This is a genomic window from Rhodococcus sp. IEGM 1351 (assembly GCF_030056875.1).
Classification (GTDB): domain Bacteria; phylum Actinomycetota; class Actinomycetes; order Mycobacteriales; family Mycobacteriaceae; genus Rhodococcus_F; species Rhodococcus_F opacus.
This window is the reverse complement of the sequence record NZ_JASHKU010000002.1, coordinates 2,501-60,171: the sequence shown is the minus strand read 5'-3', so window position 1 is coordinate 60,171 and position 57,671 is coordinate 2,501. Positions and strand designations below refer to the sequence as shown.

54 protein-coding genes (2 of these 54 running past the window's edge) are annotated in these 57,671 nt (G+C 67.7%); 34 read left to right on the top strand and 20 right to left on the bottom strand.

Translation table 11 applies throughout. From position 1 onward, the window contains the following. Both QM806_RS03235 and QM806_RS03230 read left to right on the top strand, forming a co-directional pair. A protein-coding gene (locus tag QM806_RS03235) for a TetR/AcrR family transcriptional regulator (protein ID WP_005260378.1) crosses the window boundary here: on the top strand, window positions 1-486 show its 3' portion. 75 nt of this gene lie to the left of the window's left edge; 486 of the gene's 561 nt are visible here — the last part of the coding sequence; its start codon lies off the left edge, out of view; the stop codon is at window positions 484-486. Window positions 487-652: 166 nt separating this feature from the next. Then, window positions 653-1,975 (top strand): ABC transporter substrate-binding protein, encoded by a 1,323-nt coding sequence (locus QM806_RS03230; protein ID WP_007295814.1) that lies wholly within the window; start codon window positions 653-655, stop codon window positions 1,973-1,975. 69 nt (window positions 1,976-2,044) lie between these two features. Here the strand turns inward: QM806_RS03230 and QM806_RS03225 are convergent, their stop codons facing one another. From QM806_RS03225 to QM806_RS03210, 4 genes are read right to left on the bottom strand one after another with little or no spacing between them, the layout of a single operon-like run. Continuing rightward, on the bottom strand, window positions 2,045-2,839 hold the full coding sequence (locus QM806_RS03225) for an ABC transporter ATP-binding protein (protein ID WP_005247455.1): 795 nt from the start codon (window positions 2,837-2,839) through the stop codon (window positions 2,045-2,047). Further along, complete coding sequence (locus QM806_RS03220) at window positions 2,836-3,855, bottom strand: ABC transporter ATP-binding protein (RefSeq protein WP_005565487.1); 1,020 nt, start codon at window positions 3,853-3,855, stop codon at window positions 2,836-2,838. The genes QM806_RS03225 and QM806_RS03220 overlap by 4 nt, the downstream gene beginning before the upstream one ends. Further along, entirely contained in the window at window positions 3,848-4,837 is a 990-nt protein-coding gene (locus tag QM806_RS03215; protein ID WP_005247450.1) for a branched-chain amino acid ABC transporter permease, read from the bottom strand. Before QM806_RS03215 ends, QM806_RS03220 begins: the two co-directional genes overlap by 8 nt. Before the next feature lie 4 nt (window positions 4,838-4,841). Beyond that, window positions 4,842-6,212 carry a branched-chain amino acid ABC transporter permease gene (locus QM806_RS03210; protein ID WP_005565485.1) on the bottom strand — a complete coding sequence of 457 codons (1,371 nt, stop codon included), beginning with the start codon at window positions 6,210-6,212 and terminating at the stop codon, window positions 4,842-4,844. A 226-nt stretch (window positions 6,213-6,438) separates the two neighbouring features. On the opposite strand from QM806_RS03210, the gene polA reads away from it, so the two are divergent. Continuing rightward, window positions 6,439-9,183 carry a DNA polymerase I gene (gene polA / locus QM806_RS03205; protein WP_039950442.1) on the top strand — a complete coding sequence of 915 codons (2,745 nt, stop codon included), beginning with the start codon at window positions 6,439-6,441 and terminating at the stop codon, window positions 9,181-9,183. Window positions 9,184-9,202: 19 nt separating this feature from the next. Here polA and trxA read toward each other — a convergent pair whose 3' ends face one another. Together trxA and QM806_RS03195 are read right to left on the bottom strand one after the other, a co-directional pair. Beyond that, entirely contained in the window at window positions 9,203-9,571 is a 369-nt protein-coding gene (trxA, locus tag QM806_RS03200) for a thioredoxin (RefSeq protein WP_005260388.1), read from the bottom strand. Between the two features lie 73 nt (window positions 9,572-9,644). Beyond that, a complete protein-coding gene (locus tag QM806_RS03195) occupies window positions 9,645-10,643 on the bottom strand; it encodes a helix-turn-helix domain-containing protein (protein WP_037204891.1) in 999 nt (332 codons plus the stop codon). Window positions 10,644-10,837: 194 nt separating this feature from the next. Here QM806_RS03195 and QM806_RS03190 point away from each other — a divergent pair, with 194 nt between their 5' ends. Then, complete coding sequence (locus QM806_RS03190) at window positions 10,838-11,743, top strand: DMT family transporter (RefSeq protein ID WP_005571117.1); 906 nt, start codon at window positions 10,838-10,840, stop codon at window positions 11,741-11,743. Here QM806_RS03190 and QM806_RS03185 read toward each other — a convergent pair whose 3' ends face one another. Next, a complete protein-coding gene (locus QM806_RS03185; RefSeq protein ID WP_005571116.1) occupies window positions 11,744-12,265 on the bottom strand; it encodes a 2'-5' RNA ligase family protein in 522 nt (173 codons plus the stop codon). Between the two features lie 19 nt (window positions 12,266-12,284). Between QM806_RS03185 and QM806_RS03180 the strand changes: the two genes are divergently transcribed. The 4 genes from QM806_RS03180 to QM806_RS03165 all read left to right on the top strand — a co-directional run bounded on the left by QM806_RS03180 (window position 12,285) and on the right by QM806_RS03165 (window position 16,222). After that, complete coding sequence (locus QM806_RS03180) at window positions 12,285-13,382, top strand: isocitrate/isopropylmalate dehydrogenase family protein (protein ID WP_043792300.1); 1,098 nt, start codon at window positions 12,285-12,287, stop codon at window positions 13,380-13,382. Window positions 13,383-13,530: 148 nt separating this feature from the next. Next, entirely contained in the window at window positions 13,531-14,460 is a 930-nt protein-coding gene (locus tag QM806_RS03175) for an ABC transporter substrate-binding protein (protein ID WP_050787246.1), read from the top strand. A gap of 20 nt (window positions 14,461-14,480) precedes the next feature. Further along, entirely contained in the window at window positions 14,481-15,464 is a 984-nt protein-coding gene (locus QM806_RS03170) for an amino acid ABC transporter permease (RefSeq protein ID WP_005571114.1), read from the top strand. Continuing rightward, window positions 15,461-16,222: an amino acid ABC transporter ATP-binding protein gene (locus tag QM806_RS03165; protein ID WP_005247428.1), complete on the top strand. Its 762-nt coding sequence runs from the start codon at window positions 15,461-15,463 to the stop codon at window positions 16,220-16,222. The genes QM806_RS03170 and QM806_RS03165 overlap by 4 nt, the downstream gene beginning before the upstream one ends. Before the next feature lie 39 nt (window positions 16,223-16,261). Here QM806_RS03165 and QM806_RS03160 read toward each other — a convergent pair whose 3' ends face one another. Continuing rightward, window positions 16,262-17,155 carry a class I SAM-dependent methyltransferase gene (locus QM806_RS03160; RefSeq protein WP_005571113.1) on the bottom strand — a complete coding sequence of 298 codons (894 nt, stop codon included), beginning with the start codon at window positions 17,153-17,155 and terminating at the stop codon, window positions 16,262-16,264. A gap of 249 nt (window positions 17,156-17,404) precedes the next feature. Between QM806_RS03160 and rpsA the strand changes: the two genes are divergently transcribed. After that, a complete protein-coding gene (gene rpsA / locus QM806_RS03155; RefSeq protein ID WP_005260398.1) occupies window positions 17,405-18,889 on the top strand; it encodes a 30S ribosomal protein S1 in 1,485 nt (494 codons plus the stop codon). A 148-nt stretch (window positions 18,890-19,037) separates the two neighbouring features. On the opposite strand, the gene QM806_RS03150 is transcribed toward rpsA, so the two are convergent. Next, a complete protein-coding gene (locus tag QM806_RS03150; protein WP_005260399.1) occupies window positions 19,038-19,256 on the bottom strand; it encodes a hypothetical protein in 219 nt (72 codons plus the stop codon). 170 nt (window positions 19,257-19,426) lie between these two features. Between QM806_RS03150 and coaE the strand changes: the two genes are divergently transcribed. Next, window positions 19,427-20,641: a dephospho-CoA kinase gene (coaE, locus tag QM806_RS03145; protein ID WP_182625070.1), complete on the top strand. Its 1,215-nt coding sequence runs from the start codon at window positions 19,427-19,429 to the stop codon at window positions 20,639-20,641. 1 nt (window position 20,642) lies between these two features. Here coaE and QM806_RS03140 read toward each other — a convergent pair whose 3' ends face one another. Then, window positions 20,643-21,161 carry a ribonuclease FAU-1 family protein gene (locus tag QM806_RS03140; protein ID WP_005571099.1) on the bottom strand — a complete coding sequence of 173 codons (519 nt, stop codon included), beginning with the start codon at window positions 21,159-21,161 and terminating at the stop codon, window positions 20,643-20,645. A gap of 77 nt (window positions 21,162-21,238) precedes the next feature. Between QM806_RS03140 and uvrB the strand changes: the two genes are divergently transcribed. From uvrB to QM806_RS03125, 3 genes are all read left to right on the top strand, one after another. Further along, complete coding sequence (uvrB, locus tag QM806_RS03135) at window positions 21,239-23,401, top strand: excinuclease ABC subunit UvrB (RefSeq protein WP_005260403.1); 2,163 nt, start codon at window positions 21,239-21,241, stop codon at window positions 23,399-23,401. 30 nt (window positions 23,402-23,431) lie between these two features. Next, window positions 23,432-24,304, top strand: coding sequence for an SCO6745 family protein (locus QM806_RS03130; RefSeq protein WP_182625071.1), 873 nt, complete (start codon window positions 23,432-23,434; stop codon window positions 24,302-24,304). A 188-nt stretch (window positions 24,305-24,492) separates the two neighbouring features. Next, window positions 24,493-24,945: a universal stress protein gene (locus QM806_RS03125; protein ID WP_005260405.1), complete on the top strand. Its 453-nt coding sequence runs from the start codon at window positions 24,493-24,495 to the stop codon at window positions 24,943-24,945. 13 nt (window positions 24,946-24,958) lie between these two features. Here the strand turns inward: QM806_RS03125 and QM806_RS03120 are convergent, their stop codons facing one another. From QM806_RS03120 to QM806_RS03105, 4 genes are all read right to left on the bottom strand, one after another. Beyond that, window positions 24,959-25,345: a DUF732 domain-containing protein gene (locus tag QM806_RS03120; RefSeq protein ID WP_005571097.1), complete on the bottom strand. Its 387-nt coding sequence runs from the start codon at window positions 25,343-25,345 to the stop codon at window positions 24,959-24,961. After that, on the bottom strand, window positions 25,342-27,624 hold the full coding sequence (locus QM806_RS03115) for a HelD family protein (protein ID WP_283290286.1): 2,283 nt from the start codon (window positions 27,622-27,624) through the stop codon (window positions 25,342-25,344). The genes QM806_RS03120 and QM806_RS03115 overlap by 4 nt, the downstream gene beginning before the upstream one ends. Window positions 27,625-27,785: 161 nt before the next feature. Further along, window positions 27,786-28,748, bottom strand: coding sequence for a DoxX family protein (locus QM806_RS03110; RefSeq protein WP_005571095.1), 963 nt, complete (start codon window positions 28,746-28,748; stop codon window positions 27,786-27,788). 168 nt (window positions 28,749-28,916) lie between these two features. Further along, entirely contained in the window at window positions 28,917-29,606 is a 690-nt protein-coding gene (locus tag QM806_RS03105; RefSeq protein ID WP_005260409.1) for an MBL fold metallo-hydrolase, read from the bottom strand. 151 nt (window positions 29,607-29,757) lie between these two features. Between QM806_RS03105 and uvrA the strand changes: the two genes are divergently transcribed. After that, window positions 29,758-32,751, top strand: coding sequence for an excinuclease ABC subunit UvrA (gene uvrA / locus QM806_RS03100; protein ID WP_005260410.1), 2,994 nt, complete (start codon window positions 29,758-29,760; stop codon window positions 32,749-32,751). A gap of 6 nt (window positions 32,752-32,757) precedes the next feature. On the opposite strand, the gene QM806_RS03095 is transcribed toward uvrA, so the two are convergent. Continuing rightward, entirely contained in the window at window positions 32,758-33,504 is a 747-nt protein-coding gene (locus QM806_RS03095) for an alpha/beta fold hydrolase (protein WP_120660718.1), read from the bottom strand. 119 nt (window positions 33,505-33,623) lie between these two features. Here QM806_RS03095 and QM806_RS03090 point away from each other — a divergent pair, with 119 nt between their 5' ends. Further along, complete coding sequence (locus tag QM806_RS03090) at window positions 33,624-34,325, top strand: helix-turn-helix transcriptional regulator (protein ID WP_283290281.1); 702 nt, start codon at window positions 33,624-33,626, stop codon at window positions 34,323-34,325. 7 nt (window positions 34,326-34,332) lie between these two features. Here QM806_RS03090 and QM806_RS03085 read toward each other — a convergent pair whose 3' ends face one another. Both QM806_RS03085 and QM806_RS03080 read right to left on the bottom strand, forming a co-directional pair. Beyond that, a complete protein-coding gene (locus QM806_RS03085) occupies window positions 34,333-34,746 on the bottom strand; it encodes a DUF1801 domain-containing protein (protein ID WP_005571086.1) in 414 nt (137 codons plus the stop codon). 1 nt (window position 34,747) lies between these two features. Next, window positions 34,748-35,131 carry a DUF1844 domain-containing protein gene (locus QM806_RS03080; protein WP_005247396.1) on the bottom strand — a complete coding sequence of 128 codons (384 nt, stop codon included), beginning with the start codon at window positions 35,129-35,131 and terminating at the stop codon, window positions 34,748-34,750. Window positions 35,132-35,508: 377 nt separating this feature from the next. On the opposite strand from QM806_RS03080, the gene infC reads away from it, so the two are divergent. The 17 genes from infC (at window position 35,509) to QM806_RS02995 (ending at window position 53,900) form a co-directional block, all read left to right on the top strand. Further along, the gene (gene infC, locus QM806_RS03075) at window positions 35,509-36,165 is read left to right on the top strand and encodes a translation initiation factor IF-3 (protein WP_080606194.1); all 657 of its coding nucleotides are present in this window, start codon (window positions 35,509-35,511) and stop codon (window positions 36,163-36,165) included. Between the two features lie 57 nt (window positions 36,166-36,222). Further along, window positions 36,223-36,417 (top strand): 50S ribosomal protein L35, encoded by a 195-nt coding sequence (gene rpmI / locus QM806_RS03070; RefSeq protein ID WP_005571085.1) that lies wholly within the window; start codon window positions 36,223-36,225, stop codon window positions 36,415-36,417. A gap of 63 nt (window positions 36,418-36,480) precedes the next feature. Beyond that, on the top strand, window positions 36,481-36,870 hold the full coding sequence (rplT, locus tag QM806_RS03065) for a 50S ribosomal protein L20 (RefSeq protein WP_005247385.1): 390 nt from the start codon (window positions 36,481-36,483) through the stop codon (window positions 36,868-36,870). A gap of 41 nt (window positions 36,871-36,911) precedes the next feature. Further along, complete coding sequence (locus QM806_RS03060) at window positions 36,912-37,721, top strand: TrmH family RNA methyltransferase (RefSeq protein ID WP_005247382.1); 810 nt, start codon at window positions 36,912-36,914, stop codon at window positions 37,719-37,721. A 94-nt stretch (window positions 37,722-37,815) separates the two neighbouring features. After that, on the top strand, window positions 37,816-38,901 hold the full coding sequence (gene pheS / locus QM806_RS03055) for a phenylalanine--tRNA ligase subunit alpha (RefSeq protein WP_037204920.1): 1,086 nt from the start codon (window positions 37,816-37,818) through the stop codon (window positions 38,899-38,901). Window positions 38,902-38,969: 68 nt separating this feature from the next. Further along, on the top strand, window positions 38,970-41,456 hold the full coding sequence (pheT, locus tag QM806_RS03050; protein ID WP_005571084.1) for a phenylalanine--tRNA ligase subunit beta: 2,487 nt from the start codon (window positions 38,970-38,972) through the stop codon (window positions 41,454-41,456). A 44-nt stretch (window positions 41,457-41,500) separates the two neighbouring features. Next, window positions 41,501-41,899 carry a hypothetical protein gene (locus QM806_RS03045; RefSeq protein WP_005260418.1) on the top strand — a complete coding sequence of 133 codons (399 nt, stop codon included), beginning with the start codon at window positions 41,501-41,503 and terminating at the stop codon, window positions 41,897-41,899. A gap of 68 nt (window positions 41,900-41,967) precedes the next feature. Then, a complete protein-coding gene (gene argC / locus QM806_RS03040; RefSeq protein ID WP_005247372.1) occupies window positions 41,968-43,023 on the top strand; it encodes an N-acetyl-gamma-glutamyl-phosphate reductase in 1,056 nt (351 codons plus the stop codon). Beyond that, window positions 43,020-44,264 carry a bifunctional glutamate N-acetyltransferase/amino-acid acetyltransferase ArgJ gene (argJ, locus tag QM806_RS03035; RefSeq protein ID WP_054245879.1) on the top strand — a complete coding sequence of 415 codons (1,245 nt, stop codon included), beginning with the start codon at window positions 43,020-43,022 and terminating at the stop codon, window positions 44,262-44,264. Before argC ends, argJ begins: the two co-directional genes overlap by 4 nt. Next, on the top strand, window positions 44,261-45,187 hold the full coding sequence (gene argB / locus QM806_RS03030) for an acetylglutamate kinase (protein ID WP_283290275.1): 927 nt from the start codon (window positions 44,261-44,263) through the stop codon (window positions 45,185-45,187). Before argJ ends, argB begins: the two co-directional genes overlap by 4 nt. After that, on the top strand, window positions 45,184-46,383 hold the full coding sequence (locus QM806_RS03025) for an acetylornithine transaminase (protein WP_005571080.1): 1,200 nt from the start codon (window positions 45,184-45,186) through the stop codon (window positions 46,381-46,383). Before argB ends, QM806_RS03025 begins: the two co-directional genes overlap by 4 nt. After that, a complete protein-coding gene (gene argF, locus QM806_RS03020; RefSeq protein ID WP_005260421.1) occupies window positions 46,380-47,327 on the top strand; it encodes an ornithine carbamoyltransferase in 948 nt (315 codons plus the stop codon). Before QM806_RS03025 ends, argF begins: the two co-directional genes overlap by 4 nt. Further along, window positions 47,324-47,884: an arginine repressor gene (locus tag QM806_RS03015; RefSeq protein WP_005260422.1), complete on the top strand. Its 561-nt coding sequence runs from the start codon at window positions 47,324-47,326 to the stop codon at window positions 47,882-47,884. Before argF ends, QM806_RS03015 begins: the two co-directional genes overlap by 4 nt. A gap of 47 nt (window positions 47,885-47,931) precedes the next feature. Beyond that, entirely contained in the window at window positions 47,932-49,131 is a 1,200-nt protein-coding gene (locus QM806_RS03010) for an argininosuccinate synthase (RefSeq protein WP_005247359.1), read from the top strand. A gap of 2 nt (window positions 49,132-49,133) precedes the next feature. Continuing rightward, window positions 49,134-50,552 carry an argininosuccinate lyase gene (argH, locus tag QM806_RS03005; RefSeq protein WP_005260423.1) on the top strand — a complete coding sequence of 473 codons (1,419 nt, stop codon included), beginning with the start codon at window positions 49,134-49,136 and terminating at the stop codon, window positions 50,550-50,552. A gap of 106 nt (window positions 50,553-50,658) precedes the next feature. Further along, window positions 50,659-53,649 (top strand): acyl-CoA synthetase, encoded by a 2,991-nt coding sequence (locus QM806_RS03000; RefSeq protein WP_283290268.1) that lies wholly within the window; start codon window positions 50,659-50,661, stop codon window positions 53,647-53,649. A 38-nt stretch (window positions 53,650-53,687) separates the two neighbouring features. After that, window positions 53,688-53,900 (top strand): Trm112 family protein, encoded by a 213-nt coding sequence (locus QM806_RS02995; RefSeq protein ID WP_005247353.1) that lies wholly within the window; start codon window positions 53,688-53,690, stop codon window positions 53,898-53,900. A 25-nt stretch (window positions 53,901-53,925) separates the two neighbouring features. Here the strand turns inward: QM806_RS02995 and QM806_RS02990 are convergent, their stop codons facing one another. From QM806_RS02990 to QM806_RS02980, 3 genes are read right to left on the bottom strand one after another with little or no spacing between them, the layout of a single operon-like run. Continuing rightward, entirely contained in the window at window positions 53,926-54,552 is a 627-nt protein-coding gene (locus QM806_RS02990) for a TetR/AcrR family transcriptional regulator (protein ID WP_005260425.1), read from the bottom strand. Beyond that, window positions 54,549-55,304 carry an ABC transporter permease gene (locus QM806_RS02985; RefSeq protein WP_037204898.1) on the bottom strand — a complete coding sequence of 252 codons (756 nt, stop codon included), beginning with the start codon at window positions 55,302-55,304 and terminating at the stop codon, window positions 54,549-54,551. Before QM806_RS02985 ends, QM806_RS02990 begins: the two co-directional genes overlap by 4 nt. Beyond that, entirely contained in the window at window positions 55,304-56,035 is a 732-nt protein-coding gene (locus QM806_RS02980; RefSeq protein WP_005260427.1) for an ABC transporter ATP-binding protein, read from the bottom strand. The genes QM806_RS02985 and QM806_RS02980 overlap by 1 nt, the downstream gene beginning before the upstream one ends. Before the next feature lie 92 nt (window positions 56,036-56,127). On the opposite strand from QM806_RS02980, the gene QM806_RS02975 reads away from it, so the two are divergent. Both QM806_RS02975 and tyrS read left to right on the top strand, forming a co-directional pair. Further along, window positions 56,128-56,745 carry a DNA-3-methyladenine glycosylase gene (locus QM806_RS02975; protein WP_005260428.1) on the top strand — a complete coding sequence of 206 codons (618 nt, stop codon included), beginning with the start codon at window positions 56,128-56,130 and terminating at the stop codon, window positions 56,743-56,745. 8 nt (window positions 56,746-56,753) lie between these two features. After that, window positions 56,754-57,671 carry the 5' portion of a tyrosine--tRNA ligase gene (gene tyrS, locus QM806_RS02970; RefSeq protein ID WP_005260429.1) on the top strand. The gene runs 360 nt beyond the window's last position, so the window shows 918 of its 1,278 coding nt (coding positions 1-918); the start codon lies at window positions 56,754-56,756; its stop codon lies off the right edge, out of view.

Sequence of the window (57,671 nt, the reverse complement as noted above, 5' to 3'; positions counted from 1 at the left end):
GCCGGGGCGCGGGTCGACCGCATCGCCCTGGCCGCCAAGGCGAACAAGTCGATGATCTACGCGTACTTCGGCGACAAGGGGCAGCTGTTCGACGCGGTCTTCTCCGCCCACGTGGTGGCCTTCACCGAGCAGGTGCGGTTCGACGCCACCGACCTCCCTGGTTACGCGGGGCGCTCGTTCGACCTGTACGAGGACAACCCGGCGACGCTCCGGCTCGCCACCTGGTACCAGCTGGAGCGGCCCGACGGTGAGCCGCTCCAGGTGGTGGTCGCGTCCAACCGGTCGAAGCTCGCCGACATCGAGCGAGCGCAGAGAAGTGGTGTGCTGCCAACCCGATTCGAACCCGTGGAACTGCTCACCGTCGTCCGGTCCGTCGCGATGTCCTGGCACACGCAGACACCGGAACTCGGCGCCTCGGCCCCCGCGGACCGGGCCCGCCGGCGCCAGGTTGTCGTCGACTCCGTGCGCCTTCTCGTCGGCGGCTGAGGCTCGCCACGCTACGACCGCGTAAACACTCGTCGTATTCAGATCACAGTAAGGTCACGAGCCTTTCCGGACGGATCGCGAAAGCCGCCGGACCGCTAGCGTCTGATCCCACAGCGGACGCCAACTCGGGTGGCGCCCGCACTCAGGTGATCTAAGGAGAGTTTGGATGGCTAAACGGACCCTCGTGCGGGCGGCCGCGGTTCTCGGCGCGGCATCACTCGCACTGGCAGGTTGTAGTTCGGACAGTGGCGACGACTCCGCGAGCGGGAGTGACAGCTCTGCCTCGGCCACCACTGTTTCCACCGATTGCACGCCCGAAGAGGCGGCGGCAGCGGGTGCCCCGTCCACAGCGCCGCTGAAGATCGGCACTCTGCTTCCCGACACGGGAAGCCTCTCCTTCCTCGGACCGCCGATGGTGGCGGGCACCCAACTCGGTGTCAACGACGTCAATGCGGCCGGTGGAGTTCTCGGCCAGCCCGTTCAACTGATCCCCGGCGACTCGGGCGACACCACCACCGACACGGCGAACACCACCGTGGACCGGGAACTCGCCGCGGGCACCCAGGTGATCATCGGCGCGGCGTCGTCCTCGGTGTCGCTGAAGGTCATCGACAAGGTGTCCAGCGCCGGCGTCGTGATGTTCTCCCCGGCCAACACGTCCGACCAGTTCGTCTGCTACCCGGACAAGGGCCAGTACTTCCGCACCGCCCCCACCGACGTGTTGCAGGCTCAGGCTGTGTCGCAACTCATCTCGGACGACGGCGGCCAGCGCGTGTCCATCCTGGCCCTCAACGACCCGTACGGAACCGGGCTCGCCGACAACATCCAGAAGAACCTCGTCGACGCGGGCATCCCCGAGGACCAGATCCAGAAGATCATCTACGACCCCAACGCGCAGTCCTTCAACTCCGAGATCGACCAGGTGAAGGACTTCGCCCCCGACGCCGTCGCGGTGGTCGGATTCGAGGAGTCCGCGAAGATCATCACCCGCATGCATGAGGTCGGCATCGGCCCGTCCGACGGGATGAAGGTCTACGGCGTCGACGGCAACATGGGTAACGCTCTCGGCGAGTCGGTGGCCGCACCGTTGCTCGACGGCATGCAGGGCACCACGCCGCTCACGGACGTCGGCCCGGCCTTCCAGGATCGTCTCAAGGGCATCAACCCGGGACTGATCGACTTCAACTACGCCGGTGAATCCTACGACGCCGTAGTCGTTTCCGCGCTCGCCGCGGAAGCCGCGAAGTCGACGGCCGGTCGCGACATCGCCGCGAACATCAACGCCGTCACCGAAGGCGGAACCCCGTGTACGTCGTACCAGGAGTGCCTGCCGCTCGTGCAGGCCGGCACGGACGTCGACTACAACGGCATCACCGGCAAGCTCGACTTCACCGCCGCGGGCGAGCCGTCCATCGGTTCGTACGGCAAGCTGAAGTTCGGTGCCGACAACAAGCTGACGACGGACGGATACATCGTCGTCGGCGGGTGATCGCACTCCCCTGAAACGGACTGTGGGCCAGGGAAACCTGGCCCACAGTCGTATCCGGAACCACCGGACCTACTTCTTCTCCTGACTTCCCGCGAGGGTCCCCAGGTACAGCTCGATCACCTTCGGGTCGTGCATCAGGTTGGGTCCCGAGTCGGTGTAGGCGTTGCGGCCCTGGTCCAGGACGTAGCCGCGGTCGCAGATCTGCAGGCACCGGCGGGCGTTCTGCTCGACCATGATCACCGAGACTCCCGCCGCGTTGATCCGCTTGCAGCGAATGAACACCTCGTCCTGGAACATCGGGGACAGTCCGGCGGACGGCTCGTCGAGCAGCAGCACGGACGGTTCCATCATCAGCGCACGTCCCATCGCGACCATCTGCCGTTCACCGCCGGACAGGGCGCCCGCCTTCACCTTCTTCCGCTCGACGAGCAGCGGGAAGAGGTCGCCGACGAACGCGAATCGCTCCGCGAAGAGCTTGGGCCGCAGATACATCCCCATCTCGAGGTTCTCCTCGATGGTGAGCGACGGAAAGACGTTCTGCGTCTGCGGGACGTAGCCGACGCCCTTCTGCACGAGAACGTGGGCGGGTTTGGACGTGATGTCCTCGCCCCTCAGGGTCACCGATCCCTCACGCACCGGTATCAGCCCGAACAGCGACTTCAGGAGCGTGGACTTCCCGGCGCCGTTGGGACCGATGATGCCGACGATCTCACCCTCGCGCAGGAAGAAGTTGCATTCGCGGAGGATGTTGACGCCGGGGATGTAGCCGGCCACCACACCGTCCGCGCGGACGAGGGCACCCTCGGCGAGCCGGGCATGCTCCTCGGGTGTGGCCGCGAATTCCGCAGGGGTCAGTTCGGTCATGGGTTCTCACGCCTCAGCTCGGTGATGTCGGGTTCGGAGAGGTCGCCGCCGGTCTCGAGGGTTTCGGCCTCGGCGTTCTCGAGTGCCTCGGCCAGAACGGCCGTCGCGCCCACCGGGTTTCCCTCGTCGTCGAACTCGAGTGCCTGATCGTGGTGGCTGCCCAGGTAGGCGTCGACCACCGCGTTGTTGGACGAGAGGTGTCCCGGTGTGGACTCGGCGATCACGCTGCCCTGCGCCATCACCACCACCCAGTCGCTGATGTCGCGGATGACGTCCATGTCGTGTTCGACGAACACGACGGTCATGCCCTCGTCCCGAAGCGATTTGATGTGACCGAGCAGGCTCTGGGTGAGCGCCGGGTTCACGCCGGCCATCGGCTCGTCGAGCATCACCACGGTCGGCTCCGTCATCAGCGCCCGCGCCATCTCGAGCAGCTTGCGCTGACCGCCGGACAGCGAGCCGGCGAGGTCGTCGGACTTGGTGTCGAGCTTGAACCGCGCGAGCAGTTCGTTGGCCCGTTCGGTGACGGCCCGTTCCTGCGCCTTCCACGTCCACGGCAGAAGCGTGTTGAAGATCCGCTCGCCGCGTTGCCCGGTGGCGCCCAGCCGCACGTTGTCGAGCACCGTCAGCTTCGACAACGCCTTGGTGAGCTGGAACGTGCGGACGACGCCGCGGCGGGCCACCTGGTGCGGATACATCCGGCCCAGCGAATGGCCATCCATCGACCACGTGCCGCTGTCCGGCCGGTCGAAACCGGTGAGCAGGTTGAACAGGGTGGTCTTACCTGCGCCGTTCGGACCGATCAGTCCGGTGATGCAGCCGCGCTGAATCTCCAGATGCGCCACGTCGACGGCCTTGAGCCCGCCGAACGTACGGGACACGTTGTCGACCACGAGGATCGGGTCGGGTTTCGGTGCGCCGGGGGAGTGCGGGACGTCGGCGAAGATCGAGGCCCGTTCCTCGGCGGTGAGCACGGTGGCGGTCTGCAGATGATCCGGCAGTCTGTGGTCAGGCATTGAGCTGCACCTCCCGCTTGTTGCCCAGTATGCCCTGCGGCCGGAAGACCATCAGCACCGCGATCATGATGCCGAGCAGGACGAACCGCATGGCCCCGACCTGCTGTTCCGTCAGCGGCAGCAGCGGATCCGGCCCGGAGATGGCCTGCCGCAACAGGGCGTCCGGGATGGCCAGCAGGAACCAGAACAGCATCGCGCCGACCACCGGTCCGAAGACCGTCGCCGCGCCACCGAGGATGAGGGCGCCGAACGCGAAGAACGTCTGCGCGGTGGAGTAGAAGTCGGGGTTGATCGACTTGGTCTGCAGCGCGTTGAACACGCCGCCGAGCCCGCCGATCATGCCGCCGAGGACCAGCGCCTGCATCTTGTAGACGAAGACGTTCTTGCCGAGTGCGCGAGCGGCGTCCTCGTCCTCGCGGACGGCCTTGAGGACACGGCCCCACGGACTGTGCGTCAGGAGGAACACGAACCCGCACAGCACCAGGACGAGAGTCCATCCGACGACCATCGACCAGAGGTCGTCGCCGTAGAACTTCACGCCGAGGAAGTTGTACTGCTTACCCGAGTCGAACGGGCTGAGCGTGGTGAACGGGTCGGCGAAACCGAACAGGCCGTTGGTGGATCCGGTGATCGAATCCGAAGCGGTGGACCGGAAGATCAGCCGCAGGATCTCGGACGCGGCGATCGTGACGATGGCGAGGTAGTCGGCCCGCAACCGCAGCGTCGGGATACCGAGGACGACGGCCAGCAACCCGGCCGCGGCGAGACCGACGAGGATGCCGACCCACAGCGGCTGCTGGTAGGTGACGGTCATGATCCCGACGCCGTAGCCGCCGAGGAGGGCGAACCCGATCTGACCGAAGTTCAGCAGTCCGGCGTAGCCGAAGTGCAGGTTGAGGCCGATCGCCAGCAGCGCGTAGAAGATCGCCGACGGGCCGATCAGCTGGGCGAGCGAGACCTGGAGTGCTCCTGCGATGTCCATGCCCTCACCCGATCCTTTGCCGGCTGCCGAGAATGCCCTGGGGCCGGACGACCAGGATGACGATCAAGATGAGCAGTCCTCCGATGTACTTGAGGTCGGGGTTGATCACCAGCGTCGACAGCTGGACGAGCAGACCGACGATCACACAGCCGAGCAGCGCGCCGTAGGCGGTGCCGAGTCCGCCGAGCGTGATACCGGCGAACATCAGCAGCAGGAGCTTGAAGCCCATCTCCCACTGCACGCGGCCGCCGAGTTCGGAGATGCCGAACAGGACGCCGCCGAGCGCGGCGAGACCGCCGCCGAGACCCCACACGAAGCGGATCACCCGTTCGACGTCGATGCCGGACGACGCGGCCAGGTCACGGTTGTCGGACACGGCGCGCATGGCCTTGCCGATGCGCGTCTTCTGCAGCAGCAGGGCCACTCCGACGAGAACGACGAGACTGATGCCGATGCTCACGAGGTTGGCGTCGGTGATCGCGATCGGACCCCAGTGCCTCTCCACCTGTGCCTGGTAGTCGACGAACGGCTCCGCGCGATCGGAGAAGAAGATCAGGATCAGGTAGCGCAGGGAAATCGCGAGTCCGATCGACACCACCAGCTGCGCTATCAGGCCGGTCTTGCGTCGTCGCAGCGGTTTCCAGATCCCGGCATTGTTCAGCAGTCCGATCAGGATTCCCACGAAGACCGCGAGGATCGTGGCCGGGATCAGCTGCACACCGAACGTCACGTTGATCACCCACGCCGCGACCGCACCGAGGGTGACGAGTTCGCCGTGCGCGAAGTTCGTCAGGCCGGTGGTGCCGTAGATCAGGCTCAGCCCGACACCGGCGATGGCGATCACGAGACCGAACCGGAGCCCGTCGATGGTCTGGCGAATCAGCTTCTCGTAGAACGGGACCGCGGAACCGGTGCGGGCCTCGCCGAACGAGAAGATCACCGTGTTGGTGCGACCGGCCACCACCTCCCGCTGCACCGTGGCCTGCACGCTGACGTCGTCGGGAAGCGAGTCCGCCACGATCTCGAACGTGTACGTGCCGGGCGCGACCTGGAGTTCCCAGCGGCCGTTCGACTCCGACGTCGCCTTCGCCACCTCGTTGCCCGACGAATCGAGAGCGCGCACCTCGACGTCCGCGAGCCGTTCGCCCGCGTTGTTCAGATTGCCGCTGACCCGCACCGCGTTCTCCGGGGGCGCCGGTTGCCCGCTCGTCGCGGGCGGTGGGGGCGGTGGGGTGGGTTCCTGCGCCGCCGCGGGACCGCCGAATGCGATCGCCGCGACGAGGCCGAGCAGGACGAGGACGAACGCACGGCCGAGCTGCCGGGTGACCGACCCTCGTCTCGTGCGTTTCCTCGCGGATTTCGGTCGCGTCCTCACTGCTGGGAGTCGCTTCCTCACGGTTGGGGCCACGCAGGTCCTCCGGGGACGTGTAGATCGGTCAGGAACGTGCTGCGACGGACTCGACTACCGCCCGTGCCGCAATTTCCGGACTCTAACGGCTCCGGTCGCGCGAAATGGGGTTCTCGGATTTCCGGCACGTTTCGGTTGGGTATCGAACCATCCGGCTGATCGGTGTCGGATCGGCTCCCTAGACTGGGCAACCGTGAGCCCTGCAACCACCCCCCGGTCCACCACGTCCCCCGCGTCCGGCGCAGCCGCGTCGTCCGACGATCGCCCCACACTGATGCTGCTCGACGGCCACTCGCTGGCCTTCCGTGCGTTCTACGCCCTGCCCGCCGAGAACTTCAAGACGCACAGCGGTCAGGTCACCAACGCCGTCTACGGGTTCACATCGATGTTGATCAACCTGCTGCGCGACGAACAGCCGAGCCACGTGGCGGCGGCGTTCGACGTGTCCAGGCAGACGTTCCGGGCGGAGAAGTTCCCCGAGTACAAGGCGAATCGCAGCACGGCTCCGGACGAGTTCAAGGGGCAGGTCGAGATCACCAAGGACGTCCTCGGGGCTCTCGGCATCCCGGTGATGGCCGAGGCAGGCTTCGAGGCCGACGACATCATCGCCACGCTCACCACCCAGGCCGAGGCGCTCGGGTACCGCGTCCTCGTGGTGACCGGCGACCGGGACTCGCTCCAGCTGGTCACCGACGGGGTGACGGTGCTGTACCCGAAGAAGGGCGTCTCGGACCTCACCCGGTTCACGCCCGCGGCCGTCGAGGAGAAGTACGGGCTCACACCTGCGCAGTACCCCGACTTCGCGGCACTGCGCGGCGACCCGAGCGACAACCTGCCGGGCATCCCGGGTGTGGGGGAGAAGACCGCCACCAAGTGGATCAAGGAGTACGGCGATCTCGTCGGCCTGGTCGACAACGTCGACAAGGTCCGCGGCAAGGTGGGTGACGCGCTGCGGGAGAACCTGCCGAACGTCCTGCTCAACCGGGAACTCACCGAGATGGTGCGCGACGTCCCGCTGCCGTACACCCCGGACCAGCTGATGCTCGCGCAGTGGGATCGGGAGAAGATTCACGCGCTGTTCGACGACCTCGAGTTCAAGGTGCTGCGCGACCGGCTGTTCGCCACGTTGGCGCCGGTCGAAGCGGAGGCCGAGGAGGGTTTCGAGGTGCGCGGGAGCGCGCTCGATCCCGGGGCCGTCGCGGACTGGTTGTCGGCGCACGCGTCGACGGGCGAGCGATCCGGCGTGTCGGTGGTCGGCACCCGCACCCCGTACGGCGGTGACGTGACGGCGATCGCCATCGCCGCCGCAGACGGTGAGGGCGCCTACATCGCCACCGCGTCCGCCACCCCGGAGGACGAGAAGGCGCTCGGCACCTGGCTCGCGGACGCGGATCAGCCGAAGGCCCTGCACGAGGCCAAGTGGGCGATGCACGCCCTGCGCGGACGCGGCTGGGTGCTCGGTGGTCTCACCAGCGACACCGCGCTGGCGGCCTACCTGGTGCGCCCCGGGCAGCGGACGTTCAACCTCGACGACCTGTCGCTGCGGTACCTGCGCAGGGAGCTGCGGGTGGAGGAGACCGGCCAGGAGCAGCTGTCGCTGCTCGACGACGCCGACCAGGTCGACGCGGAAGCCGCCGAGACCGAAATTCTCAGCGCCCGCGCCGTCCTCGACCTCGCGGCCGCGCTCGACACCGAACTCGCGAACATCGAATCCACGGCGCTGCTGTCCGAGATGGAGTTGCCGCTGCTGGAGGTGCTGGCCGTCATCGAGGCGTCCGGCATCGCCGTCGACGGTGACCACCTGCACGACCTGCAGAGCCGGTTCGCGGCCGAGGTCTCCGCGGCGGCGGAGGCGGCCTACGGGGTCATCGGCAAGCAGATCAACCTCGGGTCGCCCAAACAGCTGCAGGTCGTGCTGTTCGACGAGCTGGAGATGCCCAAGACGAAGAAGACGAAGACCGGATACACCACGGACGCCGAGGCGTTGCAGAACCTGTTCGAGAAGACGTCGCACCCGTTCCTCGAGCACCTGCTCGCGCACCGCGACGCGACGCGGCTGAAGGTGACCGTCGACGGGCTGCTGAAGACGGTCGCCGAGGACGGGCGCATCCACACGACGTTCAACCAGACCGTCGCGGCCACCGGCCGGCTGTCGTCGACCGAGCCCAACCTCCAGAACATCCCGGTGCGCACCGACGCCGGCCGGCAGATCAGGGACGGTTTCGTCGTCGGCGAGGGCTACGACTCGCTGCTCACGGCCGACTACAGCCAGATCGAGATGCGGATCATGGCACACGTGTCCGGTGACGAGGGGTTGATCGAGGCGTTCAACACCGGGGAAGACCTGCACAGCTTCGTCGGCGCGCGTGCGTTCGGCGTGCCGATCGAGGAGGTCACGCCGGAGCTGCGCCGCCGTGTGAAGGCGATGTCCTATGGGCTGGCGTACGGGCTGAGCGCGTTCGGTCTGGCCGCCCAGCTCAAGATCTCGACCGAAGAGGCCAAATCGCAGATGGAGGCGTACTTCGCGCGGTTCGGCGGGGTGCGCGACTACCTGCACGAGGTCGTGGAACAGGCCCGCAAGGACGGCTACACGTCGACGCTGTACGGGCGTCGCCGCTACCTGCCCGACCTCACCAGCGACAACCGCCAGCGTCGGGAGGTCGCCGAGCGCGCCGCGCTCAACGCCCCCATCCAGGGCACGGCCGCCGACATCATCAAGGTCGCGATGATCAACGTGCAGCGCTCACTGCGCGAGGCGGGCCTGAAATCGCGGATGCTGCTGCAGGTCCACGACGAACTCGTGCTCGAGGTCGTCGATTCGGAACGGGAACAGGTCGAACAGCTGGTCCGCGACAAGATGTCCTCGGCCATCGAGCTGTCGGTGCCGCTCGACGTGTCCGTCGGCACCGGGCGCAGTTGGGACGCCGCCGCACACTAGGCGGCGGCGGTCCTCCGCCCTATTCGGCCGGCGCCTGCTCGGCGATCTGCTTGCGCACCTCGTCCATGTCGAGGGCCTTGACCTGCGTGAGAAGATCCTCGAGCGCCGCGGGCGGCAGCGCGCCGGGCTGGCTGAACACCAGCACACCCTCACGGAACGCCATGATGGTCGGGATCGACCGGATGTTCGCGGCGGCGGCGATGCCCTGTTCCGCTTCGGTGTCGACCTTGGCGTGTACGACGTCGGGGTGCTGCTCCGACGAGGCCTCGAAGGTGGGGGCGAAGGAGCGGCACGGTCCGCACCACGATGCCCAGAAGTCGACCAGAACGACATCGTTGCCGGTCACGGTCTCGTCGAAGTTCTGCTGAGTCAGAGTCTTGGTGGCCACGAGGGTCCTTTCTTTCGGTGACTGCTTTGCGTGTGCAACGCCGCGTCGCCGTCGATTCTTCCCTGCGGCGTCGTCAGCCGGTGCGCTCCGTGTCCCGGAACGTGCGGCGGTAGGCCTGCGGGGTGGTGTGGCGCAGCCGCAGGAAATGCTGCCGCAGGACGGCTCCGCCGCCGAAACCGACCCGTTCGGCGATCACGTCGACCGAGAGATCCGAGTTCTCCAACAGATGCTGCGCGGCCAGCACCCGCTGATCGCTGAGCCAGCGGGCCGGGGTGGTCCCGGTCTCGGCCTGGAACCTTCGCGCGAACGTGCGGGGAGACATGTTGGCCTTGGCCGCCACCGCGGTCACCGACAGGTCGAGGGCGAGGTGCTCGGTCATCCAGTCGAGCAACGGCCCGAGGGTGTCGATCGTCGTCGACGGCAGCGGCATCGCCACGTACTGCGCCTGACCGCCGTCCCGGTGCGGCGGGACCACCATGCGCCGCGCGATCCCGTTGGCCACCCGGCTGCCCTGTTCCTTGCGCACGATGTGCAGGCACAGGTCGATGCCCGCGGCGGTGCCCGCGCTGGTCAGGACGGGATCGTCGTCGACGTACAGGACGTTCGGGTCGACCGTGGCGGCCGGGTGGAGGTCGGCGAGCCGCTGGGCGTGCCGCCAGTGGGTGGTGCAGGTGCGTCCGTCCAGCAGCCCGGCCGCGCCGAGCACGAAGGCGCCGCTGCAGAGGCTGGCGACCTTGGCGCCCCGGTCCACCGCGGCCCGCAGTTTGTCGAGGAGGGGGTCCATGCACGGGTCGGGGTCCTTCGCGCAGACGAAGGTGCCGTCCGCCTCGGCGTAGGTTCCGCCCGCGGGAACGACGATGAGGTCGGCGTCGTCGAGCCGGTCGAGGTCGTACGGGACGTCGATGCCGTATCCGAAGCGGGTGCGGATGGGTTCCGGTGAGCCGGCGACGAGCGAGAAGTCGTACGTGGGGAGTCCGTCGTCGGATCGGTCGAAACCGAACACCTCGCAGGCGACACCGAGCTCGAACGCTTCGGTGAGCGGCATGAGCGGTACGACGACTTTTTTCAGCACCGTCCCAGTGTGGCAGAAATCCGGTCAACAATGTCGTTTCTGCCACTTTTTCTCGGAGGTCGATGCTACGAGGCTGAAGACATGACAATCCTGGTCGTGGTACTCCTCGTGTTCCTGGCGCTCGACGCGCTGGCGCTCGCCGGCCGCACGCCCGACACGCACAACGAAGTCATCCAGCACGGGGACTTCCGGTTTTGAAAGGGAATCTGGCGGTCCAGTATGCGGGCGCGGCGCTCGCCTGGGGCGCGAGTTTCCTCTTCATCAAGGTCGGCCTCGAGGGCCTGTCCTTCACGCAGGTCGTGCTGTGGCGACTCGTGTTCGGGGCGGTGACCCTCGGTGCCGTCCTCGGACTCACCCGGACACGGTTGCCGCGCGAAGCGGCGACGTGGGCGCACCTGTCGGTCCTGGCGGTCGCCCAGTGTGTGGTGCCGTGGTTGCTGTTCAGCTGGGCAGAGCAGAGCATCAGTTCGGGCCTGGCCAGCATCTACAACGCGACCACGCCCCTCATGACGATGTCGGTGGCCCTGGCGTTCCTGCCTGGGGAGAAGCTCACGGACGCAAAGCTGTTCGGCCTCCTGCTCGGATTCACGGGGGTGGTCGTGGTGCTGGCGCCGTGGCAGGCGGGGATCATCGGCAGTGTCCCCGCCCAGCTCGCGTGCCTCGGCGCCACCGCGTCGTACGGCGTGGCACTGGTCTACCTGAGGCGGTTCATCCTTCCGCGGGGCGTCGGCACGCCCACCATCGCGTTCATGCAGGTGTCGATCGCCGCAGCCGCCATGGTCCTCGCCGCCCCATGGGTCGCGAGCACGCCGATGCACCTGACTCCCGCGATCGTCGCGTCGATGATCGGGCTCGGGGCGTTCGGCACCGGGCTGGCGTTCGTGTGGAACACGAACGTGGTGCGCGGCTGGGGGCCCACCGCGGCCTCCACCGTCACCTACCTGACACCGGTGGTCGGCGTCGTGCTCGGTGCGGTCGCACTCGACGAGCACATCTCGTGGAACCAGCCCGTCGGGGCACTCGCGGTGATCGCGGGAATCGTCGTCACCCAACGGTCTTCGCGCACGGCAGCCGAGACGGTCGCCGCGGACGCGCCGTGATCATGGTGGTGCCGTGACGACCCACTCGCGTTTGGCGTCCCCGTCCCACCGGCGCACCACCGACGCCCGGCCGATGATGTCGCCGCCGTCGAGGAGCCGCGCGGCCTCTGCGATCTGATCGGCAGGCAATCGCCGTGCGAGAGTCACGTGCGGCGTCCACTCGCCCGGGCGGATGTGCGGCGTGATCTCCGTGGCGTGCGCCGCGAGATCGAACACGCTGCGGTGCAGGGACAGCAGCGCCTTCGACGGCACCACCAACCGGGACAGCGTGACGTGCCTGCCGCCGAACATCACGAGCCCGCCCAGCCGGATGTGGAACGAGGGCGTCGCGATCCGGCGGCCCAGCAGTTCGTCGATCTCGGGTGGGATGTGGCGTGCCACGAACAGGGTGATGTGGGGCCGATTCGATTCGGCGCGAACGCGAGTGCGGCTGGGCATCCCGGCATCCCACAGGCGTTGCCACTCCGCGCGCACGGCAACGTCGGTCGCTTCGTCGAACAGCAGTTCCACCGACTGGACCATGGTAGGCAATGATGGCCTCATGAGCGGTGCTACGGCAAACATTTCCGATACCCGGATCGGGGTGCTCCTCGGCGACGGCATCGGTCACGAGATCGTCCCGGCAACCCAGCGGGTGGTCTCGGCCGCGGTGACCGCGGCAGGAGGCGGCGACGTCGACTGGGTGGAACTGCCCCTCGGCCTGGGCGCCATCGAGTCGCACGGAACGCCGATCCCCGAGTCCACGCTCTCCGCGCTGGACGAACTCGACGCCTGGATCCTGGGCCCGCACGACAGCGCCGCCTACCCGGAACCGTTCCGCGGCCGGCTGACCCCCGGCGGGGTGGTGCGCAAGAGATTCGACCTCTTCGCGAACATCCGCCCCGCGCGCTCGCTCGAGGGCGTCGCGTCGACGGTCCCGGACATGGACCTGGTGATCGTCCGGGAGAACACCGAAGGCTTGTACGCGGATCGGAACATGTTCGCCGGCAGCGGCGAGTTCATGCCCACTCCGGACGTGGCGCTGGCGGTCGGCGTCGTGACGAGGAAAGCGTGTGAGCGCATCGCGCACACCGCATTCGCGCTGGCGCGCACCCGCGGCCGGCACGTCACGATCGTGCACAAGGCCAACGTGCTGTCGATGACGACCGGGCTGTTCCGCGACGTCTGCCGGGAGGTGGGGGAGCGCGACTACCCGGACGTGCGGATCGACGACGAGCATGTCGACGCCATGACCGCGCACCTCGTCCGCAGGGGACGCGACTTCGACGTCGTGGTGACGGAGAACATGTTCGGCGACATCCTGTCGGACCTGACCGGTGAGCTGTCCGGCTCGCTCGGCACGGCCCCGTCGATCAACAGTTCCGAGACCAAGGTGATGGCGCAGGCGGCGCACGGAGCCGCCCCCGACATCGCGGGCCACAACCGGGCCAACCCCACGGCGCTGATGCTGTCGGCCGCGATGATGCTGGAGTGGCTCGGGGACCGTCGCAAGGACCGGCATCTGGGCGGCGCGGCCCACCGGATCCGCGACGCGGTCCGTGTGACGATCGCATCGGGAGTCGCCACGGCTGACCTGGGTGGACTCGCGTCGACCGGTGAATTCACCGAGACGGTCCTCGCCCGCACACTCCGTCGCTGAAACCGCCGCCACGGGCCGGGACAGGCCGTTAATGTTCGGTAACGACGTCCGCAGATGCGGGTGCCGTAACCTACCGTTCGACTATTCGGAGTTCGCGAGTTCTCCGTCGCCGTAGCTCGCTCGGTGTACCACGATTTCCTTGGAGGACATGCCAGTGTCTGGTCGATCCGTCTTCGCGCGAGGCCGAGTGGCCCGCACCATCTGTGCACTGGCGGGCGGCAGTGCTCTGCTGCTCGCCGGATGCGCCAGCAACACCGAGGGCGGTGGTACGCCTTCCGGAGAAGAGACCGTCGCCGTGGAAGTCGACAAGGTGGATGCCATCGCGGCGACACTGCCCGAGAAGATCGCCTCGTCCGGCAAGATCATCGTCGGTGTCAATATTCCCTACTCGCCCAACGAGTTCAAGGATCCGAGCGGCAAGATCGTCGGCTTCGACGTCGACCTCGTGGACGCCGTGAGCAAGGTGCTCGGCGTGACACCGGAGTACACCGAGGCGGACTTCGACAAGATCATCCCGTCGATCCAGGCCGGCAGCTACGACATGGGTATGTCGTCGTTCACCGACACCAAGGAACGCGAGCAGTCGGTCGACTTCACCACCTACTTCAGCGCCGGAGTGCAGTGGGCGCAGCCCGCCGGCAAGTCCGTCGACCCCACCAACGCGTGCGGCCTGCGGGTCGGCGTGCAGACCACCACCATCGAGGATCTCGAGGAGGTGCCCGCCAAGAGCGCGGCGTGCGTCGCAGCCGGGAAGCCGCCCATCGAGATCGTGAAGTTCGACAGCCAGGACGACGCGGCCAACGCCGTCGCCCTCGGCAAGGTCGACGCGATGTCCGCCGACTCGCCCGTCACCGCGTACGCGATCAAGCAGAGCGACGGCAAGATCGAGGCCGCGGGCGAGGTCTTCGACGCCGCGCCGTACGGCTGGCCCGTCGCGAAGGGGTCGCCGCTCGCACAGACCCTCCAGCAGGCCCTGCAGCATCTCATCGACGACGGCACCTACCGGACGATCGCGGAGAACTGGGGTGTCGAGGCGGGCGTCATCACCACGTCCCAGATCAACGGCGCCACGAGCTGAGCGGTTGACGAGTGTCTGACGTGGAGAAGGCCCCGGACCGGTCCGGCACCGAGACGGGGCAGGAACCGGAACCGATCAAGGCGATCCCGCTGCGGCGGCCCGGCCGCTGGATCGCCGCGATCGTCGTCGGCCTGCTGCTGGCGTTGTTCGTCAACGGTGCGCGCACCAACGAGGCGTACCGCTGGGACGTCTACGCCCGCTATCTGTTCGATGCACGGATCTCGGCCGCGGCGTGGAACACCATCCAGCTGACGATCCTGTCGATGGCGATCGCCATCATCCTGGGTGTCGTCCTCGCCGTCATGCGGCTGTCGCCGAACCCGGTGCTGAAGGCGGCGTCGTGGGGGTATCTGTGGATCTTCCGCGGGACCCCGGTCTATGTGCAGTTGGTGTTCTGGGGACTGTTCCCGTCCATCTACAAGCAGCTGGATCTGGGCATCCCGTTCGTCCACCAGTTCGTGCACATCGACCTGCAGGGAATCAACGCGGCGTTCCTGTTCGCGGTGATCGGGCTGGGACTCAACGAGGCCGCGTACATGGCCGAGATCGTCCGGGCCGGCGTGAACTCGGTGGCCGAGGGGCAGACCGAGGCGTCGGTGGCGCTCGGCATGACCTGGTCGCAAACCATGCGCCGCACGGTCCTGCCCCAGGCCATGCGGGTGATCATCCCGCCCACGGGCAACGAGCTGATCAGCATGCTGAAGACGACATCGCTGGTCACCGCGGTGCCGTACAGCCTGGAGTTGTACGGACGTGCCAGAGACATCTCGGGCGCGAACTTCCAGCCCATCCCGCTGCTGATGGTGGCCGCCACCTGGTACCTCGCCATCACCAGCCTGCTCATGATCGGCCAGTTCTACCTGGAGCGGTACTACTCGAAGGGTGCGTCCCGCAAGCTCACCCCGCGGCAACTGCAGGCGCTCGCCGACGCGCAGGGCAAGCCGCTCGTGATCGAACCCGGGCCGGAGACCTTGCCCGACACACCCGGAGGGGAACGACGATGACGCCGATGGTCAAGGCGGACCGGGTGTGCAAGAACTTCGGGGCGCTGAAGGTACTCAAGGGTGTGTCGCTGGAGATCGACGCCGGCCAGGTCCTGTGCCTGGTCGGGCCCTCGGGCTCGGGGAAGTCGACGTTCCTGCGATGCATCAACCACCTCGAGCAGGTCAACGCCGGGCGGCTGTACGTCGACGGCGAGATCGTCGGGTACTCCGAGCGGGGCGGCAAGCTCTACGAACTCCATCCCAGGGCGGCCGCGAAGCAGCGCCGCGACATCGGGATGGTGTTCCAGCACTTCAACCTGTTCCCGCACCGGACGGCACTCGAGAACATCATCGAGGCGCCCATCCAGGTGAAGAGGCTGAGCAAGAAGAAGGCGCTCGAGCGAGGGCGTGATCTCCTCGAGCAGGTGGGACTGAGCGAGAAGGCGGACGCATACCCGGCGCAGCTGTCGGGTGGTCAGCAGCAGCGCGTCGCTATTGCCCGCGCGCTGGCGATGGACCCCAAGCTGATGCTGTTCGACGAGCCGACGTCCGCCCTCGACCCGGAGCTGGTCGGGGAGGTGCTGACCGTGATGAAGGATCTCGCGGCCGGCGGCATGACGATGGTCGTCGTCACGCACGAGATGGGTTTCGCGCGCGAGGTGGCCGACCAGCTCGTGTTCATGGACGCCGGCGTCGTCGTGGAATCGGGCAATCCCCGCGAGCTGCTCGCCAATCCGCAGCACGACCGCACCAAGTTGTTCTTGTCGAAGCTGCTGTAGTGGCCTCCGGCCCCGTGAGTACTTCTCAACCGCGGGCGGTTAAGAAGTACTCACGGGTTTGCGGCAGCTGAAGATGGCGGTGCCGGGGAAGATTTGTCCCCGCAGCGGGCTCCACTGCCCCCATTCCCGGTCGAGCCACTCGGGCCACTCCGGCTCGATGATGTCGCGCACCTCCAGTCCGGCCGCCACGATCTCGCGCACCCGGTCGCCGATGGTCCGGTGGTGCTCGACGTAGGTGGGGACGCCGTCGCCGTCGACCTCCACGTAGGGCGTGCGGTCGAAGTAGGGAAGCGACGCAGTGAGTCCACGGGGGCCCGGATCGTCCGGGAAGATCCAGCGGATCGGATGGTTGACGGCGAAGACCCACAGCCCACCCGGGCGAAGAACCCGGGCCACCTCGCTCATCACCTGCTGTGAGTCCGCCACGAACGGAACTGCTCCAAAAGCCGAACACACGATGTCGAAGCTCGCGTCGGCGAAGGGGAGGTGCTCGGCTCCCGCATGAACGAGCGGCACGGTCGTGCCGCCGGCCCGCATGGCCTCGACCCCGCGGGTCAGCATCGACATGGACAGGTCGAGCCCGACTGCCCGGGCGCCCCGGCCGGCGAGCCACCGCGCGCAGGGAGCGGAACCGCAGCCCACCTCGAGGACGTCCTTGCCCGCCACGTCACCGAGAAGGTGGTAGTCGCCCTCGTGGAGTCCCTCCGGACACCAGACGAACTCACCCTCGGACGAGTCCACGCCGAGGAACTCGCCGTGGGTGCGGTGGTAGTCGTCCGCATCGGCGTCCCACCAGGCACGGCTCGCGCGTTCGCTGGACTCGGAATCGACGCGGACGCGGCTCACCCCGGACGTTCCGAGGACGCTGTTGGCGGTGCCGTGACGGTCGTCTTCGGGCGAGAGGGGAGAATCGGACGGGCGAGGATCGGGCATGGGCAACAGAGTAGAGCGTGGGAACGTGCCCGGGTTTGCCCAGCTTGCCCACGGGCGCGTAGCCTATTGCACGCGAGTGTCTCTGTGTGCGGCATCGGATTCGGTTCAGTTCGAGTTTGTTCGGTTCCAGTCGGGTGTCGTTCACTGCGCTTGCGGTGATCTGATTCGGCGGAATGATTCGTCGGTTCAGGTTGCTTGTCCGACAGAACACCATCAACCGACCACAACCCGTCCGGAGCAACTCAACACATGCCCTCCACCACCGTGACCTCGCCGCAGGTAGCCGTCAACGACATCGGCTCCGCCGAGGACTTCCTCGCCGCCATCGACGCAACGATCAAGTACTTCAACGATGGCGACATCGTCGAAGGCACCATCGTCAAGGTCGATCGTGACGAGGTCCTGCTCGACATCGGTTACAAGACCGAAGGCGTCATCCCTTCCCGTGAGCTCTCCATCAAGCACGACGTCGACCCCAACGAGGTCGTCTCCGTGGGCGATGAGGTCGAAGCTCTCGTCCTCACCAAGGAGGACAAGGAAGGCCGACTGATCCTGTCGAAGAAGCGCGCTCAGTACGAGCGTGCCTGGGGCACCATCGAGGAGCTCAAGGAGAAGGACGAGGCCGTCAAGGGCACCGTCATCGAGGTCGTCAAGGGCGGCCTGATCCTCGACATCGGTCTGCGTGGCTTCCTCCCCGCTTCGCTCGTCGAGATGCGCCGTGTCCGCGATCTGCAGCCGTACGTCGGCAAGGAGATCGAGGCCAAGATCATCGAGCTCGACAAGAACCGCAACAACGTCGTCCTCTCGCGCCGTGCGTGGCTCGAGCAGACGCAGTCCGAGGTTCGCAGCGAGTTCCTGCACCAGCTGCAGAAGGGCCAGGTCCGCAAGGGCGTCGTGTCCTCCATCGTCAACTTCGGTGCCTTCGTGGACCTGGGCGGCGTCGACGGCCTGGTGCACGTTTCCGAGCTGTCCTGGAAGCACATCGACCACCCGTCCGAGGTTGTCGAGGTCGGCACCGAGGTCACCGTCGAGGTTCTCGACGTCGACCTGGACCGCGAGCGCGTCTCCCTGTCGCTCAAGGCGACGCAGGAAGACCCGTGGCGTCAGTTCGCCCGCACGCACGCCATCGGCCAGATCGTGCCCGGCAAGGTCACGAAGCTGGTTCCGTTCGGTGCCTTCGTGCGCGTCGAAGAGGGAATCGAAGGCCTCGTCCACATCTCCGAGCTGGCCGAGCGCCACGTGGAGGTCCCGGACCAGGTTGTCGGCGTCAACGACGATGCACTCGTCAAGGTCATCGACATCGACCTCGAGCGTCGTCGCATCTCGCTGTCGCTGAAGCAGGCCAACGAGGACTACAACGCCGAGTTCGATCCGTCCAAGTACGGCATGGCGGACAGCTACGACGAGCAGGGCAACTACATCTTCCCCGAGGGCTTCGATCCCGAGACCAACGAATGGCTCGAGGGCTTCGACAAGCAGCGTGAAGAGTGGGAGAACCGCTACGCCGAGGCTGAGCGTCGCCACAAGATGCACACCGCTCAGATGGAGAAGACCGCTGCAGACGAGGCCGCCGAGGCTGCCACCGCTGCTGCCGGCTACTCCTCCGAGTCGGGTGCCGGCGACGCCGACGCCGCTTCGGCCGCCAGCACCTCGTCGTCCGAGTCTGCCGGCGGATCGCTGGCCAGCGACGCACAGCTCGCCGCTCTGCGCGAGAAGCTGTCGGGCAACGCCTAGCAAGTCCGCCTGACGCGTCAGGCAAAGCCGAAGACCCCGCTCCTGCACCGCAGGGGCGGGGTCTCGTCGTTGCCGGACATCCGAACATGACTGTGGCCCAACCTCTCCGGAGGTTGGGCCACAGTGGTGTGTCGGGTGAGGAGGGTGCTCAGTTCGCGGTGGCGGGAATCCAGTAGCCGGACGACGACTGCACCTCGGCACGCTTGCGCATCGTTGCGAAACTGTGCCTGCCCTGGCCGATGAGTGCGGTGAGCCAGGTCCGGCGATGCTCGGCGAGTGCGGACGCCACCTCGGGGATCTCGATGCAATGCACCCCGCCCGCGATGCCGAGGCGGTGCCGACCGAACTGGTTGCGGTGATCGCGCATGGCGTTCCTCTTCTTCGAGAAGGTGCAGGTCGGGTGCGTTCGGTCGAACATAACCGACCATGTCGGAGATCTGTGGTATTTGGGGCAGGTGAGTCTGCAGAGAGGGAAGAGGGTGGAGATCGGCGAGGGACGTGCGTACTCGGTCCGCGGCGGGTGCAACACTGGGAGGCGTGTTGAGAATCGGCCTCACTGGAGGCATAGGAGCCGGTAAGTCCACCGTGTCGAAGGTCCTCGCCGAACTCGGGGCCGTCATCGTCGACGCCGATCTGATTGCGAGGGAAGTTGTCGAACCCGGAACACCCGGCCTCGCTGCCCTCGTCGACCGGTTCGGTGAGGAGATCCTGACGGAGGACGGCGCACTCGACCGGCCCGCCCTGGCAGCGCGTGCCTTTGCCGACGACGAATCACGGCTGGCGCTGAATTCGATCGTCCACCCGCTCGTCGGGGCGCGCACCACCGAGACGATCGAATCGGCGCCAAAAGACGCGATCCTCGTTCAGGACATTCCACTGCTGGTCGAGGGCGGAATGGGCGCCGCGTTCCACCTGGTCGTCGTCGTATTCGTCGATGCCGAGGAGCGGGTGCGGCGGCTCGTCGGATCGCGGGGGATGCCCGAGAACGATGCGCGGGCGCGGATCGCAGCTCAGGCGGACGACGATCAGCGGCGGGCGGCGGCCGACGTCTGGCTCGACAACAGCGGCGCCCCGGGCGCGCTCGAGCCGGAGATCCGGGCACTGTGGTCGGAGCGACTCGTGCCCTTCGAGTCCCACATCCGCACACGGTCCGTCGTCCGTGTCCGGCCCGAACTCGCCCCGCCGAATCCGCAGTGGCCCGCGCAGGCGGATCGGTTGATCGCTCGATTGACACTGGTGTGCGGTGACCGCGCCGTCCGGATCGACCACATCGGGTCGACGGCCGTCGAAGGATTGCCCGCCAAGGACGTCATCGACGTCCAGGTGACCGTCGCGAACCTCGAGACGGCCGACGACCTCGCAGAATCTCTCGCCGACGCCGGTTTCCCTCGCATCGAGCACATCACCGCCGACGACCCGAAGCCCTCGTACCAGGGCGGAGAGACGGACCCGGCGCTGTGGGGCAAGCGGATCCACGGCGGCGCGGATCCGGGACGGCCCGTCAACATCCACATTCGTGTCGACGGATGGCCCGGACAGCAGTTCGCGCTCGTGTTCCGCGACTGGCTCCGCGCCGACGCCGACGCCCGGACCGAGTACCTCGCGGTCAAGGAAGGTGCGGCGGAGAAGGCGGCCGGTCACACGGACTACCGGGACGCGATCACCGCCTATGTGGACGCGAAGTCCCCGTGGTTCGACCGCGCCTATCACCGGGCGTGGGAATGGGCCGAGCGGACCGGCTGGAGCGCGTAGGTCACCGCCAGTCGATCGGCATTCCGATCGAGGCCAGCCAGCGGCCGAGGTCGTGGCCGTGCGCGGCGATGCCGTCGATCGCCGTGGTGGCGGTGAGGATCGCCTGCTCGACCGTCGCGGTGTCGAGCAGGCCGGTGCTGTGCGCCTCGATCAGCTCGTCGACGTCGAGGAGTTCGGTGTCGCGGCCGGTGCGGACGACCAGATCCAGGTAGTGGTCCTCCGACTTCCACACGTCGTCACCGCGGATGAAGGTGCCGATGTCGACATAGTGGTCCTGATCGCGCTGGTGGTAGGGGTGGTAGTGGAAGACCGACGCGCGCAGACCGAGGTCGGGGAGCAGCCACGACTCCAGGTAGTGGAACTGCCGGTGGTCGGAGGTGCGCGCCATGTACAGCCCCCACGGTTCGACCCGGTAGTGATCGACGTGGCGGACGAAACCCTTGGGGTCGGTGTTGGTGTGATCTCTCAGGTCGAAGTATTCGACCTTCGGTGGGTGGATGTCGTGACTCGCGCCTGCCATGGTGGGGAACCTACCGGGTTTTTCAGCTGACCGAGATCGTCGGGGAGTTTGTCGGTACCTGCGCCTACCCTGGTTGCATGGCGTTTGCATCCGAGCACCCCGTCGTGGCACATTCCGAGTTCCGTCCCATCGGGGACATCGAACGGTCGGAAGCGCGGTTCGAGGTCGTCAGCGACCACAAGCCGGCCGGCGACCAGCCCACCGCGATCGCCGATCTGGAACGCCGCATCAACGCCGGCGAGAAGGACGTGGTCCTGCTCGGCGCCACCGGTACGGGTAAGTCCGCGACCACGGCGTGGCTGATCGAGAAGGTGCAGCGGCCCACCCTGGTGATGGCGCCCAACAAGACGCTCGCCGCACAGTTGGCCAACGAGCTGCGCGACATGCTGCCCAACAACTCGGTGGAGTACTTCGTCTCGTACTACGACTACTACCAGCCCGAGGCGTACATCGCGCAGACCGACACCTACATCGAGAAGGACTCGTCGATCAACGACGACGTCGAGCGACTGCGCCACTCCGCGACGTCGAGCCTGCTCTCGCGACGGGACGTGGTCGTGGTGGCGTCCGTGTCGTGCATCTACGGCCTCGGCACCCCGCAGTCGTACCTCGACCGGTCGGTGCAGCTCGAGGTCGGTGTGGAGGTTCCGCGCGACGCTCTGCTGCGGCTGCTGGTCGACGTGCAGTACACCCGCAACGATCTGGCGTTCACCCGTGGCTCCTTCCGGGTGCGCGGCGACACCGTCGAGATCATTCCCTCGTACGAGGAGCTGGCGGTCCGGATCGAGTTCTTCGGTGACGAGATCGAAGCGCTGTACTACCTGCACCCCCTCACCGGGGACGTGGTGCGGAAGGTCGACTCGGTGCGCATCTTCCCGGCCACGCACTACGTCGCGGGTCCCGAGCGGATGGAACGCGCCGTCAAGGACATCGAAGCCGAACTCGAGGAACGGCTCGCCGACCTCGAGAACAAGGGCAAGCTGCTCGAGGCGCAGCGTCTCCGGATGCGCACCCAGTACGACCTCGAGATGATCAAGCAGGTCGGGTTCTGTTCCGGCATCGAGAACTACTCGCGTCACATCGACGGTCGCGGGCCGGGCACGGCGCCCGCGACGCTCATCGACTACTTCCCGGAGGACTTCCTGCTCGTCATCGACGAGTCCCACGTGACGGTCCCGCAGATCGGCGCGATGTACGAGGGCGACATGTCGCGCAAGCGGAACCTCGTCGAGTTCGGGTTCCGGTTGCCGTCCGCCACCGACAACCGCCCGCTGACGTGGGAGGAGTTCACCCAGCGCATCGGGCAGACGGTGTATCTGTCGGCCACGCCCGGCAAGTACGAGCTGGGGCAGGCCGGCGGGGAGTTCGTCGAGCAGGTCATCCGCCCCACCGGTCTCGTCGACCCCCAGGTCGTCGTCAAACCGACCAAGGGGCAGATCGACGACCTCGTGCACGAGATCCGCGAACGCGCGGACCGGGACGAGCGCGTCCTCGTCACCACGTTGACGAAGAAGATGGCGGAAGACCTCACCGACTATCTCCTCGAGCTCGGTATCCGGGTGCGGTACCTGCACTCGGACATCGACACCCTGCGCCGGGTCGAGCTGCTCCGGCAGCTCCGGCTGGGGGAGTACGACGTTCTGGTGGGTATCAACCTGCTGCGTGAGGGCCTCGACCTTCCCGAGGTGTCGTTGGTTGCCATCCTCGACGCCGACAAGGAGGGGTTCCTGCGGAGTTCGACCAGCCTCATCCAGACGATCGGCCGTGCGGCTCGTAACGTCTCCGGCCAGGTCCACATGTACGCCGACAAGATCACCGACTCGATGCAGCACGCGATCGAGGAGACCGAGCGTCGGCGGGAGAAGCAGATCGCCTACAACGAGAAGATGGGCGTCGATCCGCAGCCGCTGCGGAAGAAGATCGCAGACATCCTCGACCAAGTCTACGAGGAAGCCGAGGACACGGCCAGCGGAGTCGACGTCGGCGGTTCCGGACGCAACGCCACCCGCGGGCGCCGCGCGCAGGGCGAGGCCGGGCGCTCGGTCAGCGCCGGGGTGTACGAGGGACGCGACACGAAGTCGATGCCCAGGGCGGAGTTGGCGGACCTGGTCAAGGAATTGACCGATCAGATGATGAACGCCGCCCGTGATCTGCAGTTCGAACTCGCCGGACGACTGCGCGACGAGATCGCCGACCTGAAGAAGGAACTGCGCGGCATGGACGCTGCGGGCCTGAAATAGCGACGGCGCCGAGGCAGTACGGTCTGAAGCATGGATGCACACAGCGCAGGTCGTACCGCCCGGTCATTGGAGCTGCTTCATTCCCTCAGCTACTTCGTTCCCGAGGTCGAGGATCGTCTGGTCGAGGCAGGTCTCGAGCCGGGTCGGATGGGCTACTTCGCGGGCCGCTCCGCGCCGATGGGCGCGGTCGGTGCGGGCGTTGTCACTGCGACCTTCTTCAACTTCAGTCCCGTCGTGATCGAGTCGGTCATTCCGCGTGCCTGGGGTCTGACCACGCCCGGGGCAGTCGTCGAGGCGCGGTACCGGGCGGTCGGGGAGGCGTACGTGCGACTTCTCGGCGAATCGGTGACGAGTTCACCGGAGATGGCCGAGGCCGCCGAACTCGCGTCGATCGCGGCGCGGGGGATCCCGGGTGTCGAGGGCAGGCCGCTGTATGCGGGGTACGCGGAGGTGGCGTGGCCGGACGCACCGCACCTCGCTTTCTGGCATGCCCTCACACTGCTGCGGGAGTACCGCGGCGACGGTCACGTCGCCGCCCTGCAGACCGCGGGACTGAGCGGACTCGAATCGCTGATCACGCACACCGCGACCGGGTTCGGCTTCCAGAAGAAGTTCGCGATCACGCGCCGCGCCTGGACCCAGGACCAGTGGGACTGGGCATGCGACAGTCTCCGTGACCGGGAGATCCTGGACGCCCGGGGCGAACTCACCGCCAACGGTAAGGAACTGCGGGAACTGGTCGAGGATCTCACCGACGATCTCGCGCTGGCCCCGTGGGCCGCGCTGGGGGAGGACGGGGCGGCCCGGCTCGTCGAACTCGCGACCCCGTGGCGTGACGCGATCGTCGCGGCGGGGGTGTTCCCCGCCGGCGTGTTCGGTCCCAAGGTCGGCACGTCGCACTGACGCTGATCACAGCCTGCGCGCATCCGGAATGGGATCCGTCATGCACTGGGGATCTCCCTTGTGGCATGTGTTGCAAATGCACCTATGCGGGCACCGATACGGCTAGGGTCAGCGCAGTGGCTGCTGGGTCCAGGCATGACGTATGTCCGGACCCCGGCCAGTTGACCACCGCAGACATGGAGGAATGAATGAGCGCCTACCGGACCGTTGTCGTCGGAACCGATGGCTCCGAGTCGTCGTTTCTGGCCGTCGAGAAGGCTGCTGCCATCGCGGGGGACGCCGGTGCCAAACTGATCATCGCCTGCGCGTACTACCCGGCCGATCCGAAGGACGTCGGGCAGGCCGCCGACGCGCTCGGTGACGAGGCCTACCAGATCACCGGTTCCGCCCCGACGTACGACATCCTCCGCACCGCGAAGGAGCGCGCCCACGCGGCCGGCGCCAAGGAGGTCGTGGAGCGGGCTGTCGTCGGTGCCCCGGTCGAGTCGCTGCTGAACCTGGTCGACGAGGTCGAGGCCGGTCTTCTGGTGATCGGCAACCGCGGACTCAACACGCTCACCGGGCGTCTCCTCGGGTCCGTTCCTTCGGATGCCGCACGCAAGTCGACGTCCGACGTCCTGATCGTCCACACGGTGCGCTGAGACCGGAGACGGATCAACAGTAGTTCGCCTCGGCGGCATCGAGATAGACCTGCGCCACCTGTTCGGTGGTGAGGCCGATATCCGATGTCGCCGAGGCGAACTGCGCCATGGGGGTCAGATGCGCGAGGATCGTGGCCTCGTCGGTGCCCTCGGACCGTTGACCGCAGATGCCGTTGGCCAGCGCCATCACCGTGTCGTCGGGCAGCGCCGGTATGCCGGACTCGATCAGCGCCTCCTTGTAGCGCAGGCCACGCGAGTCCAGGTGTGATGCGGACGTAGTGGACGCAGGCGGGGCCGTCGGCGGCGGGCCGGAGGCGGTGGCCTCCGAGCACGCGGTCAGCACGATCGTGGTGAGGGCGAGCCCACACCCGATCAGCCGACCGCGACCGCCCGGTGTCACGACAGGATCCCGACCTCGGCCGGACCGAGTTCGGACAGCACCGCGGGCAACGCCTTCGTGTGCACCACACCGAGTCGTTGCGTCGCGCGGGTCAGGGCGACGTAGAGGTCGTTCATTCCCCGCGGCGACTCGTCGAGAATGTCCTGTGGCTCGGCGATGAGCACCGAGTCGAACTCCAACCCCTTGACGTCCCGCACCGTCAGGACGCTGACGGTGTCCGACTTCAGATCGGCCAGTGCGGCGACCAGGTCGTGGCCCCCGATCACGACAGTCGTGCCCGGTCCCGATTCCCGGGACACGCAGGTGCGCACCGTGTCCGCGAGTTCGGATTCGGACACCTGCAGTGCCCATGGTGCGAAACCGGATTCGCGCACCGACCGCGGCACGGTCTGCTCGGCGTCGATCTCGACGAGAACTCGCCGTGCCGACGTCATGATCTCCGCCGGAGTGCGGTAGTTGACGGTCAGTTCCGTGAGCTTCCACCGCGCGGCCACGTACGGCTCGAGGATCCGTTGCCACGACGACGTTCCCGCCGGGTCGCCGGTCTGCGCCGTGTCGCCGACGAGCGTCATCCAACGATTCGGTATGCGCCGCATCAGCATTCGCCAGGCCATCTCCGAGAGTTCCTGCGCCTCGTCGACGATGACGTGGCCGTAGGTCCAGGTTCGGTCGCCCGCTGCGCGCTCCGCGGTGGTCTGGTGCTGTCCCACGTCGTGGCGTTCGGCCAGCTGGCTGGCGTCGATCAGGTCGTACGCCATCAGAATTTCCGGGTCCAGCTCGTCCTCGAGATCCTGCGGCGCCGAACCTGTCAGGATGTCCAGGGCGCCCTGGGCATCCGCGATCTGCGCTCGCCACTGGCGGCGGGCGCGTTCCCGTTCGGCGGCGTCGTCGACGCCGAGCAGTTCAGCCAATTCGTCGAGGAGTGGCGCGTCGGCGGCGCTGAAGCCGCGCATGACGGGGCGTCGCAACGACTCACGTTGCGTTTCGGTCAGATTCGGGGCGGCGTCGGCCAGTCGCTTCGGCGACGCATACAGCTCGGCGAGGACCTGCTGCGGCGACAGTTCCGGCCACAGCGCGCTGATCGCCGTCATGATCTCCGGGTCTTCACGCATCTCGTCCCGCATGTCGGCGATGTCGTCCCGGCTCAGCAGGTTCCCGCCGTCGACGACGTTGGCGCCCAGTGTGTCCGCGAGTTGCTGGGCGAGCGCCTCGATGACCGACGAGACGAAGATGGGCCGGGCCAGGTTGTGCGGGCGCCGCGACGACCTCGCCCGGCCACGAGCGCGGGTGACGACTTTGCGGTCGAGGGTGATCCGGTAGGTGTCGAAGGTCAGCTCGACGGGACGCGACGGCACTTCCTGCCGATCCCGGACCGCCTTCTTGAGCACGTCCAGCATGTCGAGCGAGCCCTTGATCTCGCCGGCGTCGAGGCTGTCCTCGACGGTGGCGCGGACACCGGGGTAGAGGTCGCCGATGGTCGAGAGCAGCACACCGGTCTCGCCGAGCGACGGCAGCACCTGGCCGATGTAGTCGAGGAACGTGGCGTTGGGGCCGATGATGAGGACACCGGCTTTCGCGAGCTGCTGCCGGTAGGTGTAGAGCAGGTAGGCGGCGCGGTGCAGCGCGACCGCGGTCTTGCCGGTTCCCGGTCCTCCCTGGACCACCAGCACACTCTTGTGCTCCGACCGGATGATGGTGTCCTGCTCACCCTGGATGGTCTCGACGATGTCGTTCATCTGACCGGTGCGGGCCGCGTTGAGCGCGGCGAGCAGTGCACTTTCACCCGCGACGCCGTCCGAGCCGGTGATCGTGCCCGCGGCCTCCGCCGCCGCCAGATCCAGATACTCGTCGTTGACGGCCGTCACTCGGCGGCTTCGCGTCCGGATGTGCCGTCGACGGGAGACGCCGTCGGGGGCTGCGGGGGTGGCGAGGTAGAACGGGCGGGCCAGGGGCGCACGCCAATCGAGGAGCATCGTCTCGTAGTCGTTCTCCTCGTCGAGGATTCCGAGTCGGCCGATGTAGCGGTGCTCGCCGTCGAGATCGATGCGCCCGAAGCACAGCCCGTTCTCGGCGGCGTCGTACTTGGCGAGGTCTTCGGTGTAGAGCTGGTTGAACGACTCCCGCTCGCTGCGGGCCTGCGGGGTCCCGCCGGTTTCGAGCAGTACACGGCTCAGCCGGTTCGCCGCGTATTGGCGAAGGCCGTCCAGTCGGGTGTAGAGCATCGTCACGTACTGCTGCTCGAGCTCGCGCTCGTCGCGTGACGTGTCCTCGTCGGGCAAGAGGTCTCCTTGACTGGTTCGGCTGCAACCGGATCGGCTGCAAAAGTGCCTGGACAGTCTAGTCGGCCCCGGAGGCCGCCCGCTGACATTGCAGGTCAGGGGCGGTCTCCGGGGCCGATCAGATCGATTATCCGGCGCAGGTCGGCGCCGCGACTCGGGGGTCAGTGGGACAGTTCGTCCCGCTTCGCTCGGGCCTTCTCGAGCGCGGCTTCGGCTTGCTTGCGGGCCCGCTTGCTCAGCACCTCGCCGCGTTCTGCGGCGGTGCCGGCCCATTCGCCGCCCTTTTCGCGGGCGACCTCGGCCCACTCCGGGCCGCGTTCCTTCGCGACGTCGACGAGTTCCGCTCCGCGTTCCTTCGCCAGTTCGACGAGTTCCGCGCCGCGCTCCTTGGCGACCTCGGCCCATTCGGAGCCGTGTTCCTTCGCGACCTCGGCCCATTCGGAGCCGTGTTCCTTCGCGACGTCCGCCCACTCGGGGCCGCGATCCGCCGCTACCTTCGCGAATTCGGCGCCACGGTCTTTCGCGACCTCGAGGATTTCGGACCCGCGCTCGGCGGCCTCACCGGACAGGATGCGTGCGCGCTCCGACGCCGCAGCCAACGCTTCCCCGATCTCGGGACCGTGATGGTCGTGACCCGATCCGAGCGGCAGAGCCGCGGCCACGGCCTCCTGTGCGTGCCGGGCGGCGCGACGGCCACGCCAGCCGAGGGACGGCTTGCCCTCGGTGTCGACGGCGGCGATCAGCAGTCCGCCGAGCAGGCTGACGTTCTTGAGGAACTGAGTGCGCTGCGCCGCCTTCTTCGCCGGGTCGGTCTCGTTCCAGAAGTCGTGCCCCACAACGGTAGTGGGGACCAGGCTGCCGGCCAGTGCGAGCGATGCGAGTCGCGGCGCCTTCCCGGTGGCGAGAAGCACTCCGCCGCCGATCTGCACGGCGGCGTTGATCTTGACCAACGTCTCCGGGTCGGACGGGATCTTCTGCGTGACGGACTCGGGAAGCGTTTCGGTGGACTTGTCGATCAGTGGTGCGGCGGCCTGTGCTCTCTGCGCCGGATTTCGAAGTGCATCGATCCCTCCGCTGATGAAGACTGCGGACAGCAGTGGGCGAGCGATACGACGGACAAGCATTCCTGGCCTCCCAATCTCGAGTTCTCCCGTCTCACACTAACGAGAGTTCAGGGCAGTCGTCGGCGTACGACGATGTTGCCGAACCGACGGGCTGCCCATTCACCAGTACCCAGGGAGGCCGATCGCCAATCGTGGACCGTCCGGTGCGCAATCGGCGATCGGATGCGGTCACCAGCCGCGCGCGCGCCACTCCCCGAGGTGGGGGCGTTCGGTGCCGAGGGTGGTGTCGTCCCCGTGGCCGGGGTAGACGACCGTGTCGTCGCCGTAGCGGTCGAAGAGCTTGGTTTCGACGTCGGAGAGCAGTGATGCGAACTTGCCGGCGTCGGCGGTCTTGCCCACGCCGCCGGGGAAGAGGGAGTCACCGGTGAAGAGGTGGGTGCGTCCGCCGCCGGCCTCGGTGAGCGCGAGCGCGACGGAACCGGGGGTGTGGCCGGCGAGATGGATCACGTCGAGGGTGACGTCGCCGACGGTGACCGTGTCACCGTCTTCCAGGAGACGGTCGGGCCGGACGGGCAGTGCGTCGGCGTCGAGTGGATGCGCGGCGGTGTCCACGCGGGTGGCGGCCGCGACGTCCTCGAGCGCCAGCCAGTGGTCGCCGTGCTGGTGCGTGGTGACGATCAGCTCGAGGGACGGAGCGTGTTCGCCGATTAACTGGTTGACACGGTCCGCCTCGTTGGCGGCGTCGATGAGGACGGATTTTCCGGTTGTGGAACAGACGACCAGGTACACGTTGTTGTTCATGGGGCCGACGGACATCTTCGTGATCGTGGCTCCCGGAACCGTGCGGCGCTGTGGCGCCGAACCGGGGGAGACGTGGCCGGTGTACGAGTCTTCTATCACCATGGGCTGCTCGGTCATGATGGGGAGGCTACCGTCGAATACAGGCAGGTGAGTGGCAGGGCGGCCATCCGTCCCACAGAACGTGTCGGTGCCCCGGCTTACCATGGCACGGCCAGAGGGCCCAGCGTTCATGCGCGTCCTCGGCTGTCGAACAATGAAGGGACTTGGAGTGGCGGATCGCCTTATCGTGCGGGGTGCCCGTGAGCACAATCTGCGAGGGGTCGATCTCGATCTGCCCCGCGACAGCCTGATCGTGTTCACCGGGCTGTCGGGCTCGGGCAAGTCGAGTCTGGCGTTCGACACGATCTTCGCCGAGGGCCAGCGACGCTATGTCGAGTCGCTGTCGGCGTACGCGCGCCAGTTCCTCGGTCAGATGGACAAGCCCGACGTCGACTTCATCGAAGGTCTGTCGCCTGCGGTGTCCATCGACCAGAAGTCGACCAACCGCAACCCGCGGTCGACGGTCGGCACCATCACGGAGGTCTACGACTATCTCCGTCTGCTGTACGCCCGGGCGGGCACCGCCCATTGCCCGGTGTGTGGCGAGCAGATCGCGCGGCAGACGCCGCAGCAGATCGTCGACCAGGTCCTCGACATGGAGGAAGGCACCCGGTTCCAGGTGCTCGCTCCCGTCGTGCGTACCCGCAAGGGTGAATTCGTCGACCTGTTCGACCAGCTCAACATGCAGGGCTACTCGCGTGTGCGGGTCGACGGCGTGGTGCATCCGCTCTCCGATCCGCCGAAGCTCAAGAAGCAGGAGAAGCACGACATCGAGGTCGTCGTCGACCGCCTCACTGTCAAGGCCGGCTCCAAGCAGCGGCTCACCGACTCCGTCGAGACCGCGCTGCGGTTGGCGGAGGGCATCGTCGTCCTCGACTTCGTCGACCGCGAAGAGGACGCCGCGGACCGGGAACGCCGATTCTCGGAGAAGCTGGCGTGCCCGAACGGCCACGCTCTCTCCATCGACGACCTCGAACCCCGGTCGTTCTCGTTCAACTCCCCGTACGGCGCCTGCCCCGAGTGCACGGGTCTCGGAATTCGCAAGGAGGTCGACCCCGACCTCGTGGTCCCCGACCCCGAGCTGTCCCTCGAGGACGGAGCCATCGCGCCGTGGTCGATGGGGCAGAGTTCCGAATACTTCGGCCGCCTGCTGTCCGGGCTCGGCGACATTCTCGGCTTCGATATGAAGACGCCGTGGAACAAGCTGCCCGCGAAGGCACGCCGGGCGATCCTCGAGGGCAGTGAGGAGCAGGTCCACGTCCGGTACAAGAACCGGTACGGGCGTACCCGTTCCTACTACGCCGAGTTCGAGGGCGTCATGCCCTTCCTGCACCGCCGCCTCGAGCAGACCGAGTCGGACCAGATGAAGGAACGCTACGACGGCTACATGCGAGACACCCCCTGTCCCGCATGTGGCGGCGCGCGTCTGCGCCCCGAGATCCTGTCGGTCACGATCGCGAACGAGAAGTTCGGCATGAAGTCGATCGCCGAGGTCTGTGAATTGTCGATCTCCGATTGCGCCGACTTCCTGAACAGCCTCACGCTGGGCAGTCGCGAGGAGGCCATCGCCGGTCAGGTGCTCAAGGAAGTTCAGGCACGTCTCGGCTTCCTGCTCGACGTCGGCCTCGAATACCTGTCGCTCGCCCGCGCCGCCGGGACCCTGTCCGGTGGTGAGGCGCAGCGTATCCGCCTCGCCACTCAGATCGGCTCGGGCCTGGTGGGCGTCCTGTACGTGCTCGACGAACCGTCGATCGGTCTGCATCAGCGCGACAACCGGCGTCTCATCGAGACCCTGACGCGCCTGCGCGACCTCGGGAACACGCTCATCGTGGTCGAGCACGACGAAGACACCATCCGCACGTCCGACTGGGTGGTCGACATCGGACCGCTCGCCGGCGAACACGGAGGCAAGGTCGTCCACAGCGGGCCGTACGAGGAACTGCTCGACTGCGAGGAATCCCTCACCGGGGCCTACCTGTCGGGCCGCAGTCACATCGAGATTCCGGCCATCCGCCGGCCGGTCGATCGCAAGCGGCAGGTCACGGTCATCGGTGCGCGCGAACACAACCTCGGGGGCATCGACGTCAGCTTCCCGCTGGGCGTGCTCACGTCGGTCACCGGTGTGTCCGGGTCCGGTAAGTCGACGCTCGTCAACGACATCCTCGCGACGGTGATGGCGAACAAGCTCAACGGCGCCCGCCAGGTGCCGGGCAGGCACACCCGCATCAACGGGCTCGACCAGCTGGACAAGCTCGTGCAGGTCGACCAGTCGCCGATCGGCCGCACCCCGCGGTCCAACGCGGCCACCTACACCGGGGTGTTCGACAAGATCCGCACCCTGTTCGCCGCCACCACCGAGTCGAAGGTGCGCGGCTACCAGCCGGGCCGGTTCTCGTTCAACGTCAAGGGCGGCCGGTGCGAGGCCTGCTCCGGCGACGGCACGTTGAAGATCGAGATGAACTTCCTTCCCGACGTGTACGTGCCGTGTGAGGTCTGTCACGGCGCCCGGTACAATCGCGAGACCCTCGAGGTCCACTACAAGGGCAAGACCATCGCCGAGGTGCTGGACATGCCGATCGAGGAGGCCGCGGAGTTCTTCGAGCCCATCACCTCGATCCACCGCTACCTCAAGACCCTGGTCGAGGTCGGTCTCGGGTACGTGCGGCTCGGTCAGCCCGCACCCACGCTGTCCGGTGGTGAGGCGCAGCGCGTGAAGCTCGCCGCCGAGCTGCAGAAACGGTCGACGGGCCGCACGGTGTACATCCTCGACGAGCCCACGACCGGTCTGCACTTCGAGGACATCCGCAAGTTGCTCGGGGTCGTCAACGGGTTGGTCGACAAGGGCAACACGGTGATCGTGATCGAGCACAACCTCGACGTGATCAAGACCTCCGACTGGGTGGTCGACATGGGGCCCGAGGGCGGGTCCGGCGGCGGCACCGTCGTCGCGCAGGGCACCCCGGAGGAGGTGGCGCAGGTTCCGGAGAGTTACACGGGTCGGTTCCTGGAAAACGTCCTCGAGGTGCCGGCGCCTCCCGCTGCGGCGAAGTCGAAGGCGGCCAAGTCGTCGTCGCGGAAGCCCGCTTCGACGAAGAAGACTGCCGCGGCCGCCACGGCGACACCGCGCAAGCGGGCGCCGAAGAAGGCCGCAGCAGTCAGCTGAGTTCGGTCAGTCCCTCGCGGCCGCGTCGATCGCGGTCGCGAGGTCCGCGGGCCGCGACCACATCGGCCAGTGGCCGGTCGGCAGATCGACGTAGTCGACCTTCGTGATCTGCGCGAGTTCGGCGGCCATCGGATGACCCGCGCCGGCCATCTGCTGGATGACCTCCGACGGGAAGCTCGTGCAGATCACCGTGGTCGGCACGTCCAGACGGCTGCTGTCGACGAGTTCGAGCCTGTCCCTCGCCGGGCCTGCCGGTTCGGGCACTGCGCGGCTGCGAAATATCTCGAGCGTGGCGTCGTCCAGCCCGTCGAGGCTGCTGCCTTCGGCCTCGAGTTCGGACCACGACGGAAGCGGGATCTCGGTGACCGAAGCGTCGAGATCCTCCCGGAGCGCGGTGCCGGTCTGCAGCGGTCCCGAGTCGACGTAGACGATGCGGGCCAGTCGGTCGGGCACCCGATCGCTCGCCGCGTAGGCCACCGGACCCGCGCCGCTGTGCGCCACGAGCACCACCCGCTCCGAGGACGGTGTGGCCGCGACGGCATCCGCGATCGCGGAGATGTGATCGTCCAGTCGGATGCCTGCACGGTCGCTGTCCGCGGAGTCGAGTCCGGGCAAGGTCACCGCGGTGACGTGGTGTCCTCGCCGGACCAGGTCGGAAGCCACTGCCTCCCAAGCCCATGCGCCGAGCCAGAATCCGGGAGCCAGGATGATGTGAGTGCCTGTGCTGTCGTGTGCTTCGCTTGTCTGGGTCATGAGACAAGAGTGAACCCGTAACGGTGACAACTGCGTGTCACCGTATGTGTCACAGTCGCGTAACGGAATCGGTCGGCGAGAATCGGGACTTTGCCGCGGTCGTTCGGCAGACTGCCCTCATGGACCGTCCAGCCCGCCTCCACGCCCTGACGGAAGAACTGCGCCGCGCGGGGAACCGGGGCCGGACCGCGGAGCAGTTGGCGGCGCAGTTCGAGGTGACCACCCGGACGATCAAGCGGGACATCGCCGTGCTGCAATCCTCGGGCGCCCCGATCCGGGCCACTGCCGGGCCGGGCGGGGGATACGGGATCATCGGGAACGGCACGTTGCCACCGGTGAATTTCACTCCCGCTCAAGCGGTCTCGGTGGCGTTGGCCCTCACGGCGTTTCGCGATGCGCCGTTCGCGACCGACGGCCGGGCCGCGCTGGCCAAACTGCTCGACGTGATGGACGCCGAGTCGAGGGAGCGAGTGGAGCGACTCGGCGCGAAGGTGTGGATCCGGCGAGACGCCGACACGGCGAGCGCGGAACCACGCATCCGCCGCGTCGTCGAGGACGGCGTGCAGCGCGAGCTGATGGTGTCGCTCCGGTATGTGGACCGGGACGGTGAGCGCACCGAACGCGTCGTCGAACCGCACCTTCTCGCTCACACGAGGGGATCGTGGTTCCTCGTCGCGTGGTGTCTGAGCCGCGCGGGTGTGCGGTGGTTCCGGCTGGATCGGGTGTCCGACGCCACCCTCACCGGCCGGTCGTTCGCCCCACGCGATCCGAGCCTCTTCGGCGAACCGCCGGCCGACGCGCGCAGCGTGTTCGAACGGTGAGATCCGATCAGAGCGCGCGGGCGGCGGCCACGGATCGGTTCAGCAACGAGACGAGAACCGACTCGTCGACGTCGGCGAGCTTCTTGACGTAGAGGCAGCCCTTGCCGAGTGTGTGCTTGCCGAGGGTGGCGAGTTCGGCCTCGTGCTCGGTGAAGTCGAGCGAGAGGTACAGGGTGAGTGCCGCGGCCCGGGGCGAGAAGCCGATCAGTGCGGTATCGCCCTCGTGTCCGCTGGCGTACCTGTAGTGGCGGGAGCCGAACCCGACGATGCTCGTGCCCCACATCGCGGCGGGCTCTCCGCTCGCGGCGGTGAGCAGTTCCACCAGTCGTGCGCTGTCGGCGCACTTGACCGGGTCGGCGATCGTGGCGAGGAACTCGTCGACGCCGGCGGGCGTCCGCGCGGTCTTGTTGCGGCTCGCCATGTCAGTACACGGGGCCGGTGTACTTCTCGCCTGGACCCTTGCCCGGCTCGTCCGGGTGCGACGACGCTTCGCGAAACGCGCGCTGCAGCGCCTGGAGGCCTTCCCGGATCGGTCCCGCGTGCGGTCCGAGGTACTCGATGGACGCGGTCACCAGGCCGGCGAGGGCGGTGATGACCCGCCGGGCCTCGTCGAGGTCGCGGTGGGGGCTGGAGTCGGGGTCGGCGTCGGAGAGGCCCAGTTTCTCGGCTGCCGAACTCATGAGCATGACCGCGGCGCGGCTGATGACCTCGACCGAGGGAACGTCGGCCAGTTCCCGGACGTCGGTATTCTGGTCACCGCCGGTCAGGGTGCCGTCGTTCGGGGTGTCATCGATGTTGTCCGTCATGCCTTAGAGGATTCCACCAGCGTCCGCCGGCGCAACGTCCCGGTATCGATTAGCTCACGACGTGCGCAAATGTTACTCTTGACGCAACGACCGCCTTCGGATTTGTCGGGGGCAGCAAGTGGAGTCCGACTCCCACCTCTGCGCGGCAGGTAAAACTGCAGTTCAGTGGTCCGGTCGCTCGGTCCGAGGCTACTCGGTTCGAGTTCCTCGAGTGTGAGGAGACGAGGGATCGGCGTGAGCCGTGAGTTCGTCTGACCGGTCGACATCGGGCCCCGCATGGTGAGAGTCATTCACCGCAGCGGGGCTTTTTTGTTGGGAATCCGGGCGTACGGGCTGCTGGCGGTCTCGAGACAAGACCGTTCAACCTAGGAGGCCCCATCAGCACTGAGACCCGCATCAACGATCGCATCCGAGTTCCCGAGGTCCGCCTCGTCGGACCCGGAGGTGAACAGGTTGGCATCGTGCGTGTTGAAGATGCACTCCGCTTGGCCCTCGAGGCCGATCTCGACCTGGTCGAGGTGGCCCCCGACGCTCGCCCGCCGGTCTGCAAGATCATGGACTACGGCAAGTTCAAGTACGAGGCCGCGCAGAAGGCGCGTGAGTCGCGCAAGAACCAGCAGCTCACGGTCATCAAGGAGCAGAAGCTCCGCCCCAAGATCGACGATCACGACTACGAGACGAAGAAGCGCAACGTCGTGCGCTTCCTCGAAGCCGGATCCAAGGTCAAGGTCACGATCATGTTCCGCGGACGTGAGCAGTCGCGTCCGGAGCTCGGATTCCGGCTGCTGCAGCGTCTCGGTGCAGACGTGGCGGATCTCGGGTTCGTGGAGACGTCCGCCAAGCAGGACGGTCGAAACATGACGATGGTGCTCGCTCCGCACAAGGGCGCGAAGACCCGTGTGAAGGCGCAGGAAAGCGCCGCTGCGCCGCCGGCGCAGCGGGCAACTCCCGCGCCGGCCGCGCCGGCACAGGCTCCTGCGGCACCTGCGGAGCAGGCGGGCGACAGTGCGCCCGGCGAAGCGCCGACCAGCTAGTCCGACTACACCAGCACGACCCGGATCACCGTCCGGATACAGAGAACTGAGGACTCCATGCCCAAGTCGAAGACCCACAGCGGCACCGCGAAGCGATTCAAGGTGTCCGGCAGCGGAAAGATCCTGCGCCAGAAGGCCGGTCGCCGCCACCTGCTCGAGCACAAGGCCTCGAAGGTGACCCGTCGCCTCGATGGCGTGGCTGTCGTCAGCAAGGCTGACACTCCTCGCATCAAGCGCCTGCTCGACATCTGAGTCGACACCCTTTTACTGACCACCCGGGGCAGCTCACCGCCCCAAGATTGACAGGATTTTTCAGTGGCACGCGTAAAGAGGGCGGTAAACGCCCAGAAGAAGCGTCGTTCGATTCTCGAAGCCTCCAGCGGCTACCGCGGACAGCGCTCGCGCCTGTACCGCAAGGCGAAGGAACAGCAGCTCCACTCGCTGACCTACGCCTACCGTGACCGCCGCGCGCGCAAGGGCGACTTCCGCAAGCTGTGGATCACGCGTATCAACGCTGCTGCACGGGCGAACGACATCACGTACAACCGCCTGATCCAGGGTCTGCGTCTGGCCGAGATCGAGGTCGACCGCAAGAACCTCGCCGAGCTGGCCGTTTCCGACGCGGCGGCATTCGCCGGCCTCGTGGCCCTCGCCAAGGCGGCGCTCCCGGCCGACGTGAACGCTCCGGCCGGAGAAGCAGCCTGAGTCTCGCAGCACCCCGGCCTTCAGAGCCTCGGAAACGACCCGTGGACCCGCTCACCGAGCGCACCCCACGGGTCGTTTCTGCTGTCAAGCTGCTGCGCACCGCGGAACGCCGCAAGGTCGGGCGCTTCCTGGTGGAGGGCGAGAACTCCGTCGGCGAGGCACTCGACACCCGCCCCGTACACGACCTCTTCTACACCGAGGACGCGGAGCAGCGGTACTCGCGGCTGATCGACCGGGCACACACGGCGGGCGTCCGTACGTCGCTGGTGACGGACCGGGCGGTCCGAGCTCTCAGCGACACGGTGACCCCGCCGGGTCTCGTCGCGGTGTGCGATCTCCTCGACGTTCCGCTGGCGGAGGCGATAGGCCCCGGAACTCGTCTGCTCGCGGTTCCGGTCGCGGTCGCGGAGCCCGGTAACGCGGGCACCGTCATCCGGGTCGCGGACGCGGTGGGCGCGGACGCGGCGATTCTCGCGGGCGACAGCGTCGACCCGCACAACGGCAAATGTGTCCGGGCGTCCGCCGGAAGCCTCTTCCACCTTCCCGTCGTGCGTGAACGGGACACCGCTGCGGTCCTCGACAGCATCAGCGCGGCGGGGATTCAACTGCTCGCCACGGCGGCCGACGGCGAAGTCGATCTGGACGATGCCGACGAACTGCTGGCCCGCCCCACGGCGTGGCTGTTCGGCAACGAGGCCCACGGCCTCGACGCAGCCACCTCGGCGCGAGCCGATCATCGTGTCCGGATTCCGATCCACGGTCGAGCCGAGAGCCTCAACCTGGCGACGGCGGCGTCGATCTGCCTGTATTCGAGCGCGCGGGTCCAGAACCGCAAGCGAACCGACAGCTGAAACGGCGAGAATCGGATCGCATAGGATTTGACGGCGAGCTGTTTCGGTTTCGTCGAGAGTGTTGACTGAAAGAACTTAAGGAGTGGCACCGGTCGTGGCTAAAAAAGAGGGCGCTGCCTCCACGGGGGTCGAAGGCGGCGCGGTCGATGCGAGTGCGCTCACCGAAGACGCTCTGACTGCGGCGGCGGAGAGCGCCGAGAAGGCGTTCGCGTCGGCGGCGGATCTCGACGACCTGGCGAAGGCCAAGGTCGAGCACATGGGTGACAAGTCGCCGATCGCCCTCGCCCGCCGCGGACTCGGAGCCCTCCCGGGCAAGGAGAAGGCCGACGCAGGCAAGCGCGTGAACGTCGCCCGCACCCGGATCAGTGCGGCGTTCGACGAGCGCCGCGCCGTCCTGCTCGCCGAGCGTGACGCGGCCGTCCTCGTGGCCGAGGCCATCGACGTGACCCTGCCGTCGCAGCGTCAGCCGGTAGGCGCCCGCCACCCGATCAGCATCATCTCCGAGCAGGTCGAGGACGTGTTCGTGGCGATGGGCTGGGAGGTCGCCGAGGGCCCGGAGGTGGAGACCGAGCACTTCAACTTCGATGCCCTCAACTTCCTGCCCGATCACCCCGCGCGGACGATGCAGGACACGTTCCACATCGCACCGGAGGGCTCGCGCCAGGTGCTCCGCACGCACACGTCGCCGGTACAGGTGCGCACGATGCTCTCGCGCGAGGTGCCGATCTACGTGGTGTGCCCGGGGCGGACGTTCCGCACCGACGAACTCGACGCGACCCACACCCCGGTCTTCTCTCAGGTGGAGGGACTCGCCGTCGACAAGGGCCTCACCATGGCCCACCTGCGCGGGACACTCGACGCGTTCGCCCGCGCACTGTTCGGTCCCGAGACCCGCACCCGGATGCGCCCGAACTACTTCCCGTTCACAGAACCGTCCGCCGAGGTGGACGTCTGGTTCCCGAACAAGAAGGGCGGCGCAGGCTGGGTCGAGTGGGGCGGCTGCGGAATGGTCAACCCGAATGTGCTGCGCGCTTCCGGAATCGACCCCGACGTGTACACCGGGTTCGCGTTCGGCATGGGGCTCGAGCGCACACTCCAGTTCCGGAACGGGATCCCGGACATGCGCGACATCGTCGAGGGCGACGTGCGATTCACACTGCCCTTCGGTGTCCAGGGCTGACCCCCACGTCACCCGGATCCTGTCCACCACAGTCACGACATTTTCACGAACGAGAGAGCTGAGCAGACGTGCGAGTAGCGCAATCCTGGCTGACCGAGATCCTGCAGCGTGCCACCCCGGACTGGGACGTCACCGCCGAGGAACTCGACGCAGGTTTCGTCCGGGTCGGGCTCGAGGTCGAGGAAGTCGACCGGCTCGAGCCCGTCGACGGCCCCCTCGTGGTCGGCAAGGTTCTCGAGATCACCGAGCTCACCGAGTTCAAGAAGCCGATCCGCTTCTGCAAGGTCGATGTGGGGGCGGCCGAGCCGCAGGGCATCGTGTGCGGCGCCCGGAACTTCGACGTAGGCGACCTCGTGGTGGTCGCACTCCCCGGCGCAGTCCTTCCCGGTGGTTTCGCCATCGCGTCCCGCAAGACGTATGGGCAGGTCTCCGACGGGATGATCTGCTCGGTGGCCGAACTCGGCATCGGCAAGGACCACTCGGGCATCCTCGTCCTCGAGCCGGGCACCGCGCTCCCCGGCGCGGACGCCAACGAGTTGATGGGCCTGCACGACACGGTCATCGAACTCAACATCACCCCGGACCGCGGCTACTGCTTCTCCGTCCGCGGGCTCACCCGTGAACTGGCGTGCGGGTTCGACCTCGACTTCGCCGACCCGGCGTCGGTGGCGCCGTACCCGGCGGAGGGGGAGGCGTGGCCGATCCGCGTCGAGCCGGAGTCGAAGGCGACGCGTTTCGCGGCCCGCCGGGTGACGGGTATCGATCCGAAGGCGGTCAGCCCGTGGTGGCTGCAGCGCCGGTTGCTGCTGTCGGGGGTCCGCCCGATCTCGCCGGCCGTCGATGTCACCAACTACGTTCTGCTCGAACTGGGCCAGCCGTTGCACGCGTTCGATGCTGCGAAGATCAGCGGCGAACTCGTCGTGCGCCGCGCGGTGGCGGGGGAGAAACTGACCACTCTCGACGAGACCGAGCGCGTCCTCGACCCCGAGGACGTCGTGATCGCCGACGATTCGGGCGTCCTGTCGCTGGCCGGGATCATGGGTGGCGCGTCCACCGAGGTCGGCTCGGAAACCACCGACATCCTGCTCGAGGCGGCCACCTGGGATCCGCTCGCGGTGTTCAAGACCGCGCGCAGGCACAAGCTGTCGAGTGAGGCCGGCAAGCGTTTCGAGCGTGTGGTCGACCCCGAGATCCCCGTGGCGGCACTGGACCGGGCGGCCGCGCTGCTCGTCGACATCGCCGGCGGGCGGGTCGATCCGGCGCTCACCGACATCGGTGAGGTCACCCCGCACGAGCCCATCCACATGGACATCGACCTCCCCGACCGCGTGGCGGGTGTCGACTACCCCAACGGCACCGCTGCACGCCGGCTCACGCAGATCGGCTGCAACGTGGAGGTCGGGGTCAGCGACAGCGGACACGGTCAGCTCGTCGCCGGCCCGCCATCGTGGCGGCCCGATCTGGTGCAGCCCGCCGACCTGGTGGAGGAGGTGCTGCGCCTCGAGGGACTCGAGAAGATTCCGTCGGTGCTGCCCGCAGCCCCCGCGGGTCGTGGGTTGACTCCGGCGCAGCGCCGCAAGCGCGCCGTCGGCCGGGCCCTGGCGTTCTCGGGATACGTCGAGATCCTGCCTCCGGTCTTCCTGCCCACGGCGATCTTCGACACGTGGGGGCTGGATCCCGAGGATCCGCGCAGGAACACCAGCAGGGTGCTCAACCCGCTCGAATCCGATCGGCCGGAACTGCCCACCACGTTGCTGCCCGGACTTCTCGAGGTCCTCGCCCGCAACGTCTCCCGCGGTCAACGCGACCTGTCGCTGTTCGGCATCGCGCAGGTCGTGCTGCCCGGTGCGGACACCAAGCCGGTCGAGGCGCTGCCGGTGGACCGGCGCCCGACCGACGAGCAGATCACGGCACTGCTGCAGTCGTTGCCGGATCAGCCGGTGCACGTGGCGGCGGTGCTCACGGGGCAGCGTGAGCCGAGCGGTCCGTGGGGCGCGGGCCGAGCGGCCGACGCCACCGACGCGTTCGCCGCCGCCCGGACGGTCGCTGCCGCTGCCGGTGTCGAACTGGAGTTCCGCGCGACGCAGTACCTGCCGTGGCACCCGGGTCGCGGCGCGGAGCTGCTCGTGAACGGTGTCGTCGTCGGACACGCGGGCGAGTTGCATCCCGCCGTGCTCGAGCGCGCCGGACTTCCCCCGCGGACGAGTGCCGTGGAGATCGATCTGGACGCCCTGCCGCTGGTGGAGAACCTGCCCGCGCCGAAGGTCTCGCCCTTCCCCGCGGTCCTTCAGGACGTGGCGGTCGTGGTCGACGCCGCGGTACCCGCCGCCGAGGTCCAGGCGGCCCTGCGGTCGGGCGGAGGGGAGCTGCTCGAGGACATCCGGCTGTTCGACGTGTTCGAAGGTGAGCAGGTCGGGGAGGGCCGGAAGTCGCTGGCGTTCGCGCTGCGATTCCGCGGCGTCGACCGCACCCTGACCGAGGACGAGGCGAGCGCCGCCCGCGACGCCGCGGTGGCTGCGGCGTCCGCTGCCGTGGGTGCCGAACTCCGCAGCTGACCCGTAGCCTGGGTGGAGGGCCAGGGACGGTGAGGAGCGGTGCGATGACCGAAGTGCGCGACGTCGTGGCGGCGGCGAGTCAGTTGACCGACGCCGAGTTCCTCCAGGTGGTGCGTGCGGTGGCCGCGGGTCGCCCGGGCCTCGGTGCGCTCCTCGCGGCGGTGGACGTGGGTGCGGCGATTCCGGCCGAGGATCCGGTGACCGCGGAGGTCGTGCCCCACATCGCACCGGATGTGCCCGAGCCGGACTACACGCCGGGTGGGGTCCCGACGTTCGACCGGGTGCGTGAGCGGATCGAGGGACGGTTCGGGACGGCGATGGGCTCCTCCGAACTCGCGCACGACAGCCCGTCGGGGCAGTCGCTGGACGAGGCGTGGGAGAAGCGGGAGAAGGCGGGTAAGGCCAAGCTCGACGAGATTCGGCGGTCGCTCGGCAAGCAGTGACCACGGATTGCGGCCCGTCCAGAGACCGCGGTGTGTATTAGCTTGCATGATGATGCATAATCAATCGTATGACTGAGCACGCGGGAAAACCGATCAGGATTGCTGTCGCCGGCGCGAGCGGATACGCCGGTGGCGAAGTGCTGCGTCTGCTGCTGGGGCACCCGTCGTATGCGGACGGTTCGCTCGTCATCGGCGCGCTCACAGCCGGCGGCAACGCCGGATCGACTCTGGGCTCGCACCATCCGCACCTGCTTCCCCTCGCCGACCGAGTGCTCGAGGACACCACCGTCGAGACGCTCGCCGGACACGACGTGGTGTTTCTCGGTCTGCCGCACGGTAATTCGGCGCAGTACGCGAAGGCGCTGCCCGAGTCCACCGTCATCATCGACTGCGGTGCCGACTTCCGGCTGACGAACGCCGAGGACTGGGAGCGGTACTACAAGAGCCCGCACGCGGGCAGCTGGCCGTACGGACTTCCGGAACTCCCGGGTGCCCGCGAGAAACTCGTCGGCGCCACCCGCATCGCCGTCCCCGGGTGCTTCCCGACGGTGTCGAGCCTGGCGATGGCTCCGGCGGTCGCGGCGGGTGTCGTCGAACCGCGGGTCACGATCGTCGCCGTCACCGGCGCCTCCGGCGCGGGACGCGCACCCAAGGCCGATCTGCTCGGCTCCGAGGTGATGGGTTCGGTTCGTGCCTACGGTGTGGGCGGCGTGCACCGCCACACCCCGGAGATCATCCAGAACCTCTCCGAACTCGCCGGTGAGCGCGTCACCGTGTCGTTCACCCCCGTGCTGGCGCCGATGCCGCGCGGCATCCTCGCCACGTGCACCGCGGCCACCACCGCGTCCGAGGACGAGGTGCGCGCGATCTACGAAAAGGCTTACGCGGACGAGCCGTTCGTGCACGTGCTGCCCCGGGGCGTGCTGCCACAGACCGGTGCCGTCGTCGGATCGAACGCGGTCCAGATCGCGGTGACGGTCGACGCCGACGCCGGTCAGATCGTCGTGGTCGCGGTGATCGACAACCTTGCGAAGGGCACCGCCGGGGGAGCGGTGCAATCGATGAATCTTGCGCTTGGACTACCCGAGACCGCCGGTCTCTCGACAGTGGGAGTTGCCCCGTGAGCAGTGACAGCACGATCGATCCGCATCCGACCCGGGAGGTCGCCGGCGGCACCCTGGTCCGAACCCAGGGAGTGTCGGGGCCCGCAGGCTTCCGCGCAGCCGGGATCAAGGCGGGTATCAAGGCGAGCGGCAACGCCGACCTGGCTCTCGTCGTCAACGAGGGACCCGAGCTTGCAGCGGCGGGCGTCTTCACCGCGAACAAGGTGAAGGCCGCCCCCGTGCTGTGGTCGCAACAGGTGCTCACCACGGGCAGGCTGCGCGCCGTCGTGCTCAATTCCGGTGGGGCCAACGCGTGCACGGGTGCAGGCGGGTTCCAGGACGCGCACAAGACGGCCGAGGAAGTGGCGTCCGCGCTGAGCAACTGGGGAACCGAGACCGGCGCCGTCGAGGTCGCGGTGTGTTCCACCGGCCTGATCGGCGACCGCCTGCCCATGGACAAGGTCCTGGCCGGTGTCACGGAGGCCGTGCACGAGCTCGCCGGGGGAATCTCGGGTGGCACCGACGCCGCGTACGCGATCATGACCACCGACACGGTGCCGAAGCAGGCCGCCCTGCACCATGCGGACAAGTGGAACGTGGGCGGAATGGCGAAGGGCGCGGGCATGCTGGCCCCCGCGCTGGCGACGATGCTGTGCGTGGTGACGACCGACGCCGTCGCGACCGCCGCACAACTCGACGCCGCGCTGCGGGCGGCCACCCGGGTGACGTTCGACCGGCTGGACGTCGACGGCGCCACGTCGACCAACGACACGGTGCTGCTGCTCGCGTCCGGTGCGAGCAACGTGACACCGACCCAGGAAGAACTGAACGCGGCTGTGACGGCCGTCTGCGACGATCTGGCCGATCAGATGATGGCCGACGCGGAGGGCGTCACCAAGCGGGTGCGGGTCACGGTCAGCGGCGCCGTCAGCGAGGACGACGCCTTGATCGGCGCCCGGACGGTGGCGCGGGACAGCCTCGTCAAGACGGCGCTGTTCGGGTCCGACCCCAACTGGGGCCGGGTGCTCGCCGCAATCGGCATCGCGCCGATCGAACTGGACCCCGACAAGATCTCGGTGTCGTTCAACGGCGCCCCCGTCTGCATCGACGGCGTCGGCGCACCGGGTGCGCGGGACGTGGACCTGAGCGACATCGACATCTCCCTCGACATCGACCTCGGTCTCGGCGAACACGCGGTGACCATCCGGACCACCGACCTCTCGCACGCGTATGTCGAAGAGAACTCGGCGTATTCGTCATGACAGCGACCAGCGAGGCACTCAGCGGCATCACCGATCACCAGAAGGCGCACGTCCTGGCGGAGGCGCTGCCGTGGCTGCAGCAGTTCCGCGACAAGGTCGTCGTCGTGAAGTACGGCGGCAACGCCATGGTCGACGACGCGTTGAAGACGGCGTTCGCGGCCGACATGGCGTTCCTGCGGACGGTCGGAATTCAGCCGGTCGTCGTGCACGGCGGCGGCCCCCAGATCAATGCCATGCTCGGAAAGCTCGGCATGACAGGTGAATTCAAGGGCGGCTTCCGCGTCACCACCCCCGAGGTCATGGACGTCGTCCGGATGGTGCTGTTCGGTCAGGTCGGCCGCGAACTGGTCGGACTGATCAATGCGCACGGACCGTACGCCGTCGGCATCTCCGGCGAGGACGCGCACCTGTTCACCGCCACCAAGCGCACCGTGATGGTCGAGGGCACGCCGACCGACATCGGTCTCGTCGGCGACGTCACGACGGTGAACCCGGAGGCGGTCCTCGATCTGATCCGTGCGGGCCGAATTCCCGTGGTGTCCACCATCGCCCCCGACTCGGACGGTGTGGTGCACAACATCAACGCGGACACCGCCGCCGCAGCGCTCGCCGAGGCCATCGGCGCCGAGAAGCTCGTGGTCCTCACGGATGTCGAAGGGCTGTACACGAACTGGCCGGACCGCGATTCGGTGGCCACCGAGATCGACGTGGACGCGCTCGCGCAACTGCTGCCCAGCCTCGACGCCGGCATGGTGCCGAAGATGGAGGCCTGCCTGCGCGCGGTCCGCGGCGGCGTGCCCACCGCGCACGTCATCGACGGCCGTGTCGCCCATTCCGTTCTGCTCGAACTGTTCACCGGCGAGGGCATCGGCACGATGGTCACGCCCGGCCCGACTTCACCTACCGAGGGAGTTGCCTCATGACCGGAACCCCGGAACTCCAGCAGCGCTGGTCCGGCGCTCTGATGAACACGTACGGCGTCCCCCGGGTGGCACTCACGCGCGGGCAGGGAGCGGTGCTGACCGACGCCGACGGCAAGGAGTACGTCGACTTCCTCGCCGGCATCGCCGTCAACATCCTCGGACACGCCCACCCGGCGATCATCGAGGCCGTCACCACGCAGTTGTCGATCCTCGGGCACGTGTCGAACCTGTACGCCAGCGAGCCGGCGATCGAACTGGCCGAGAAGCTGCTCTCCCATCTGGGCGCCCCCGGACGTGTCTTCCTGTGTAATTCCGGCACGGAGGCCAACGAGGCGGCGTTCAAGCTCGCGCGGGCCACGGGACGATCGAAGATCATCGCCGCGGAGAACTCCTTCCACGGCCGCACGATGGGTGCTCTCGCGCTCACCGGCCAGGCCGCCAAGCGCGCGCCGTTCGAGCCGATGCCCCCGGGCGTCGAGCACGTGCCGTACGGCGATCTCGACGCACTCGACCGCGCCGTCGACGCCGACACCGCGGCCGTGTTCCTGGAGCCGATGATGGGTGAAGGCGGTGTCGTCGTTCCGCCGGAGGGGTACCTCGCGGGCGCACGGCAGATCACCGCCGATCGCGGCGCCCTGCTCGTGCTCGACGAAGTGCAGACCGGGATCGGCCGCACGGGCTGGTTCTACGCACACCAGGCGGTCGGGATCGTGCCCGACGTCATGACCCTCGCGAAGGGTCTCGGTGGCGGGATGCCGATCGGCGCGTGCATCGCGACCGGCGCGGCCGCGGACCTGTTCGGGCCGGGCAAGCACGGCACGACGTTCGGCGGGAACCCCGTCTGCGCGTCGGCGGCGCTCGCCGTGCTGCGGACGATCGCCGAAGACGACCTCATCTCCCGCGCCGACACGCTCGGCAAGTCGCTGTCGGCCGGTATCGAAGGTCTCGGACATCCGTTGATCGACCACGTCCGCGGGGCCGGGCTGCTGCTCGGCATCGTCCTGACCCAGGACGTGGCCCCCGCGGTGGAGAACTCCGCGCGTGAGGCCGGATACCTGATCAACGCCGCACAACCGGGCGTCGTCCGGCTGGCTCCGCCCCTGGTCCTCACGGACGATCAGGCCGAAGGATTCGTCGCGGCGCTGCCCGCGATTCTCGACAACGCGCAATCGGCCGCTCAGCCGGGAAAGCAGTGACGACCGTGGTGAAACACTTTCTCCGGGACGACGACCTCACCCCTGCACAGCAGGCCGAGGTCCTCGAGCTCGCCGCCAGGCTGAAGAAGGCCCCATTCGCGGAGCGCCCGCTCGAAGGCCCCCGCGGGGTCGGCGTGATCTTCGAGAAGAATTCGACGCGTACCCGGTTCTCGTTCGAGATGGGCATCGCCCAGCTCGGCGGTCACGCGATCGTCGTCGACGGGCGCAGCACCCAGCTCGGCCGTGAGGAGACGCTGCAGGACACGGGCCGCGTCCTGTCGCGGTACGTCGACGCCGTGGTGTGGCGCACGTTCGGGCAGAAGCGGCTCGAGGCGATGGCGTCGGGCGCCGACGTCCCGATCGTCAACGCGCTGTCCGACGAGTTCCACCCGTGCCAGGTCCTGGCCGACCTGCAGACGCTCGTGGAGCGGAAGGGTTCGCTGAAGGGACTGAAGCTCACCTACCTCGGCGACGGCGCCAACAACATGGCGCACTCGCTGATGCTGGGCGGTGTGACCGCAGGCGTCGACGTGACCATCGCCAGCCCCGAGGGGTTCGCACCGCTGCCGTGGGTGGTCGAGGCCGCCCGCGCGCGGGCGGGCGAGACCGGCGCGACCATCACCCTCAGCGGTGACCCGCAGACGGCGGTCGTCGGCGCGGACGCACTCGTCACCGACACCTGGACCTCGATGGGCCAGGAGAATGACGGGCTCGACCGGGTCGGTCCGTTCCGCCCGTTCCAGATCAACGAGGCGCTCCTCGCGAAGGCCGACGCCGACGCGGTGGTCCTGCACTGCCTGCCCGCCCACCGCGGGGAGGAGATCACCGACGAGGTTCTCGACGGACCGCAGAGCGTCGTCTGGGACGAGGCGGAGAACCGGCTGCACGCGCAGAAGGCCCTGCTCGTGTGGCTGCTGGCGCAGCGAACCGGGGACCGTCCGTGAGTGCGGCACCCCCGCAGCGTGCAGGTGCGGCTCAGCCGCAGCGTGCAGGTGCGGCTCAGCCGCAGCGCGCCGCCAACGCGGCGACGGCACCCACTCGGGCGGGACGGCAGGCGCGCATCGTCGCGATCCTGTCGAACAACCCTGTCCGCAGCCAGACCGAACTCGCGGCGCTGCTCGCGGCCGAGGGCATCGACGCCACCCAGGCCACGCTGTCGCGAGACCTCGAAGAACTGGGTGCCGTGAAACTTCGCGCCGCAGACGGCGGCGCCGGGGTCTATGTGGTGCCCGAGGACGGAAATCCCGTCCGCGGCGTCTCCGGCGGAACCGACCGGCTGTCGCGGTTGCTGGGGGAGTTACTGGTGTCGACCGATGCCAGTGGCAACATGGCGGTGCTGCGAACTCCCCCGGGGGCAGCGCACTATCTGGCGAGTGCACTCGATCGGGCATCATTACCTGACGTCGTGGGAACCATCGCGGGGGATGACACCATTCTCGTGGTGGCACGCGAGCCGCTGAGCGGGGCGGAACTCGCGGCCAAGATCGAATCCCTCGCCTGACAACTGAATCATCTCTACAGATCTTCAACCTAAGGAGCACAAGGACCATGGCCGATCGCGTCGTACTCGCCTACTCGGGCGGGCTGGACACCTCAGTCGCCATCAGCTGGATCGGCAAGGAGACGGGCAAGGAAGTTGTTGCTGTCGCCATCGATCTCGGCCAGGGCGGCGAGGACATGGAGGTCGTGCGTCAGCGTGCACTCGACTGCGGTGCGGTCGAGTCGGTCGTGGTGGATGCGCGCGACGAGTTCGCCGACGAATACTGCCTGCCGACCATCCAGGCCAACGCCCTCTACATGGACCGCTACCCGCTCGTGTCGGCCATCAGCCGCCCGCTGATCGTCAAGCACCTCGTCGAGGCGGCGCGCGCCCACGGCGGCACCACGGTCGCGCACGGCTGCACCGGCAAGGGCAACGACCAGGTCCGGTTCGAGGTCGGCTTCGGATCGCTCGCTCCCGACCTCGACGTGATCGCACCGGTCCGCGACTACGCGTGGACCCGTGAGAAGGCGATCGCGTTCGCCGAGGAGAACGAGATCCCGATCAACGTCTCCAAGAAGTCGCCGTTCTCGATCGACCAGAACGTGTGGGGCCGCGCCGTCGAGACCGGGTTCCTCGAGGACCTGTGGAACGCGCCGACCAAGGACGTCTACGACTACACGCAGGATCCGACCGTCAACTGGCAGGCCCCGGACGAGCTGATCATCAGCTTCGAGGCCGGCCGCCCCGTCGCGATCGACGGCAAGCCGGTCAGCGTCCTCGAAGCGATCCAGGAGCTCAACCGCCGCGCCGGCGCTCAGGGCGTCGGGCGCCTCGACGTCGTCGAGGACCGTCTCGTCGGCATCAAGAGCCGTGAGATCTACGAGGCTCCGGGAGCCATGGTCCTCATCAACGCCCACCAGGAACTCGAGCACGTCACGCAGGAACGCGAGCTCGGCCGCTACAAGCGTCAGACCGAACAGCGCTGGAGCGAGCTGGTGTACGACGGCCTCTGGTTCTCCCCGCTGAAGGTCGCGCTGGACACGTTCATCGAGAAGACGCAGGAACGCGTCTCCGGCGACATCCGGCTGGTGCTGCACGGCGGTGCGATCATCGTCAACGGCCGCCGCAGCAACCAGTCCCTGTACGACTTCAACCTGGCCACCTACGACGAGGGCGACACGTTCGACCAGTCCTACGCCAAGGGATTCGTGCAGATCCACGGACTGTCCTCGAAGGTCGCGGCGAAGCGCGATCTGGGCCTCTAGGTATGAGTGCTCACGGCACCAACGAAGGAGCCCTCTGGGGCGGCCGGTTCGAGTCCGGACCGGCCGCCGCCATGGCGGCGCTGAGCAAGTCCACCCACTTCGACTGGGTGCTGGCTCCGTACGACGTGCGCGCGTCCCAGGCCCATGCCCGGGTGCTGCACAAGGCCGGCCTGCTGGCTGACGACGACCTGGCGGCGATGCTCGACGGTCTCGGCAGGCTCGCGGCCGACGTCGCGAGCGGCGAGTTCGTCCCGAGCGAATCCGACGAGGACGTGCACGGGGCGCTCGAGCGAGGCCTGATCGATCGGGTCGGTCCCGAGGTCGGGGGACGCCTGCGCGCCGGGCGTTCGCGCAACGATCAGGTGGCGACGCTGTTTCGGATGTGGCTGCGGGACGCCGTCCGCCGCGTGGCCGCGGGTGTCCTCGACGTCGTCGACGCACTCGCGACGCAGGCCGCGGCGCACCCCTCCGCGGTGATGCCGGGCAAGACGCACCTGCAGGCCGCGCAGCCGGTGCTGCTCGCGCACCACCTGCTGGCACACACGCACCCGTTGCTCCGCGACGTTCAGCGGCTGCGGGACTTCGACGTGCGGGCGGCCGTGTCGCCGTACGGGTCCGGAGCGCTGGCCGGATCGTCACTCGGACTCGATCCCGAGGCGATCGCCGCGGAGCTCGCCTTCGATTCGTCGGCCGAGAACTCGATCGACGCCACGTCGTCGCGGGACTTCGCGGCCGAGGCGGCGTTCGTGCTCGCGATGATCGGCGTCGACCTGTCGCGGATGGCCGAGGAGGTCATCCTCTGGAGCACTCCGGAATTCGGCTACATCACGCTCGCCGACGCCTGGTCGACCGGCTCGTCGATCATGCCGCAGAAGAAGAACCCGGACGTGTCCGAGCTCACCCGCGGAAAGTCCGGGCGGCTGATCGGCAACCTGACCGGTCTGCTGGCCACCCTGAAGGCGCAGCCGCTCGCGTACAACCGGGATCTGCAGGAGGACAAGGAGCCGGTCTTCGATTCGGTGGCACAGCTCGAGTTGCTGCTCCCGGCGATCACCGGACTGGTGTCCACTCTCGAATTCCACACGGACCGAATGGCGGAACTGGCACCGGCGGGCTTCACGCTGGCCACCGACATCGCCGAGTGGCTCGTTCGTCAGGGCGTCCCGTTCCGGGTCGCGCACGAGGCGGCGGGGGCGTGCGTCCGCGTTGCCGAGGCGCGGGCCGTCGGACTCGAGGATCTCACCGACGACGAACTCGCCGGGGTCGATCCGGCGCTCACTCCGGACGTGCGGGAGGTGCTCACCGTCGAGGGCTCGATCGCCTCGCGTAACGCCCGCGGCGGTACAGCCGGTATCCGTGTGGCCGAACAGTTGGGCGGGGTCCGTCAGCTGTCCGAGTCGCTGCGTGAGTGGTGTCGATGACGCCCGTGTCGGACGCCCCGGATTAGGGGCTGTGTGACGCGTCGAGCGCAGTAGGGTGAGGGCGGGCGGCAGTGAGACGTGCGTCACAGTTCGAGAGTCTGGGAGAGTGTTCGTGGGACTGAATACCGAAACGGTGATGGGCCCGATCCGTCGCGTGGTGGCGACGGCGCAGAACGGGTTGGAGGTAGTTCGCCTCGGTGGACTCGAGACGGACCTCACCACGTCGCCGTTCGAGGTGGTCGAACGCGCACCGATGTATCGGCTCCGCAGGTATTTCCCCGACACCGACCCTGCCGACGCCGGGCCCCCGATCGTTCTGGTCCCGCCGATGATGATGTCGGCCGACGTCTACGATGTGACCCGCGATCAGGGCGCAGTCGGCATCCTGCACTCGATGGGGATCGACCCGTGGGTGGTCGACTTCGGATCGCCGGATTCCGAAGAGGGCGGGTGGGATCGGAATCTCGCCGACCACATCGTCGCGATCAGCGAGATCATCGACCAGGTGCGGGCGCACACCGGTCGTGACGTCTACTTGTCCGGATACTCGCAGGGCGGCATGTTCGCCTACCAGGCCGCCGCCTACCGCCGCAGTCGCAACATCGCCGGCCTCGTGACGTTCGGCAGTCCGGTCGACACGCTCGCCGGGCTGCCGTTCGGTATCCCGGCGGGGTTCGCCACCGACGCTGCCGGCTTCCTCGCGGACCACGTCTTCAATCGGCTCGCGGTGTCGGGGTGGATGGCGCGCACCGGTTTTCAGCTCCTCGATCCCGTAAAGACACTGAAGTCGAGGCTCGACTTCCTGCGTCAGTTGCACGACCGGGAAGCGTTGTTGCCGCGGGAGCAGCAGCGGCGCTTCCTCGCGACCGAGGGCTGGGTGGCGTGGTCCGGTCCGGCTGTTGCGGAGTTGCTCAAGCAGTTCATCGTGCACAACCGCATGATGACCGGCGGGTTCGTGATCAAGGATCAGGTGGTGTCGCTCGCGGAGTTGACCTGCCCCATCCTCGCGTTCGTCGGGGAAGTCGACGACATCGGTCAGCCGTTGGCTGTCCGCGGTATCCGCCGGGCCGCCCCACGGGCGAATGTGTACGAATCAACTTTGCGGGCAGGACATTTCGGCCTCGTCGTCGGTTCGGCTGCGGCGACCCACACGTGGCCCACGACCGGGAAATGGGTGCTGTGGAACGAGGGTCTCGGCCCACGGCCCACCACTATCGAGCTCATGCGCTACGACGAACATTTCGGCAGCGAATCCGGAGTCTCCATCAGCGACCGCATCATTCACACCGTGGCGTCGGTCGCCGAGGTCGGCGTCGGTGTCGGCAAGGGGATCAGTGATTTCGCTTCGGGCGCGCTGCGGGGAACGGTGGAGCTGTCCGGCGAGGCCACGCGGGCGCTACCGCGGCTGGCCCGGCTCGGTCAGATGCAGCCCCACACCCAGATCTCGCTCAGCCGGTTGCTGGCCGAACAGGGGCGGAAGGCGCCGGGCGGCGAGTGCTTCCTCTTCGACAATCGCGTCCATACCTACGCGGCGGTCAATCAGCGGATCGACAACGTGGTGCGCGGCCTGATCCAGGCCGGTGTCCGTCCCGCCGCTCACGTCGGCGTCGTGATGCAGACGCGCCCGAGTGCGCTCGCCGCCATCGCGGCGCTGTCCCGTCTCGGTGCCGTGGCTGTCTTGCTGCCCCCGGGCCGGGAGGTCCACACCGCGATCCGCATCGACGGTGTCGAACGCATCGTCACCGACCCGGAGAATCTCGACGCGGCGATCGCGACCGGGATGCAGGTCCTGGTTCTGGGCGGTGGCGACCAGCGCGACCTCGACGTGGATCCCTCGGCGAACGTCGTGGACCTCGAGAAGATCGACCCCGCCGCCGTGACACTGCCGGGCTGGTACCGGCCCGATCCCGGTCTCGCTCGTGAACTGGCATTCATCATCTGCAGTGAGTCCAACGGCCACTGGGAGACGAAACAGATCACCAACTACCGGTGGGCGCTGTCGGCGTTCGGAACGGCCTCGGCCGCCGATCTGGACCGTGGCGACACCGTGTATTGCCTTGCACCCCTGCATCATTCGTCGAGCCTACTGGCCGCGATCGGTGGTGCCGTGGCAGGTGGCTCCCGGATCGCGCTCTCACGCGGAGTCGATCCCGAGCGGTTCGCCGAGGAAGTCCACCGCTACGGGGTGACCGTGGTGAGCTACACGTGGACGATGATGCGAGAAATCCTCGACGCCGAGAACCTCGCGCTCGACGGCAGTCACCCCGTCCGGCTCTTCATCGGATCCGGAATGCCGCAGGGGTTGTGGCGTCGCACGACGGAGCGGTTCGCACCGGCGAAGGTCCTCGAGTTCTACGCGTCCACCGAGGGCGACGTGGTTCTCGCGAACGTCGCAGGCGCGAAGGTCGGGGCAAAGGGGCGCCCCCTCCCGGGGAGCGCGGAGGTTCGGCTCGCGGCCTACGACCCGATCGCCGGGCGACTGCTGGAGGACGAGCAGGGGTTCGTCCGGGAATGCCAGGACGACGAGGTCGGTCTGCTCCTCGGCAGGGCGGGCGTGCACGCCGAGATGTCCGGCGGCGCGATGCGGGGGATCTTTGCCGCGGGCGACGCCTGGATTCCGACGGAGAACCTCTTCCGTCGCGACGCCGACGGGGACTTCTGGCTGGTCGACCACAGGAAGACCGTCATCGCGACTTCGAGGGGAGCCGTGTTCACCCAGCCGATCGTCGATGCGCTCGTGTCCGTCGATCGCGTCGACCTCGCGGTTGCCTACGGGGTGGAGGTCGGCGGCCGGACACTGGCCGTGGCCGCGTTCACCCTCCGCGAAGGGCGGGCGCCGAGGCTGGCGGAGATCTCCGACGCCTTCGAGGTGCTTCCTCCCGCGCTGCGACCCGACATCTTCCAGGTGGTGGAGGACATCCCGCTGGGGTCCTCGTACCGTCCGAACGCCGAGGCGCTGAGCGCGGCCGGACTGCCCAAGCCGGGAACCCGTGTGTGGTACGTCGATCCGGAATCGCAGCAGTACAAGCGACTGACCAAGGCGGTGGCCGCGGAGTTTCGGAACGGCTCGGCCGGGGTGCCTGCCGGTGCGCGGTAACCTGACACTGCTCACCCGAACGGTTGGAGAGGACTTCCGTGGTTATTGATCCGACGTTGCTCGGCATTCTCGCGTGCCCACAGGACAAGGGTCCTCTGCTGTTGGTCGGCGACGAGCTGCTCTACAACCCTCGACTGCGACGGGCGTATCCCATCGAGAACGGGATTCCCGTCCTCCTCATCGACGAGGCCCGGGACGTCGGCGCGGACGAGCACGAGACGCTGCTCGCCCGGGCTGCCGGCGAGGCCTGATCACACCGGACTCGGGCGAGCCCGATCACACCGGCAGAGCTCCGGTGAGGTAGCGCTGCAACGTCGGTCCGACGATCGCGACGAGGTCGTCGACGGGCAGCGACGCGAGTGGCTCGAATTCGAGGATGTACCGCGTCACCAGAACCCCGGCCATCTGGGATGCCACCAGCTGCATGCGCAGCATCCCGGTTCCCGGTGGCTCGTCGACGCGCGGTCCGAGGTCTCGGAGCACGACCTCCAGGAGGAACGTGCGAATGAGATTGGGTTCGTTTCCCGCCATCGCGGACCGGAACGCCGCGACCACGGCGGGCTTGTGCGGCGACTCCCAGATGGAGAAGACGGCCCGGGCGAGGTGACTACCGACCTCGCCCGTCGGAATGTCGAGCACCGGAGCGATCACCTGCGTCGGATCCACGGGAATGTCGACCGAGGCGAGGAACAGATCTCGTTTGGTTCCGAAGTAGTGGTGGATCAGGGCGGAGTCGACGCCGGCACCGGTGGCCACGGAGCGCACGCTGGTTTTGTCGAAGCCGTTCTGTGCAAACAGTTTCCGTGCACTCGCCAGGATTCGTGACCGTGTGTCCGGGTTGCCCGGGCGTCGTCCCGTGCGCAGACCCGGGGTGGCGTCCGCGCGTGTCGCGGGGCCGGTCATGGTGTGCGACGCCTCAGAGTCGCGGCGCCCAGCGACAGTGCGAGGAGCGCGAAGGCGGCGACCACCGCCAGGTCGCGCCACATGAGCCCCGTCGCCCCGGGATGGGTGGCGACCTGCTGCAGCGCCTCGACCGCGTAGCTCAGCGGGAGGGCGTTGCTGATCCACTCGAGCCAGGTGGGGAGCTGATCTCGCGGAACGAGCAGACCGCACAGGAAGAGCTGGGGCACCACGACCACCGGCATGAACTGCACCGCCTGGAACTCGGTGCGCGCGAAGGCGCTGCACAATAGGCCGAGGGCGACGCCGAGTATCGCGTTCAGCACGGCGATCAGCAGCACCCACGTCACGCTGCCCTCGGTGGTGAGGCCGAGGAATCCGAACGAGACGACGCAGGCGAGCGCCGCCTGCGCAGCAGCGGCCGTGGAGAACGCGGCAGCGTAGCCGCCGAGCAGGTCGAGTTTGCCCATGGGGGTCGTGAGCAGGCGTTCGAGTGTTCCCGACGTCCGTTCGCGCTGCATCGCGATCGACGTGACCAGGAACATCACGACGAACGGCAGGATGCCGAGCATCGTGATCGCGACGCGCTCGAACAGCGACAGCTGACCGGGTGGCGCCGGAACGTTCTGATACAGGAAGTACAGCAACACCATCAGCAGACTGGGTACCACCAGAATCATGGCGACGGTGCGGTGATCCGTCCGTAGTTGCGCGAGGATCCGGCCCGCAGTGGCTGCGAAGATCGTGACGTTCATCAGTTCTCGCTCCCGACATGTGATGCGCGAATGAGGTTAAGGAAGGCGTCTTCGAGGCTCGCCTCACCGGTCTGCTCCCGGAGTTCGCCGGGGGAGACCTGCGCGAGAACGTAGCCGTCGCGCATGAGGAGGAGCGAAGCGCAATGTTCGGCCTCGTCCATGACGTGGCTCGACACGAGCAGGGTGGTACCGGTGTCGGCGAGAGCGTCGAACCGTTCCCACAGTTCGACGCGCAGGAGTGGGTCCAGGCCGACGGTCGGCTCGTCGAGGACGAGGACCTCGGGGCGTGCCACCAGCGCGCAGGCGAGGCTGACCCGTCCCAGCTGTCCTCCCGACAGATCCGCCGCCTTCTGGGTTGCGAAGCGTGTCAGACCCACCGCCTCGACGGCTTCGGTGACCGCGTCCGACGGTTGGCCGTAGAGCGCGGCGAAGTAGGCCACGTTCTTCTTGACCGTGAGGTCGGCGTACACGCTGGGTGACTGGGTGACGTATCCGATGCGGCTTCGCAACGAGACCGAGCCTGCGGGGGCGCCCAGCACCGTGACCGTCCCCGATTCCACGATCTGCGTGCCGACCACGCACCGCATCAGCGTGGTCTTTCCGCAGCCGGAGGGTCCCAGGAGGCCGGTGATGGATCCGCTCGGCACCTGAACGTCGATGCCGTGCAGCACTTCGTTCCTGCCTCTTCGCACGTGCAGATCTCGGATGTCGATCACCGGGCTGCCGGTCATGGCGGGCCTCAATTCATCACTGGGTGAATTCATTGCTTGATGAATTATGCGACCGACGGGGTGGCGAGTCAACGGTTGTGGAGAATCGGGACGTGACCATCGATCGACTTGACCGGGCGGACCCCGTCGACGCCGCGCGAATCGTTCTCGGATCCACGCTGATCGTCGGAGACGTCCGCATCCGCATCGTCGAAGTGGAGGCGTACGGCGGGGAGAAGGACGGCCCGTGGCCCGATCCGGCATCGCACTCGTACCGAGGGAGGACGCCGCGCAATGAGGTGATGTTCGGCCCGGCCGGGCACCTGTACGTCTACCGCAGCTACGGGATGCACTTCTGCATGAACGTGTCGTACGGGCCGGTCGGAAGCGCGGGCGGGGTGCTTCTCCGGGCGGGCGAAGTGCTCGACGGCTGCGCCACGGTTCAGGCGCGCCGGCCCCGCGTCACGCGACCTGCGGATTGGGCGCGCGGTCCCGGCAACCTGGGGTCCGCGACCGGCGTGACCCTCGCGGAGAACGGTGCGGCGTTGTTCGAGCACGATTCGCCGGTTCGGCTGGAGGTCGCGGAGTCGGACGGATGGGCGAGTGGCCCCCGGGTCGGCGTCAGCGCGGCCGCGGACCGGCCGTGGCGCTTCTGGATTCCGGAGTCGCCGGCCGTCTCCGTGTACCGGAGGAGCCCGCGTGCGATGCCCGCCGACGAGCAGATGGGATGATCGGACCCGTGACTGAGAACATCATCGATGAACTGACCTGGCGCGGGCTCATCGCCCAATCAACCGATCTGGACGCGCTGCGTCGTGATCTCGACGCCGGACCGGTCACGCTCTATGCCGGTTTCGATCCGACCGGGCCGAGTTTGCACGCCGGCCATCTCGTGCCCCTGCTCGCACTGAAGCGATTCCAGCGTGCGGGCAACCGCCCCGTCGTGCTGGCCGGTGGAGCGACGGGTCTGATCGGCGATCCCCGCGACGTCGGTGAGCGGACGATGAACTCCGCCGACACCGTGGCCGAATGGGCCGATCGGATCCGGGGTCAGCTCGAACGTTTCGTCGACTTCGACGACTCGCCGAGCGGCGCGATCATCGAGAACAACATGAACTGGACCGGCAAGCTGTCGGCCATCGACTTCCTGCGCGACGTGGGCAAGCACTTCTCCGTCAACGTGATGCTCGCGAGAGACACCGTCAAGCGGCGCCTCGAATCCGACGGCATGTCCTACACCGAGTTCAGCTACATGCTGCTCCAGGCCAACGACTACCTGCACCTGCGGCGCAGTCACGGCTGCTCGCTGCAGGTCGGCGGATCCGACCAGTGGGGCAACATCATCGCCGGCGTCGAATTGAACCGTCGCATCGACGCCGAGTCGGTGCACGGTCTGACCGTCCCGCTCGTCACGTCGGCGGACGGCAAGAAGTTCGGGAAGTCGACCGGAGGCGGAAGCCTGTGGCTCGACCCGGAGATGACGAGCCCCTACGCGTGGTACCAGTACTTCGTGAACACCGGCGACGCCGACGTCATCAAGTACCTGCGGTGGTTCACCTTCCTCACGGCCGAGGAGTTGGCGGAACTGGAGACGGCGACGGCCGAGCGGCCGCATGCACGGGAGGCGCAGCGCCGGCTCGCCGCCGAAATGACGACT

Coding starts and splice junctions, on each gene's coding strand:
- QM806_RS03230 (WP_007295814.1), top strand. CDS start 653: ATGGCTAAACGGACCCTCGTGCGGGCGGCCGCGGTTCTCGGCGCGGCA.
- QM806_RS03225 (WP_005247455.1), bottom strand. CDS start 2,839: ATGACCGAACTGACCCCTGCGGAATTCGCGGCCACACCCGAGGAGCAT.
- QM806_RS03220 (WP_005565487.1), bottom strand. CDS start 3,855: ATGCCTGACCACAGACTGCCGGATCATCTGCAGACCGCCACCGTGCTC.
- QM806_RS03215 (WP_005247450.1), bottom strand. CDS start 4,837: ATGGACATCGCAGGAGCACTCCAGGTCTCGCTCGCCCAGCTGATCGGC.
- QM806_RS03185 (WP_005571116.1), bottom strand. CDS start 12,265: ATGGTCCAGTCGGTGGAACTGCTGTTCGACGAAGCGACCGACGTTGCC.
- QM806_RS03180 (WP_043792300.1), top strand. CDS start 12,285: ATGAGCGGTGCTACGGCAAACATTTCCGATACCCGGATCGGGGTGCTC.
- QM806_RS03175 (WP_050787246.1), top strand. CDS start 13,531: ATGCCAGTGTCTGGTCGATCCGTCTTCGCGCGAGGCCGAGTGGCCCGC.
- QM806_RS03165 (WP_005247428.1), top strand. CDS start 15,461: ATGACGCCGATGGTCAAGGCGGACCGGGTGTGCAAGAACTTCGGGGCG.
- QM806_RS03160 (WP_005571113.1), bottom strand. CDS start 17,155: ATGCCCGATCCTCGCCCGTCCGATTCTCCCCTCTCGCCCGAAGACGAC.
- rpsA (WP_005260398.1), top strand. CDS start 17,405: ATGCCCTCCACCACCGTGACCTCGCCGCAGGTAGCCGTCAACGACATC.
- QM806_RS03150 (WP_005260399.1), bottom strand. CDS start 19,256: ATGCGCGATCACCGCAACCAGTTCGGTCGGCACCGCCTCGGCATCGCG.
- QM806_RS03140 (WP_005571099.1), bottom strand. CDS start 21,161: ATGGCAGGCGCGAGTCACGACATCCACCCACCGAAGGTCGAATACTTC.
- uvrB (WP_005260403.1), top strand. CDS start 21,239: ATGGCGTTTGCATCCGAGCACCCCGTCGTGGCACATTCCGAGTTCCGT.
- QM806_RS03130 (WP_182625071.1), top strand. CDS start 23,432: ATGGATGCACACAGCGCAGGTCGTACCGCCCGGTCATTGGAGCTGCTT.
- QM806_RS03125 (WP_005260405.1), top strand. CDS start 24,493: ATGAGCGCCTACCGGACCGTTGTCGTCGGAACCGATGGCTCCGAGTCG.
- QM806_RS03110 (WP_005571095.1), bottom strand. CDS start 28,748: ATGCTTGTCCGTCGTATCGCTCGCCCACTGCTGTCCGCAGTCTTCATC.
- QM806_RS03105 (WP_005260409.1), bottom strand. CDS start 29,606: ATGACCGAGCAGCCCATGGTGATAGAAGACTCGTACACCGGCCACGTC.
- QM806_RS03095 (WP_120660718.1), bottom strand. CDS start 33,504: ATGACCCAGACAAGCGAAGCACACGACAGCACAGGCACTCACATCATC.
- QM806_RS03090 (WP_283290281.1), top strand. CDS start 33,624: ATGGACCGTCCAGCCCGCCTCCACGCCCTGACGGAAGAACTGCGCCGC.
- QM806_RS03085 (WP_005571086.1), bottom strand. CDS start 34,746: ATGGCGAGCCGCAACAAGACCGCGCGGACGCCCGCCGGCGTCGACGAG.
- QM806_RS03080 (WP_005247396.1), bottom strand. CDS start 35,131: ATGACGGACAACATCGATGACACCCCGAACGACGGCACCCTGACCGGC.
- rpmI (WP_005571085.1), top strand. CDS start 36,223: ATGCCCAAGTCGAAGACCCACAGCGGCACCGCGAAGCGATTCAAGGTG.
- QM806_RS03045 (WP_005260418.1), top strand. CDS start 41,501: ATGACCGAAGTGCGCGACGTCGTGGCGGCGGCGAGTCAGTTGACCGAC.
- argC (WP_005247372.1), top strand. CDS start 41,968: ATGACTGAGCACGCGGGAAAACCGATCAGGATTGCTGTCGCCGGCGCG.
- argB (WP_283290275.1), top strand. CDS start 44,261: ATGACAGCGACCAGCGAGGCACTCAGCGGCATCACCGATCACCAGAAG.
- QM806_RS03025 (WP_005571080.1), top strand. CDS start 45,184: ATGACCGGAACCCCGGAACTCCAGCAGCGCTGGTCCGGCGCTCTGATG.
- QM806_RS03010 (WP_005247359.1), top strand. CDS start 47,932: ATGGCCGATCGCGTCGTACTCGCCTACTCGGGCGGGCTGGACACCTCA.
- argH (WP_005260423.1), top strand. CDS start 49,134: ATGAGTGCTCACGGCACCAACGAAGGAGCCCTCTGGGGCGGCCGGTTC.
- QM806_RS02990 (WP_005260425.1), bottom strand. CDS start 54,552: ATGACCGGCCCCGCGACACGCGCGGACGCCACCCCGGGTCTGCGCACG.
- QM806_RS02985 (WP_037204898.1), bottom strand. CDS start 55,304: ATGAACGTCACGATCTTCGCAGCCACTGCGGGCCGGATCCTCGCGCAA.
- QM806_RS02980 (WP_005260427.1), bottom strand. CDS start 56,035: ATGACCGGCAGCCCGGTGATCGACATCCGAGATCTGCACGTGCGAAGA.